The organism is Palleronia abyssalis, from assembly GCF_900302445.1.
GTDB classification, from domain to species: Bacteria; Pseudomonadota; Alphaproteobacteria; order Rhodobacterales; family Rhodobacteraceae; genus Palleronia; species Palleronia abyssalis.
The window spans coordinates 111,388-163,864 of record NZ_ONZF01000006.1 but is presented as its reverse complement, the minus strand read 5'-3'; the positions used below and the strand labels follow the sequence as shown (position 1 = coordinate 163,864).

Annotated in this window: 66 protein-coding genes and 1 pseudogene (2 of these 67 running past the window's edge); 44 read left to right on the top strand and 23 right to left on the bottom strand. The window is 65.8% G+C overall.

Going from position 1 to position 52,477, the window contains the following annotated elements; all coding sequences use genetic code 11:
- The 12 genes from PAA8504_RS14050 to rpmD all read left to right on the top strand — a co-directional run.
- On the top strand, positions 1 to 27 hold the 3' end of the coding sequence (locus tag PAA8504_RS14050; protein ID WP_306419532.1) for a TIGR02466 family protein. It extends 591 nt beyond the left edge of the window; the window shows 27 of its 618 coding nt (coding positions 592–618); its start codon lies off the left edge, out of view; it ends in the stop codon at positions 25 to 27.
- Positions 28 to 155: 128 nt separating this feature from the next.
- Positions 156 to 383: a 50S ribosomal protein L29 gene (gene rpmC / locus PAA8504_RS14045; RefSeq protein ID WP_108894821.1), complete on the top strand. Its 228-nt coding sequence runs from the start codon at positions 156 to 158 to the stop codon at positions 381 to 383.
- Positions 384 to 387: 4 nt separating this feature from the next.
- The gene (rpsQ, locus tag PAA8504_RS14040; protein ID WP_108894820.1) at positions 388 to 648 is read left to right on the top strand and encodes a 30S ribosomal protein S17; all 261 of its coding nucleotides are present in this window, start codon (positions 388 to 390) and stop codon (positions 646 to 648) included.
- A gap of 64 nt (positions 649 to 712) precedes the next feature.
- Positions 713 to 1,081, top strand: coding sequence for a 50S ribosomal protein L14 (gene rplN, locus PAA8504_RS14035; RefSeq protein WP_108894819.1), 369 nt, complete (start codon positions 713 to 715; stop codon positions 1,079 to 1,081).
- A complete protein-coding gene (gene rplX / locus PAA8504_RS14030) occupies positions 1,081 to 1,389 on the top strand; it encodes a 50S ribosomal protein L24 (RefSeq protein ID WP_108894818.1) in 309 nt (102 codons plus the stop codon). The genes rplN and rplX overlap by 1 nt, the downstream gene beginning before the upstream one ends.
- The gene (gene rplE / locus PAA8504_RS14025) at positions 1,389 to 1,949 is read left to right on the top strand and encodes a 50S ribosomal protein L5 (protein ID WP_108894817.1); all 561 of its coding nucleotides are present in this window, start codon (positions 1,389 to 1,391) and stop codon (positions 1,947 to 1,949) included. The genes rplX and rplE overlap by 1 nt, the downstream gene beginning before the upstream one ends.
- 14 nt (positions 1,950 to 1,963) lie before the next feature.
- On the top strand, positions 1,964 to 2,269 hold the full coding sequence (rpsN, locus tag PAA8504_RS14020) for a 30S ribosomal protein S14 (protein ID WP_108894816.1): 306 nt from the start codon (positions 1,964 to 1,966) through the stop codon (positions 2,267 to 2,269).
- Between the two features lie 14 nt (positions 2,270 to 2,283).
- On the top strand, positions 2,284 to 2,676 hold the full coding sequence (rpsH, locus tag PAA8504_RS14015; protein WP_108894815.1) for a 30S ribosomal protein S8: 393 nt from the start codon (positions 2,284 to 2,286) through the stop codon (positions 2,674 to 2,676).
- A gap of 12 nt (positions 2,677 to 2,688) precedes the next feature.
- On the top strand, positions 2,689 to 3,222 hold the full coding sequence (gene rplF / locus PAA8504_RS14010) for a 50S ribosomal protein L6 (protein WP_108894814.1): 534 nt from the start codon (positions 2,689 to 2,691) through the stop codon (positions 3,220 to 3,222).
- Positions 3,223 to 3,233: 11 nt separating this feature from the next.
- Positions 3,234 to 3,593, top strand: a complete 360-nt coding sequence (rplR, locus tag PAA8504_RS14005; RefSeq protein ID WP_108894813.1) for a 50S ribosomal protein L18 — start codon at positions 3,234 to 3,236, stop codon at positions 3,591 to 3,593.
- A 107-nt stretch (positions 3,594 to 3,700) separates the two neighbouring features.
- Positions 3,701 to 4,276, top strand: a complete 576-nt coding sequence (rpsE, locus tag PAA8504_RS14000) for a 30S ribosomal protein S5 (protein ID WP_108894812.1) — start codon at positions 3,701 to 3,703, stop codon at positions 4,274 to 4,276.
- Between the two features lie 3 nt (positions 4,277 to 4,279).
- A complete protein-coding gene (gene rpmD / locus PAA8504_RS21820; RefSeq protein WP_146190499.1) occupies positions 4,280 to 4,468 on the top strand; it encodes a 50S ribosomal protein L30 in 189 nt (62 codons plus the stop codon).
- A gap of 140 nt (positions 4,469 to 4,608) precedes the next feature.
- On the opposite strand, the pseudogene PAA8504_RS22790 reads toward rpmD, so the two are convergent.
- Positions 4,609 to 5,163 (bottom strand): annotated as a pseudogene (locus PAA8504_RS22790) (class I SAM-dependent methyltransferase); the annotation flags it as partial.
- Positions 5,164 to 5,344: 181 nt separating this feature from the next.
- On the opposite strand from PAA8504_RS22790, the gene rplO reads away from it, so the two are divergent.
- The 18 genes from rplO to PAA8504_RS13905 all read left to right on the top strand — a co-directional run bounded on the left by rplO (position 5,345) and on the right by PAA8504_RS13905 (position 21,430).
- Complete coding sequence (rplO, locus tag PAA8504_RS13990) at positions 5,345 to 5,830, top strand: 50S ribosomal protein L15 (RefSeq protein WP_108894810.1); 486 nt, start codon at positions 5,345 to 5,347, stop codon at positions 5,828 to 5,830.
- A 190-nt stretch (positions 5,831 to 6,020) separates the two neighbouring features.
- Positions 6,021 to 6,722, top strand: coding sequence for an outer membrane protein (locus PAA8504_RS13985; protein WP_108894809.1), 702 nt, complete (start codon positions 6,021 to 6,023; stop codon positions 6,720 to 6,722).
- 198 nt (positions 6,723 to 6,920) lie between these two features.
- Positions 6,921 to 8,291 (top strand): preprotein translocase subunit SecY, encoded by a 1,371-nt coding sequence (secY, locus tag PAA8504_RS13980; protein ID WP_108894808.1) that lies wholly within the window; start codon positions 6,921 to 6,923, stop codon positions 8,289 to 8,291.
- On the top strand, positions 8,288 to 8,938 hold the full coding sequence (locus tag PAA8504_RS13975) for an adenylate kinase (RefSeq protein ID WP_108894807.1): 651 nt from the start codon (positions 8,288 to 8,290) through the stop codon (positions 8,936 to 8,938). Before secY ends, PAA8504_RS13975 begins: the two co-directional genes overlap by 4 nt.
- 447 nt (positions 8,939 to 9,385) lie before the next feature.
- The gene (gene rpsM, locus PAA8504_RS13970; RefSeq protein ID WP_108894806.1) at positions 9,386 to 9,754 is read left to right on the top strand and encodes a 30S ribosomal protein S13; all 369 of its coding nucleotides are present in this window, start codon (positions 9,386 to 9,388) and stop codon (positions 9,752 to 9,754) included.
- A gap of 15 nt (positions 9,755 to 9,769) precedes the next feature.
- Positions 9,770 to 10,162: a 30S ribosomal protein S11 gene (gene rpsK, locus PAA8504_RS13965; protein ID WP_108894805.1), complete on the top strand. Its 393-nt coding sequence runs from the start codon at positions 9,770 to 9,772 to the stop codon at positions 10,160 to 10,162.
- 117 nt (positions 10,163 to 10,279) lie between these two features.
- Positions 10,280 to 11,296 (top strand): DNA-directed RNA polymerase subunit alpha, encoded by a 1,017-nt coding sequence (locus PAA8504_RS13960; RefSeq protein WP_108894804.1) that lies wholly within the window; start codon positions 10,280 to 10,282, stop codon positions 11,294 to 11,296.
- A 143-nt stretch (positions 11,297 to 11,439) separates the two neighbouring features.
- Positions 11,440 to 11,853 carry a 50S ribosomal protein L17 gene (gene rplQ, locus PAA8504_RS13955; RefSeq protein WP_108894803.1) on the top strand — a complete coding sequence of 138 codons (414 nt, stop codon included), beginning with the start codon at positions 11,440 to 11,442 and terminating at the stop codon, positions 11,851 to 11,853.
- A gap of 109 nt (positions 11,854 to 11,962) precedes the next feature.
- The gene (locus PAA8504_RS13950; protein ID WP_108894802.1) at positions 11,963 to 13,294 is read left to right on the top strand and encodes a replication-associated recombination protein A; all 1,332 of its coding nucleotides are present in this window, start codon (positions 11,963 to 11,965) and stop codon (positions 13,292 to 13,294) included.
- Complete coding sequence (crcB, locus tag PAA8504_RS13945; protein WP_108894801.1) at positions 13,291 to 13,665, top strand: fluoride efflux transporter CrcB; 375 nt, start codon at positions 13,291 to 13,293, stop codon at positions 13,663 to 13,665. The genes PAA8504_RS13950 and crcB overlap by 4 nt, the downstream gene beginning before the upstream one ends.
- Positions 13,662 to 14,705, top strand: a complete 1,044-nt coding sequence (locus PAA8504_RS13940) for an RluA family pseudouridine synthase (RefSeq protein WP_108894800.1) — start codon at positions 13,662 to 13,664, stop codon at positions 14,703 to 14,705. Before crcB ends, PAA8504_RS13940 begins: the two co-directional genes overlap by 4 nt.
- A 7-nt stretch (positions 14,706 to 14,712) precedes the next feature.
- A complete protein-coding gene (locus PAA8504_RS13935; RefSeq protein WP_108894799.1) occupies positions 14,713 to 15,372 on the top strand; it encodes an HAD-IA family hydrolase in 660 nt (219 codons plus the stop codon).
- Positions 15,365 to 16,096 (top strand): ATP12 family chaperone protein, encoded by a 732-nt coding sequence (locus PAA8504_RS13930; RefSeq protein ID WP_108894798.1) that lies wholly within the window; start codon positions 15,365 to 15,367, stop codon positions 16,094 to 16,096. Before PAA8504_RS13935 ends, PAA8504_RS13930 begins: the two co-directional genes overlap by 8 nt.
- 167 nt (positions 16,097 to 16,263) lie before the next feature.
- Positions 16,264 to 17,283: an amino acid ABC transporter substrate-binding protein gene (locus PAA8504_RS13925; protein ID WP_108894797.1), complete on the top strand. Its 1,020-nt coding sequence runs from the start codon at positions 16,264 to 16,266 to the stop codon at positions 17,281 to 17,283.
- Between the two features lie 123 nt (positions 17,284 to 17,406).
- Positions 17,407 to 18,636: an amino acid ABC transporter permease gene (locus PAA8504_RS13920; RefSeq protein WP_108894851.1), complete on the top strand. Its 1,230-nt coding sequence runs from the start codon at positions 17,407 to 17,409 to the stop codon at positions 18,634 to 18,636.
- 4 nt (positions 18,637 to 18,640) lie between these two features.
- Entirely contained in the window at positions 18,641 to 19,933 is a 1,293-nt protein-coding gene (locus tag PAA8504_RS13915) for an amino acid ABC transporter permease (protein WP_108894796.1), read from the top strand.
- A gap of 12 nt (positions 19,934 to 19,945) precedes the next feature.
- Positions 19,946 to 20,746 carry an amino acid ABC transporter ATP-binding protein gene (locus PAA8504_RS13910; protein WP_108894795.1) on the top strand — a complete coding sequence of 267 codons (801 nt, stop codon included), beginning with the start codon at positions 19,946 to 19,948 and terminating at the stop codon, positions 20,744 to 20,746.
- A gap of 48 nt (positions 20,747 to 20,794) precedes the next feature.
- Positions 20,795 to 21,430: an HhH-GDP family DNA glycosylase gene (locus PAA8504_RS13905; protein WP_108894794.1), complete on the top strand. Its 636-nt coding sequence runs from the start codon at positions 20,795 to 20,797 to the stop codon at positions 21,428 to 21,430.
- Here PAA8504_RS13905 and PAA8504_RS13900 read toward each other — a convergent pair.
- The 8 genes from PAA8504_RS13900 to ttcA form a co-directional block, all read right to left on the bottom strand.
- The gene (locus tag PAA8504_RS13900; protein WP_108894793.1) at positions 21,427 to 21,933 is read right to left on the bottom strand and encodes a SixA phosphatase family protein; all 507 of its coding nucleotides are present in this window, start codon (positions 21,931 to 21,933) and stop codon (positions 21,427 to 21,429) included. The genes PAA8504_RS13905 and PAA8504_RS13900 overlap by 4 nt on opposite strands.
- The gene (gene argB, locus PAA8504_RS13895) at positions 21,930 to 22,793 is read right to left on the bottom strand and encodes an acetylglutamate kinase (protein ID WP_108894850.1); all 864 of its coding nucleotides are present in this window, start codon (positions 22,791 to 22,793) and stop codon (positions 21,930 to 21,932) included. The genes PAA8504_RS13900 and argB overlap by 4 nt, the downstream gene beginning before the upstream one ends.
- 57 nt (positions 22,794 to 22,850) lie before the next feature.
- Positions 22,851 to 24,692, bottom strand: coding sequence for a c-type cytochrome (locus tag PAA8504_RS13890; protein WP_108894792.1), 1,842 nt, complete (start codon positions 24,690 to 24,692; stop codon positions 22,851 to 22,853).
- 87 nt (positions 24,693 to 24,779) lie between these two features.
- Positions 24,780 to 25,430, bottom strand: coding sequence for a ribosome biogenesis GTP-binding protein YihA/YsxC (yihA, locus tag PAA8504_RS13885; protein ID WP_108894791.1), 651 nt, complete (start codon positions 25,428 to 25,430; stop codon positions 24,780 to 24,782).
- Positions 25,431 to 25,433: 3 nt separating this feature from the next.
- On the bottom strand, positions 25,434 to 26,171 hold the full coding sequence (locus tag PAA8504_RS13880; protein ID WP_108894790.1) for an MOSC domain-containing protein: 738 nt from the start codon (positions 26,169 to 26,171) through the stop codon (positions 25,434 to 25,436).
- Positions 26,168 to 27,967, bottom strand: a complete 1,800-nt coding sequence (gene yidC / locus PAA8504_RS13875) for a membrane protein insertase YidC (protein WP_108894789.1) — start codon at positions 27,965 to 27,967, stop codon at positions 26,168 to 26,170. The genes PAA8504_RS13880 and yidC overlap by 4 nt, the downstream gene beginning before the upstream one ends.
- A gap of 114 nt (positions 27,968 to 28,081) precedes the next feature.
- A complete protein-coding gene (locus PAA8504_RS13870) occupies positions 28,082 to 29,296 on the bottom strand; it encodes an EAL domain-containing protein (RefSeq protein ID WP_108894788.1) in 1,215 nt (404 codons plus the stop codon).
- Positions 29,297 to 29,368: 72 nt separating this feature from the next.
- A complete protein-coding gene (gene ttcA / locus PAA8504_RS13865; RefSeq protein ID WP_108894787.1) occupies positions 29,369 to 30,214 on the bottom strand; it encodes a tRNA 2-thiocytidine(32) synthetase TtcA in 846 nt (281 codons plus the stop codon).
- A 46-nt stretch (positions 30,215 to 30,260) separates the two neighbouring features.
- Between ttcA and PAA8504_RS13860 the strand changes: the two genes are divergently transcribed.
- Positions 30,261 to 30,791 (top strand): DUF1353 domain-containing protein, encoded by a 531-nt coding sequence (locus tag PAA8504_RS13860; RefSeq protein WP_108894786.1) that lies wholly within the window; start codon positions 30,261 to 30,263, stop codon positions 30,789 to 30,791.
- A 37-nt stretch (positions 30,792 to 30,828) separates the two neighbouring features.
- Here PAA8504_RS13860 and PAA8504_RS13855 read toward each other — a convergent pair whose 3' ends face one another.
- The 5 genes from PAA8504_RS13855 to PAA8504_RS13835 form a co-directional block, all read right to left on the bottom strand.
- A complete protein-coding gene (locus PAA8504_RS13855) occupies positions 30,829 to 31,041 on the bottom strand; it encodes a hypothetical protein (RefSeq protein WP_108894785.1) in 213 nt (70 codons plus the stop codon).
- Between the two features lie 331 nt (positions 31,042 to 31,372).
- Entirely contained in the window at positions 31,373 to 31,600 is a 228-nt protein-coding gene (gene yidD, locus PAA8504_RS13850; RefSeq protein WP_108894784.1) for a membrane protein insertion efficiency factor YidD, read from the bottom strand.
- A complete protein-coding gene (gene rnpA, locus PAA8504_RS13845; protein WP_108894783.1) occupies positions 31,597 to 31,974 on the bottom strand; it encodes a ribonuclease P protein component in 378 nt (125 codons plus the stop codon). Before rnpA ends, yidD begins: the two co-directional genes overlap by 4 nt.
- 10 nt (positions 31,975 to 31,984) lie before the next feature.
- The gene (gene rpmH, locus PAA8504_RS13840; RefSeq protein WP_036181318.1) at positions 31,985 to 32,119 is read right to left on the bottom strand and encodes a 50S ribosomal protein L34; all 135 of its coding nucleotides are present in this window, start codon (positions 32,117 to 32,119) and stop codon (positions 31,985 to 31,987) included.
- Positions 32,120 to 32,250: 131 nt separating this feature from the next.
- Positions 32,251 to 32,739 (bottom strand): hypothetical protein, encoded by a 489-nt coding sequence (locus PAA8504_RS13835; protein WP_108894782.1) that lies wholly within the window; start codon positions 32,737 to 32,739, stop codon positions 32,251 to 32,253.
- Positions 32,740 to 32,970: 231 nt separating this feature from the next.
- Between PAA8504_RS13835 and PAA8504_RS13830 the strand changes: the two genes are divergently transcribed.
- From PAA8504_RS13830 to PAA8504_RS13810, 5 genes are read left to right on the top strand one after another with little or no spacing between them, the layout of a single operon-like run.
- Positions 32,971 to 33,702, top strand: coding sequence for a TVP38/TMEM64 family protein (locus PAA8504_RS13830; RefSeq protein WP_108894781.1), 732 nt, complete (start codon positions 32,971 to 32,973; stop codon positions 33,700 to 33,702).
- Positions 33,703 to 33,705: 3 nt separating this feature from the next.
- A complete protein-coding gene (locus PAA8504_RS13825; protein WP_108894780.1) occupies positions 33,706 to 35,121 on the top strand; it encodes a dihydrolipoyl dehydrogenase family protein in 1,416 nt (471 codons plus the stop codon).
- An 18-nt stretch (positions 35,122 to 35,139) separates the two neighbouring features.
- The gene (locus PAA8504_RS13820; protein ID WP_108894779.1) at positions 35,140 to 36,534 is read left to right on the top strand and encodes a sensor histidine kinase; all 1,395 of its coding nucleotides are present in this window, start codon (positions 35,140 to 35,142) and stop codon (positions 36,532 to 36,534) included.
- 54 nt (positions 36,535 to 36,588) lie between these two features.
- Positions 36,589 to 37,410 (top strand): inositol monophosphatase family protein, encoded by an 822-nt coding sequence (locus tag PAA8504_RS13815; protein ID WP_108894778.1) that lies wholly within the window; start codon positions 36,589 to 36,591, stop codon positions 37,408 to 37,410.
- Between the two features lie 3 nt (positions 37,411 to 37,413).
- Entirely contained in the window at positions 37,414 to 37,833 is a 420-nt protein-coding gene (locus PAA8504_RS13810) for an acyl-CoA thioesterase (RefSeq protein ID WP_108894777.1), read from the top strand.
- A 264-nt stretch (positions 37,834 to 38,097) separates the two neighbouring features.
- On the opposite strand, the gene PAA8504_RS13805 is transcribed toward PAA8504_RS13810, so the two are convergent.
- The 3 genes from PAA8504_RS13805 to PAA8504_RS13795 all read right to left on the bottom strand — a co-directional run bounded on the left by PAA8504_RS13805 (position 38,098) and on the right by PAA8504_RS13795 (position 41,387).
- Positions 38,098 to 39,747, bottom strand: coding sequence for a BCCT family transporter (locus PAA8504_RS13805; protein WP_108894776.1), 1,650 nt, complete (start codon positions 39,745 to 39,747; stop codon positions 38,098 to 38,100).
- A 61-nt stretch (positions 39,748 to 39,808) separates the two neighbouring features.
- Positions 39,809 to 40,291 (bottom strand): CIA30 family protein, encoded by a 483-nt coding sequence (locus tag PAA8504_RS13800; RefSeq protein ID WP_108894775.1) that lies wholly within the window; start codon positions 40,289 to 40,291, stop codon positions 39,809 to 39,811.
- Positions 40,292 to 40,322: 31 nt separating this feature from the next.
- A complete protein-coding gene (locus PAA8504_RS13795; RefSeq protein ID WP_108894849.1) occupies positions 40,323 to 41,387 on the bottom strand; it encodes a DUF475 domain-containing protein in 1,065 nt (354 codons plus the stop codon).
- Between the two features lie 109 nt (positions 41,388 to 41,496).
- Here PAA8504_RS13795 and PAA8504_RS13790 point away from each other — a divergent pair, with 109 nt between their 5' ends.
- Genes PAA8504_RS13790 through modC form a run of 4 tightly spaced genes read left to right on the top strand, consistent with a single transcriptional unit; the run spans position 41,497 to position 44,397 of the window.
- Positions 41,497 to 41,859 (top strand): winged helix-turn-helix domain-containing protein, encoded by a 363-nt coding sequence (locus tag PAA8504_RS13790; RefSeq protein ID WP_108894774.1) that lies wholly within the window; start codon positions 41,497 to 41,499, stop codon positions 41,857 to 41,859.
- A 38-nt stretch (positions 41,860 to 41,897) separates the two neighbouring features.
- Entirely contained in the window at positions 41,898 to 42,647 is a 750-nt protein-coding gene (modA, locus tag PAA8504_RS13785) for a molybdate ABC transporter substrate-binding protein (RefSeq protein ID WP_108894773.1), read from the top strand.
- A complete protein-coding gene (gene modB, locus PAA8504_RS13780; protein ID WP_108894772.1) occupies positions 42,644 to 43,327 on the top strand; it encodes a molybdate ABC transporter permease subunit in 684 nt (227 codons plus the stop codon). Before modA ends, modB begins: the two co-directional genes overlap by 4 nt.
- Positions 43,324 to 44,397 carry a molybdenum ABC transporter ATP-binding protein gene (modC, locus tag PAA8504_RS13775; RefSeq protein WP_108894771.1) on the top strand — a complete coding sequence of 358 codons (1,074 nt, stop codon included), beginning with the start codon at positions 43,324 to 43,326 and terminating at the stop codon, positions 44,395 to 44,397. Before modB ends, modC begins: the two co-directional genes overlap by 4 nt.
- A gap of 4 nt (positions 44,398 to 44,401) precedes the next feature.
- On the opposite strand, the gene PAA8504_RS13770 is transcribed toward modC, so the two are convergent.
- The 4 genes from PAA8504_RS13770 to PAA8504_RS13755 all read right to left on the bottom strand — a co-directional run bounded on the left by PAA8504_RS13770 (position 44,402) and on the right by PAA8504_RS13755 (position 47,836).
- Entirely contained in the window at positions 44,402 to 45,049 is a 648-nt protein-coding gene (locus PAA8504_RS13770; protein WP_108894770.1) for a sugar transferase, read from the bottom strand.
- Between the two features lie 113 nt (positions 45,050 to 45,162).
- A complete protein-coding gene (locus PAA8504_RS13765; RefSeq protein WP_306419531.1) occupies positions 45,163 to 45,906 on the bottom strand; it encodes an extensin-like domain-containing protein in 744 nt (247 codons plus the stop codon).
- Positions 45,903 to 46,991, bottom strand: coding sequence for a histidinol-phosphate transaminase (hisC, locus tag PAA8504_RS13760; RefSeq protein WP_108894769.1), 1,089 nt, complete (start codon positions 46,989 to 46,991; stop codon positions 45,903 to 45,905). The genes PAA8504_RS13765 and hisC overlap by 4 nt, the downstream gene beginning before the upstream one ends.
- 68 nt (positions 46,992 to 47,059) lie before the next feature.
- Entirely contained in the window at positions 47,060 to 47,836 is a 777-nt protein-coding gene (locus tag PAA8504_RS13755) for an SDR family NAD(P)-dependent oxidoreductase (protein WP_108894768.1), read from the bottom strand.
- Between the two features lie 92 nt (positions 47,837 to 47,928).
- On the opposite strand from PAA8504_RS13755, the gene PAA8504_RS13750 reads away from it, so the two are divergent.
- Complete coding sequence (locus PAA8504_RS13750) at positions 47,929 to 48,345, top strand: ion channel (RefSeq protein ID WP_108894767.1); 417 nt, start codon at positions 47,929 to 47,931, stop codon at positions 48,343 to 48,345.
- A 66-nt stretch (positions 48,346 to 48,411) separates the two neighbouring features.
- Here the strand turns inward: PAA8504_RS13750 and rpsD are convergent, their stop codons facing one another.
- On the bottom strand, positions 48,412 to 49,032 hold the full coding sequence (gene rpsD / locus PAA8504_RS13745) for a 30S ribosomal protein S4 (protein WP_108894766.1): 621 nt from the start codon (positions 49,030 to 49,032) through the stop codon (positions 48,412 to 48,414).
- Positions 49,033 to 49,165: 133 nt separating this feature from the next.
- Complete coding sequence (locus PAA8504_RS13740) at positions 49,166 to 50,284, bottom strand: Hint domain-containing protein (protein ID WP_181375802.1); 1,119 nt, start codon at positions 50,282 to 50,284, stop codon at positions 49,166 to 49,168.
- A gap of 168 nt (positions 50,285 to 50,452) precedes the next feature.
- Between PAA8504_RS13740 and panC the strand changes: the two genes are divergently transcribed.
- The 3 genes from panC to PAA8504_RS13725 all read left to right on the top strand — a co-directional run.
- Positions 50,453 to 51,313, top strand: coding sequence for a pantoate--beta-alanine ligase (gene panC / locus PAA8504_RS13735; protein WP_108894764.1), 861 nt, complete (start codon positions 50,453 to 50,455; stop codon positions 51,311 to 51,313).
- Entirely contained in the window at positions 51,310 to 52,125 is an 816-nt protein-coding gene (gene panB, locus PAA8504_RS13730) for a 3-methyl-2-oxobutanoate hydroxymethyltransferase (RefSeq protein ID WP_108894763.1), read from the top strand. The genes panC and panB overlap by 4 nt, the downstream gene beginning before the upstream one ends.
- A gap of 160 nt (positions 52,126 to 52,285) precedes the next feature.
- Positions 52,286 to 52,477 carry the beginning of a hypothetical protein gene (locus PAA8504_RS13725; protein WP_146190497.1) on the top strand. The gene runs 525 nt beyond the window's last position, so only the first 192 of its 717 coding nucleotides appear in the window; the start codon lies at positions 52,286 to 52,288; its stop codon lies beyond the right edge, outside the window.

The following is a 52,477-nucleotide window of genomic DNA, read 5'->3' as shown; positions in this document are numbered from 1 at the left end:
GTCAGCTTCAATTACAAATGGGTCTGATGCCCGGATTCCTGGGGGCAGGGGTTGCTTTCGCGCTGCGCCCACGTTAGAGGGCGCCTTCATCTACCTCCACCGGGACCAAGGGTGACCCTTCACAGGGCCCTCCGGTGATGTTGAAAGGACATCAAATGGCCCTCAAAGCCGAAGATCTCCGGGGTAAGACCCCGGATGAGCTGCGCGATCAGCTCGGGCAGCTGAAGAAAGAGCAGTTCAACCTGCGCTTCCAGGCTGCCACGAATCAGCTCGAGAACACCGCCCGCATGAAGACCGTCCGTCGCGACGTTGCGCGGGTGAAGACCATTCTGAACCAGAAAGCGGCCGACGCCGCCAAGTCGACCGAAGAAACGGGGGCCTGAGACCATGCCAAAGCGTATCCTCCAGGGCGTCGTGACCTCGAACCAGAACGTGCAGACCGTCACCGTGTCGGTTGAACGCCGCTTCACGCATCCGATCCTCAAGAAGACGATCCGGAAGTCCAAGAAGTACCGCGCTCACGATGAAACCAACCAGTTCAACGTGGGCGACTCGGTGCGCATTCAGGAATGCGCCCCCAAGTCCAAGACCAAACGTTGGGAAGTCGTCACCTCCGAAGCGGCCGATCCGGCCAACGCGGCGGGCTGACACCCATTAGTCGAAACCCTGGGGGCGATAACAGAACACCCCCCAAAGGTCGGGAGTAACCTACATGATCCAGATGCAGACCAATCTGGATGTGGCTGACAATTCCGGTGCCCGGAAAGTTCAGTGCATCAAGGTCCTCGGCGGGTCGAAGCGGAAATACGCCTCTGTGGGCGACGTCATCGTCGTCTCGGTGAAAGAGGCTATTCCGCGCGGCCGCGTCAAGAAAGGCGACGTACGCAAGGCCGTCGTGGTGCGCACCGCCAAGGAAGTGCGCCGCGAAGACGGCACTGCGATCCGCTTCGATCGCAACGCCGCCGTGATCCTCAACAACAATGGCGAGCCCATCGGCACCCGTATCTTCGGGCCGGTCGTGCGTGAACTTCGTGCCAAGAACTACATGAAGATCATCTCGCTCGCCCCGGAGGTGCTGTAATGGCTGCCAAACTCCGCAAAGGCGACAAGGTCGTCGTGCTGGCCGGTAAGGACAAGGGCAAAGAGGGTGAGATCCAGCAGGTTCTTCCCGCCAAGGGCAAGGCCGTGGTCGAGGGCGTGAACATCGCCATCCGTCACGTTCGCCAGTCCCAGACCAGCCAGGGCGGTCGCACGCCCAAGGCGATGCCCATCGACTTGTCGAACCTCGCCCTGATCGATGCCAACGGCAAGGCCACCCGCGTCGGCTTCCGCATGGATGACGACGGCAAGAAGGTGCGCTTCGCCAAGACCACGGGAGACGCGATCTGATGCTCGACCAGGCAAACTACACCCCGCGTCTCAAGGCGCAGTTCCGCGACACGATCCGCCCGGCCTTGAAGGAGGAATTCTCCTACAAGAACGACATGCAGATCCCGCGTCTCGAAAAGATCGTGCTGAATATCGGCGCGGGAACCGAGGCCGTGCGTGACTCGAAGAAGGCCAAGTCGGCCGCCGACGACCTGACCGCGATCACCGGTCAGCAGGCTGTCATCACCAAGGCGAAGAAGTCCATCGCCGGTTTCCGCGTTCGCGAGGACATGCCACTGGGCGCGAAAGTGACCCTTCGTGGTGACCGGATGTACGACTTCCTCGACCGCTTCATCACAATCGCGCTGCCGCGTGTGCGTGACTTCCGCGGCGTGAAGCCGTCTTTCGATGGTCGTGGCAACTTCGCCATGGGCATGAAGGAACACATCGTTTTCCCCGAGATCAACTTCGACAAGGTCGACGAAGTCTGGGGCATGGACGTCATCATCGTCACCACCGCCAAGACCGACGCGGAAGCCAAGGCGCTGTTGAAAGCATTCAACATGCCGTTCAGCAGCTGAGCCTGGAGGATATCATGGCAAAAAAAGCAATGATCGAACGCGAGAAGAAGCGGCAGGCGCTGGTGGACAAGTACGCCGCCAAGCGTGCCGAGCTGAAAGGCATCGCTCGCGATGAAGAACGCCCGATGGAAGAGCGTTTCAAGGCTCAGCTTAAGCTAGCGAAACTGCCGCGCAATTCTTCGGCCACCCGTCTACACAACCGCTGCCAGCTTACGGGCCGTCCGCACGCTTACTATCGTAAGCTTAAGATGAGCCGTATCGCGCTGCGGGATCTTGGGTCGCAAGGCCAGATCCCCGGCCTGGTCAAGTCCAGCTGGTAAGGAGGATATAACAGATGAACGATCCTCTCGGCGATATGCTGACCCGCATTCGCAACGCGCAGATGCGTGGCAAATCCACCGTCCTGACGCCGGCTTCCAAGCTGCGCGCCTGGGTTCTCGACGTGCTGGCGGCGGAAGGTTATATCCGCGGCTACGAAGAGACGACCGACCATCGCGGCCACCCCGCGATCGAGATTTCCCTCAAGTATTACGAGGGCGATCCGGTCATCAAGGAAGTCAAGCGCGTCTCGAAGCCCGGCCGTCGGGTTTACATGAGCGTGGCCGACATTCCGTCCGTCCGTCAGGGTCTGGGCGTGTCCATCGTCTCGACCTCGAAGGGCGTGATGTCGGACCAGGCCGCGCGCTCCGCCAATGTCGGCGGTGAAGTGCTCTGCACCGTATTCTAAAAGGAGGGTAAGATGTCTCGTATCGGAAAACGACCCGTCGACCTTCCCTCTGGTGTGGAAGCGACGATCACCGGCCAGCGGATCGAAGTGAAGGGCCCCAAGGGCACCCGCTCGTTCCAGGCCACGGATGACGTGACGCTCACGGTCGAGGATGGCGCCGTCTCGGTGACACCCCGCGGCCAGTCCAAGCGCGCACGTCAGCAATGGGGCATGGCCCGGACCAATATCGCGAACCTCGTGCAGGGCGTGACCACCGGCTTCAAGAAAGAGCTTGAAATTCAGGGCGTCGGTTACCGCGCCCAGATGCAGGGCAACATCCTGAAGCTGAATCTCGGCCTGTCCCACGACGTCGATTTCCAAGTCCCCGAGGGCGTCACCGTGACGGTGCCCAAGCAGACCGAAATCGTTGTCGAAGGCATCAACGAGCAGCATGTCGGTCAGGTTGCGGCCAACATCCGCGAGTGGCGCCAGCCCGAGCCGTACAAGGGCAAGGGCATCCGCTATAAGGGCGAGTTTATCTTCCGCAAGGAAGGCAAGAAGAAGTAAGGACCGGACACATGGCTAACAGTAAACTGCAGCTGTTCCAGAAGCGCCGCCTGCGCGTCCGGAACAAGCTTCGCAAGGTGAATGACGGCAAGCTTCGGCTTTCCGTCCACCGCTCGAACAAGAATATTAGCGTCCAGCTCATCGACGATGTGCAGGGTGTGACGCTGGCTTCGGCCTCGACCTTGGAAAAGGATCTGGGCGTCGTGGGTCAGAACAACCGGGATGCGGCGGCGAAAGTCGGCGCTCTCATCGCGGAGCGCGCGAAGTCGAAGGGCGTCGAAGAGGCCTATTTCGATCGCGGCGGCTTCCTCTATCATGGCACTGTCAAAGCGCTGGCCGACGCCGCGCGCGAAGGCGGGCTGAAGATCTGAAGATGCAGGCGAGGGGCCTTGGCCCTTCGCCTCGATGATCCGGGGGCCGTCCGGCCCACCAGGATTGGGATAAAGGGCCTTCGGCCCGCGAGTGGAAGGAGCCAGAAATGGCCAGAGAAGACCGCAGGGGCGGCCGTCGCGATCGTGACGAAACCCCGGAATTCGCAGATCGCCTCGTCGCGATCAACCGTGTGTCGAAGACCGTTAAGGGCGGCAAGCGCTTCGGCTTTGCCGCGCTTGTGGTCGTGGGCGACCAGCGAGGCCGCGTCGGCTTCGGTAAGGGCAAGGCCAAGGAGGTCCCCGAGGCCATCCGCAAGGCCACCGAGTCCGCCAAGCGCAACATGATCCGAGTGCCGCTGCGCGACGGGCGCACGCTGCACCATGACGTGAACGGCCGCCACGGCGCCGGCAAGGTCGTGATGCGGACCGCCTCGCAAGGTACCGGCATCATCGCCGGTGGCCCGATGCGCGCCGTGTTCGAGATGCTGGGCGTCCAGGACGTCGTTGCCAAGTCGAACGGCTCGCAGAACCCCTATAACATGATCCGTGCCACGCTGGACGGCCTCAAGAATCAGGCCAGCCCCCGTTCGGTGGCCCAGCGTCGCGGCAAGAAGGTGGCGGACATCCTGCCCAAGCGGGACGAACAGCCTGACGCCTCCACCCAAGTCGCAGAGGAGGCGTAAACCATGGCCAAGACGATCGTCGTCAAGCAGGTCGGCTCACCCATCCGCCGCCCCAAGGTCCAGCGCCAGATCCTTGTCGGTCTGGGGCTGAACAAGATGCACCGCACCCGCGAGCTTGAGGATACGCCCTCGATCCGCGGCATGGTCAACAAGATCCCGCACCTCGTCCAGATCGTGGAAGAGCGCGGCTGAGACTTAGCCCTTCGTGGCATCAAGCGCCCCGGCCCCAAGACGGCCGGGGCGTTTTGCGTTTTCCGTCGGCTCGCCGGGGAACGCGCGATCAGGAACAGCGCAGGGTCCTTCTTCGGTTTCCAGTCTTCTTCCAGAGTGAACCCGGCATCGTGGATCTCGGCGCGCAACTGGTGAGCTTTGAAAGCGGCCAGAGCGGGCAGCACGCCCAGTTTCCGCCCTAGCGGCGATACTGCGGCCAGAAGCACCGGGGGGCTGCTGCCGAGGATCACCGTACTGCTGACGAAGACGCCGCCGAGCTTCATCATCCCGTGGATCCGGTGCACCATGCCGCGCCAATCCGGCATCAGGTGCAGCAGGCTGAGGGCCAGCACCGCGTCGAACTGGCGGCCAGCGGCGTTGTATGCTGCCGCTTCGGCTTCGACGAAGGAAACGTTCTTCGCTCCCGCGTTTGCGGCGCGGTCACGCGCAATCTGCAACATGCCCACCGACACGTCGCCAGTCGTGATATGCACGGCATGCGGCGCGTGATGGATGGCCGTGGTGCCTGTGCCGCACCCAAGCTCCGGAACGCCGGCCCCGGTGGGCAGGTAATCCTGGGTCAGCGCAAGCGTGCGGCGATAGGCTTCATCGTCCGGGGCCGAACGGCGCGAGTAGGAGGCGCCGTGGCGGTTCCAGAAGCGGGAGGATTGCAACATTGTTGGGCGTCCTCTTGTGCGGCGAATCCCAACGGGAGCTTCCTGCCAAGCACCTTGTAACACCTCCCGTCATCCTTTATTCGCGCGGGACGGCCGGACCCGCTGGCCGTGATCCGACGAATCGCCGTGTGTGCCCGCTCCCGTCGCTGGGGGGCATTTCCGGCCAGTAAGGAGAAGCGACATGAAACTGAATGAACTTCGCGACAACGATGGCGCCGCCAAGAAGGCCCGCCGCGTTGGTCGCGGCCCGGGTTCGGGCAAGGGCAAGACTGCCGGTCGCGGTATCAAGGGGCAGAACTCGCGCTCCGGTGTGGCGATTAACGGCTACGAGGGTGGCCAGATGCCGCTCTACCAGCGTCTGCCCAAACGTGGCTTCAACAATATCAACCGCAAGAACTATGCGGTCGTGAACCTGGGCCTGATCCAGAAGTTCATCGATGCCGGCAAGCTGGGCGAAGAAATCACCGAGACCGAGCTGGTCGATTCGGGCCTCGTCCGCCGCAAGCGCGACGGCATCCGCCTGCTTGCGAAGGGCGAGCTGACGACGGCCGCCAAGATCACCGTTTCGGGTGCGTCGCAGGGCGCCATCGACGCGGTCGAGAAGGCTGGCGGTTCGGTCACGGTGACCGGCGGCACCCGCCCGGGCGAAGGCGACGCCGCGGCCTGAGCCGACATCAGCCGATGCGAACGTTTGGCGGCGCGCTCCTTGTCAGGAGCGCGCCGTTTGTCGTTTGCTGGTGATGGCGTTGCGGCGCGGCCACATCGGGCAGCTGGGGAATCCGGGTGCTGTACCCCCGTAGTGGGCGGCGATAGCGTGCGGACAGTCCCCATGGGGGGGGGCGTATTGAGGGAATACCATGAAAACCAGGATCATGATCTCCGCGGCCGCCATCGTGGCCGCAGGCGTTGCCAATGCCGGCGGTACGGCGGCGCCCGTGTACGAGCCACAGCCGCAGATGCGATCGGTTGTGGCGCAGCCCGATTGGACCGGGCCCTACGCCGGTATCTCGCTGGGCTTCGGTGACGTCGACGCGGAGGTCTTCGAACCCCTCGACCTCGACGCCGGCGGAGCCCTTGGTGGCGTGTTCGCGGGCTACCAGTACGATTTCGGCAGCTTCGTTCTGGGCGCCGAGCTTGACGGGAACATCGCCAATCTCGATGTCGACCTCGACGACCTGTCCGACCTTGCGTCGGATCTGGGTGAAGACGATCTGGCCGACGCCATAGACGATGTCGACATCGGCGTGGACAGCCTCCACCGCGTGAAATTTCGCGCCGGCTTCGACGCAGGGCGCGCGCTGGTCTACGGTGTGGCGGGCGCGGCCTATGCCAATCTGAATGTCGATGCGGATTTCGCGGATGTCGACGAAGATTTCGATGACTGGGGCTACGTCCTTGGTGCAGGTACCGAAGTGCGCATGACGGACAGCGTGACCCTCGGGGCGGAAGTTCTGTACCACAAGTTCGACGACCTGATCGACGGCGACGACCTTGGAACCGATGATGGCCTCGAGGCCGAAATCGTGACCTTCCAGGCCCGCGTGGCCTATCGCTTCTGATCCTTTTGACGTCTGACTGAGCAGAGCGGGCGGCCAACTGGTCGCCCGGTCTCGTTTCCGCCTCCGCTCATCGTGGCTTTGGGCCTGCCATAGGGGCCCCAAGGTGGTTGCGCTGCCGTCCTCGCGCCTTTACATCGGCGGGGATCATCCAGGCCGGGCGCATGCGTGCCGGCCCATAGTGACTTCGAAAGGCCCTCCATGGCATCAGCAGCCGAACAGATGGCCGCGAACATGAGCTGGTCCGCCTTCGGCAAGGCGACCGAGCTACGCGCGCGCATCCTTTTCGCTCTCGGACTTCTCTGCGTCTATCGCCTCGGCACGTACATTCCGGTGCCCGGGATCGACGGCAACGCCCTGCGCGACTTCATCGACCAGGCCTCGGCGGGGCTCGGCGGCATCCTCAACATGTTCACCGGCGGTGCGATCGGCCGGATGGGGATCTTCGCGCTGGGGATCATGCCCTATATCTCGGCCTCGATCATCGTGCAGCTGATGACGGCGATGGTTCCCCAGTTGGAACAGCTGAAGAAAGAGGGCGAGCAGGGGCGCAAGAAGATCAACCAGTACACCCGTTACGGCACGGTGTTCCTGGCCACGTTCCAGGCCTACGGTCTGGCCGTGTCGCTGGAAGCCGGGGGGCTTGTGACCGATCCGGGCTGGTTCTTCCGCATCGCCTGCGTGATCACGCTTGTTGGCGGCACCATGTTCCTGATGTGGCTGGGCGAGCAGATCACCAACCGCGGCATCGGCAACGGCATCTCGCTGATCATCTTCGTCGGCATCATCGCCGAGGTTCCGGCCGCCTTGGCGCAGTTCTTCGCCTCCGGCCGGTCCGGCGCGATCAGCCCGTTCCTGATCGTGGGGGTCATCGCGATGGTCGTGGCCGTGATCGCCTTCGTGGTGTTCATGGAGCGATCCCTACGCAAAATTCACATCCAGTATCCGCGCCGCCAGGTGGGCATGAAGGTTTATGACGGCGGCTCTTCGCACCTGCCGATCAAGGTGAACCCCGCCGGCGTCATTCCCGCGATCTTCGCCTCGTCGCTTCTGCTGCTGCCAACGACGCTCGCGACGTTCTCGGGCGGTCAGTCCGGCCCGGTGATGTCGACGATCCTGGCCTATTTCGGCCCCGGACAGCCGCTGTATCTGCTGTTCTTCGGGGGGATGATCGTCTTCTTCACCTACTTCTACACCGCCAACGTCGCCTTCAAATCTGAAGACGTGGCCGAGAACCTGAAGAACCAGAACGGCTTCATCCCCGGCATCCGTCCCGGCAAGCGGACCGAGGAATACCTCGACTACGTCGTCGCACGAATCTTGGTGCTGGGATCCGGCTATCTTGCGGCGGTGTGTCTTCTGCCCGAAATCGTGCGCGCACAGGCGGCCATTCCGTTCTATTTCGGTGGCACCTCGGTCCTGATCGTGGTTTCCGTGACCATGGACACGATCCAGCAGGTGCAAAGCCACATGCTTGCCCATCAGTACGAAGGGCTGATTGAAAAATCGCAGCTGCGCGGCAAGAAGCGTGGGGGCAAGGGACAGAAGGCTCGGGGAGGAGCGCGCCGGTGACGACGAATATCATTCTTCTGGGACCGCCGGGTGCGGGCAAGGGAACGCAGGCCCGACGGTTGGAAGAGGCCCGCGGCATGACGCAGCTTTCCACCGGCGACATGCTGCGCGATGCACGCTCTTCCGGGACCGAAATGGGCAACCGCGTGGCCGAGGTCATGGACCGCGGCGAGCTCGTCACCGACGAGATCGTGATCGGCCTGATCGAAGAGCATCTGGACACCGACAAGACCAGCGGCTTCATCTTCGACGGCTTCCCCCGCACCTTGGCCCAGGCCGATGCGTTGCACGATCTGCTGGATCGCAAGGGCCAGAAGCTCGACGCGGTGATCGAAATGCAGGTGGACGACGCTGCGCTGGTCGACCGTGTCTCGGCCCGGGCCACCTGCGCCGGGTGTGGCGAGGTCTACAATGATAACACCAAGCCGATCCCCGAGGATGGCAAGTGCACGAACTGCGGCGCGACCGAGTTCAAGCGCCGCGCCGACGACAATCCCGAAAGCCTGAAGCAGCGCCTTCTGGAATACTACAAGAAGACTTCGCCGCTGGTTGGGTATTACTATGCCAAGGGCATGCTGTCGCGTGTCGACGGCTTGGCCGAGATGGACGAGGTGACGTCCCAGATCGCCAAGACGATCGACGGCTGAACACTCCGGCAGGCCGTGCGCGGCCCGCCGCCGAACCCGCGTCCCCGGGCTTTCCCGACCCGAAGCGCGCGACTACTCTGCCTCCAAAAACATAAAACACATGAGGTAGAACAATGAGCATACTGATGACAGTGACCGTCACCTTGGCGGCGACTTTCCTGATCTCGGGCTTGGCCGCCCTGGCTTGGCTGCAACGGCAGGAGGACGGCGACGGGGAGTGACCCGCGCCCGGCCAGATTCCCTGTGATCGGTTGGCCCACACATACCCTTGACGATCGGACGAATCCCGACTAAGGCGCACCATCCCATCAGGATGGGGTCGGGCTTTGCGCATATGCGTGGCCGATCCGGCACGAATGACAACGGTCCGCAGGCAGCGTCCCCGCGGACCTGCGTTGTGAAAAAAGGGCCTGGGACTACGGGCTCGCAACGAAAGGATAGATTACTTTGGCACGTATCGCAGGGGTCAACATCCCCACCGCCAAGCGCGTCCCGGTCGCGCTGACCTATGTCACGGGCATCGGCCCCTCCTCGGCTCGCGCGATCTGCGAAGCCGTCGGGATCGAGGCCAACCGCCGCGTTAACGAACTGTCCGACAGCGAAGTCCTGAAGCTGCGCGAACATGTCGACGAGAACTACACCGTCGAGGGCGACCTGCGCCGCGAGACGCAGATGAACATCAAGCGTCTGATGGATCTCGGCTGCTACCGTGGCCTGCGCCATCGCCGCAACCTCCCTGTGCGCGGTCAGCGCACCCACACCAATGCACGCACGCGCAAGGGCCCCGCAAAGGCCATTGCCGGCAAGAAGAAGTAAGGGAGGGCTGCATCAATGGCACGCGACCGTCGCGCTACCGCAAAGAAGAAGGTCTCCAAGAACATCGCCGCCGGCGTTGCTCATGTGAATTCTTCGTTCAACAACACCAAGATCCTGATCTCCGACGTCCAGGGCAACGCCATCGCGTGGTCCTCTGCCGGGACCATGGGCTTCAAGGGCTCGCGCAAGTCGACCCCTTATGCCGCCCAGATGGCTGCCGAAGATGCGGGCAAGAAGGCCCAGGAACACGGCGTCCGCACGCTGGAAGTCGAAGTCCAGGGCCCCGGCTCGGGCCGCGAATCGGCGCTGCGTGCGCTGGCCGCCGCCGGCTTCAACATCACGTCGATCCGTGACGTGACGCCGATGGCTCATAATGGCTGCCGTCCGCCCAAGCGCCGCCGGGTCTGATCGACCAATCGGAATACGGCAGGTCGCGCGATTTCGTGCGGCCTGCGTCTGTCGTTTTAACCCTCGGGTGTCGGGGCCGCCTTGCATGGGCCGCCGACGAGAATTGAGGAGACATACATGCTTCACAGAAATTGGCAGGAGCTGATCAAGCCCCAGCAGCTTGAGGTCAAGCCCGGCAACGATCCGCAGCGGCAGGCGACCGTCATCGCCGAACCTCTGGAGCGCGGCTTCGGCCTGACGCTGGGCAACGCTCTGCGCCGGGTTCTGATGTCCTCGCTGCAGGGTGCAGCGATCACCAGCGTTCAGATCGACAACGTCCTGCACGAGTTCAGCTCGATCGCCGGCGTCCGCGAGGATGTGACGGATGTGGTCCTCAACCTCAAGGGTGTGGCGATCAAGATGGAAGTCGAGGGGCCCAAGCGCATCTCGGTCCAGGCCAAGGGCCCCATGGTCGTGACCGCGGGCGACATCTCGGTCAGCCAGGGGATCGAGGTCCTGAACAAGGAACACGTGATCTGCCATCTCGACGAGGGGGCCGAACTGTTCATGGAAATGACCGTGAACCAGGGCAAGGGCTATGTCTCGTCGGACAAGAACCGCCCCGAGGATGCGCCCATCGGCCTGATGCCGATCGACGCGATCTATTCGCCCATTCGCCGCGTCAGCTACGACGTGCAGCCCACCCGTGAGGGCCAGGTGCTGGACTATGACAAGCTGACGCTGAAGCTGGAAACCGATGGTTCCGTCACGCCGGACGACGCGGTGGCTTATGCCGCGCGCATCCTTCAGGACCAGCTGGGCATCTTCGTCAACTTCGACGAGCCCGACCAGGCCGGGGCCTCGGCGGACGATGACGGGCTGGAGTTCAACCCGCTGCTTCTGAAGAAGGTCGACGAGTTGGAACTGTCGGTACGGTCTGCCAACTGCCTCAAGAACGACAACATCGTCTATATCGGCGATCTGATCCAGAAGACCGAGGCCGAGATGCTGCGCACGCCGAACTTCGGCCGCAAGTCGCTGAACGAGATCAAGGAAGTGCTTTCGGGCATGGGTCTGCACCTTGGCATGGACGTCGAGGAATGGCCCCCCGAGAACATCGAGGACCTCGCCAAGAAGTACGAAGACAACTTCTAAGATTTGGTTAGGAGGGGACGGTTTCCCCTCCGACCCCTCCCGTTCGGGGTCCGACACGGGAAAGACCGGGCAATCCCGCCCCAAGGAGAGTCGGTGACACGCATCGCCGGCCGGACAAAGCAAAACGCTAAGGAGTATCAATCATGCGTCACGCCCGCGGATACCGCCGCCTCAACCGCACCCACGAGCACCGCAAGGCGCTTTTCGCCAACATGGCCGGATCGTTGATCGAGCACGAGCAGATCAAGACGACCGTGCCCAAGGCCAAGGAACTGCGCCCCATCGTCGAGAAGCTGATCACCCTCGCCAAGCGCGGTGATCTTCATGCCCGCCGTCAGGCCCGCGCGCAGCTGAAGCAGGACCAGTATGTCGAGAAGCTGTTCGACATCCTCGGCCCGCGCTATGCCGAGCGTCAAGGCGGATATATCCGCGTTCTGAAGGCCGGCTTCCGCTATGGCGACATGGCCCCGATGGCGATCATCGAGTTCGTCGATCGCGACCGCGACGCCAAGGGCGCCGGCGACCGTGCCCGGCTCGAGGCTGAAGACGCCGAATAAGATCGGCCCCTTCACCAGTCTTTCGACGCGCCGTCCCGAACCGGGGCGGCGCGTTCGCGTTCCGGCACCCGGCTTTCCCTGCCGCCCGTGCCGCCTTACATGCAGTCCCATGCCCGATCTTTTCGACACGCCCACCACCCCGGACGCCAAGGCTCCTGACACGGCTCCGCGCCCACTGGCCGACCGGCTGCGGCCGAAGAAGCTGGCCGAGGTGATCGGCCAGCCGCAGGTGCTGGGCCCGGACGCGCCGCTGGGCGTGATGCTGGAGTCTGGCGCGCTGTCCAGCCTGGTGTTCTGGGGACCGCCGGGCGTTGGCAAGACCACCATCGCCCGGCTGCTGGCGTTTGAGACGGACCTGCATTTCGTCCAGATCAGTGCGATCTTCACCGGCGTGCCGGACCTGCGCAAGGTGTTCGAAGCCGCCCGGCACCGTCGCGCGAATGGGCAGGGAACGCTGCTGTTCGTCGACGAGATCCACCGCTTCAACAAGGCCCAGCAGGACAGCTTCCTGCCCCACATGGAAGACGGCACGATCCTTCTGGTGGGCGCCACCACCGAGAATCCCAGCTTCGAGCTGAACGCCGCCCTTTTGTCGCGGGCGCAGGTGCTGGTCCTCGACCGCCTGTCCCTGACCGATCTCGAACACCTCGCCCAACGGGCCGAGCGTGAGCTGGACCGGCAGCTTCCCCTGACCGGCCCCGCGCGCGAGCAGTTGCTGGAGATGGCCGACGGTGACGGCCGCGCGCTGCTGAACCTGATCGAACAGATCGCCGCTTGGAAGATCGACGCCCCGCTGGATCCCAAATCCCTGCAGGCCCGCCTTCAACGCCGCGCGGCGCAATACGACAAGTCCGGCGACGCGCATTACAACCTGATCTCGGCATTGCACAAATCCGTCCGAGGCAGCGATCCCGACGCTGCACTGTATTGGCTGACACGCATGCTGGCGGGGGGCGAAGATCCGCGCTACCTCGCGCGGCGCATCACCCGGATGGCGGTCGAGGATATCGGTCTGGCCGACCCCCAGGCGCAGCGGGTCTGCCTCGATGCGTGGGAAACCTACGAACGCCTCGGCTCCCCCGAGGGGGAGCTGGCGCTGGGGCAGGCGGTGACCTATCTGGCCCTCGCGCCCAAGTCGAACGCCGGATACGCCGCCTACAAGGAGGCGATGCGCGCCGCCAAGACCACCGGGTCCGAGCCGCCGCCAAAGATCATCCGCAACGCGCCCACGCAGTTGATGAAGGATGAGGGTTACGGGCAGGGGTACGAGTACGACCACGATGCCGAGGATGCGTTCTCGGGGCAGAACTATTTCCCCGACGGGATGAAGCGCGGCGTCTATTACCTGCCCAAGGAACGCGGGTTCGAGCGTGACCTGAAAAAGCGCCTCGACTGGTTCGTCTCGCTGCGCGCGAAGAAGCAGAAGGGGCAGGACACGTGATTGCGACGTTGTTCCAGGTCGCCGCGGGCGGGGCGATCGGAGCCGCGGCCCGCTATGTGGTGGGCGTCGGCGTCGCGCGGATCGCCGGGCCCGGGATGCCATTGGGCGTGCTGACGGCCAATGTCGCCGGCTGCCTGCTGATGGGACTGTTCATCGGTGCCGCGGGGCGGCTTGGCCTTTCTGGGCTGAACCCGTTTGTCGCGACGGGGATCCTTGGCGGGTTCACCACGTTCTCGTCGTTCTCGCTCGAGGCCATATACCTCATGCAGGAGGGGCAGGCGGGCTCGGCCATTCTCTACATAGCGCTGTCGGTCGGGGCGGGGCTTGGCGCGCTTTATCTTGGACTTGAACTGGCGAGGGCCCTGACATGACCGGCGTTCACACGCGCAAGATCGAAGCAGGCGAGGGGGATCAGCGCCTGGATCGGTGGTTCCGCAAGCATTACCCCCACGTGCCGCAGGGCCGGGTCGAGAAGATGTGCCGCAAGGGCGAGATCCGGATCGACGGCGGCCGAGTGAAGGGCGCCACCCGCGTGGAAGAGGGGCAGGAGGTGCGCATCCCCCCGCTGCCCGACGCCCCCGCCCCGCAGGTGCAGACCACCCGCGTCAGCGATGCCGACGCCAAGCTGATCCGGGGCGCCGTCATTTTTCGCGACGACCACATCATCGCGATCAACAAGCCCCCCGGCCTGCCGACCCAGGGGGGATCGGGCCAGACGCGCCATGTGGACGGTTTGTCCGAAGCCCTGCGCGACGACTACGAAGACAAGCCCAAGCTGGTGCACCGCCTCGACAAGGATACTTCGGGCGTCCTTCTTCTGGCGCGCACCCGCGTCGCCGCGAAGGGCCTGACCGAGGCGCTGCGCCACAAGGCCACGCGCAAGATCTACTGGGCCGCCGTCGCAGGCGTGCCCCAGCCAAGGGACGGCACCATCAAGTTCGGCCTCGTGAAGGCACCCGGCCACGGCAAAAGCGGCGAGGGCGAAAAGATGATCTGCCTCCACCCCGACGAGGTGAAGGATACCCCCGGCGCCAAACGGGCCGAGACGGACTTTACCACGCTTTCGGCCCTCGGCGGCCGGGTCGCATGGTGCGCTTTGGAGCCGATAACCGGCCGCACGCACCAACTGCGCGCTCATATGTCGCAGCTGGGCCATCCGGTCGTCGGCGACGGCAAATACGGCGGCTCAGGGCAGGAAAATCTTGGCGACGGATGGGGGTCGCAGCTGGGCGGGGACATGTCGAAGAAGCTGCACCTGCACGCGCGCAGCCTGTCCTTCCGCCACCCTGTCACAGGGGCCGACATGACCATCACCGCGCCCTTGCCCGAGCATATGAAACGCACCTGGGATGCGCTGGAATGGCAGGTCTCCGAGGCGCCCGACGACCCCTTCGCCCCGACCGAGGCCTGACCCGCGGATGAGACTGCGACTGGCTCTGTTCGACCTCGATGGCACGCTCGTCGACAGCCAGGCCCATATCGTGGGGGCCATGGGTGCGGCCTTCGACGCAGTTGGCCGAACGCCACCGCCGCGTGATGAAATCCTGGGGCAGGTGGGCTTGTCGCTGCCCCTGGTCATGGCCCGGCTTGCGCCGGGTGACGACCACGCGACGATGCTGGCCGCCTACAAGGACAGGTATCAGGTGCTGCGCGCGGCCGGTCCCGCGAACCTGTATCCCGGGATCGGCGCGGCCCTGAATGCGCTTCACGCGCGCGATACGGTTCTGGTCGGCATCGCCACCGGGGCCTCGCGCGGCGGCATGACCGCGATGATCGACACCCACGATTTGCGCCCTGCTACAGCGCAATGCGCCGACGACCACCCCTCGAAACCCGCGCCCTCGATGGTGCTGGCCGCCCTGGCCGAGACGGGGGTGGACCCGGATGATGCCGTGATGATCGGCGACAGCGCTTACGACATGCAGATGGCGCGTTCCGCCGGGGTCTTTGCGCTTGGCGTGGCATGGGGCTATCACGCGCCCGATCAATTGCGGGACGCGGGTGCGGCCGAGATCGTGGCAGATGCGGCCGAACTGGTCCCCGCGCTGGACCGATACTGGAGGACGAGTGATGGCTGATTGGGCGTCCAAACGGTTCTGGAAGTCTGCGGGGGTCGAGGCCCACGACAGCGGCGTGGCCGTCAGGCTGGACACAAGGCCGATCCGCACACCCGCGGGCGCGCCGCTGGTCCTGCCGACCGAAGCGCTGGCCCAGGCCATCGCCGCCGAATGGGACGCTCAGTCCGAGGTGGTCGATCCGCGCACCATGCCGCTGACGCGTGCGGCGAACTCCGCCCTCGACAAGGTCGCCCCCCAGCACACTGCCGTGGCCGAGCTTCTGGCCGAGTATGGCGGCACCGATCTGCTGTGCTACCGCGCCGACCGGCCACGCGAACTGGTCGCAAAGCAATCACAACTGTGGGATCCGCTGCTTGATTGGGCAGACGAGAGTTTCGGGGGCAGATTGCGGGTCACGCAAGGGGTGATGCCCATTGCCCAGGATCCCGACGCCCTGGCCCGGCTGGCGGCGCCGATGCACAGCATGTCGTCGTTTCACCTTGCAGCCTTCCACGATCTTGTGGCGATGACCGGCTCTCTGGTGCTCGGATATGTCGCGACGAACGGGGTGCGCTCGCCTGATGAGGTCTGGCAGCTCTCTCGCCTGGACGAGGAATGGCAGGCCGACGAATGGGGTCATGACGACGAGGCGGAAGAGGTCGCCGCGCTGAAAAGACAAGCGTTTCTGGATGCTTGCCGGTTCTGGGCGTTGTGCGGGGCAGGGGATGATCCGACCCGCGCCTGACGGTTGGTCAATATCCCTTTTCGTGATCGGCGACTTGACGCCTGACGATGAAAAACCGCACACTCTCCCGCATCGGGGCCGGACCAACGGCCTCTGCAAACGAAGCCGGACCTTGTTCGGCCAATGGCCCGGCAAAAAAATGCCGGCAAATTCAGGAAGAGGTATCTATGAAAACTACCGTATTTCTCGGAACGGTCGGTGCAGCCGCCCTCGCCGCCGGAGTGGCGGGCGCCGCGACGCTCGACGATGTGCAGGAACGGGGCACGCTGAACTGCGGCGTCACCACCGGCCTCGTCGGGTTCGCCGCGCCGAACGCCAGCGGTGAATGGGAAGGCTTCGATGTCGCGCTGTGCCGCGCCGTGGCCGCCGCCGTGCTCGGCGACCCCACCGCCGTCGAATTCGTGCCGACCACCGGCAAGACCCGCTTCACCGCGCTCGCCTCGGGCGAGATCGACATGCTGGCCCGGAACACCACCTGGACCTTCAGCCGCGACAACGACCTCGGGTTCGAGTTCAACGGCATCAACTACTATGACGGTCAGGGCTTCCTGGTCCCACGCGACCTGGGCGTGACCTCGGCCATGGATCTGGACGGCGCGACCGTCTGCGTCCAGACCGGCACCACGACCGAGCTGAACCTGGCGGACTTCTTCCGCAAGAACAACATCAGCTACGAGCCGGTCCCGATCGAGACCAACGCCGAGGCCCAGCAGCAATACCTGGCCGGCGCCTGCGACGCCTACACCACCGATGCCTCCGGCCTTGCCGCGACCCGCGCCACGTTCGAGGCACCGGGCGATCACGTCATCCTGCCCGAGATCATCTCGAAAGAGCCGCTGGGTCCGCTGGTCCGCCACGGCGACAACGAGTGGGGCGATATCGTCCGCTGGACCCTGAACGCCCTGATCGCGGCCGAAGAATACGGCGTGACCTCGGCCAATGTCGAAGACATGGCGTCCGCCGCGGGCGACAGCCCCGAGGTGAACCGTCTTCTGGGCACCGAAGGCAACCTGGGCGAGATGATCGGTCTCGAATCCGACTGGGCCGTCAACGCCATCTCGGCCGGCGGCAACTATGGCGAGATCTTCGCCCAGAACATCGGCGAAGACACCCCGATCGGCCTGGCGCGCGGCCTGAACGCGCAGTGGACCGACGGTGGCCTGCTCTACGCGCCGCCGTTCCGTTAAGATCGAATACGGGGGCGCGGCACCGGTCGCGCCCCCGGCATTTCACGTTTCCTTCCCTTCCCTCACCGAACGCCCCGCGTGGCCTTGACCGCGCTCGATATGGCGTCAAGCAACGGGACCGCGATGGCATCGATTTCCGAACATGACACGCAGCAGGACCGGCAGGGCTTTCGCCCGTCGATGCTGATCAACGACACCCGGTACCGGGGTCTGACCTTCCAGTTCATCGCGCTGATGCTGATCATCCTGGCGTTCGCTTGGCTTGGCGCGAACTTGATGAGCAACCTTGCCGCAGCCGGCCTGGACATCTCTTTCGGGTTTCTCGACGAACCGGCCGGATACGACATCGCCTTCTCGATGATCGACTACACCAGCCAGTCCTCGCACCTGCGCGCGGCCATCGTCGGCGTTTTAAACACGCTGCTGGTTGCCTTCATGGGCTGTGTCACCGCGACCATTATCGGTGTGACCGCCGGTGTGCTGCGGCTGTCGAAGAACTGGCTGATCGCGCGCCTTATGTCGGCTTACGTCGAGGCGTTCCGCAACGTGCCCGTGCTGATCTGGATCCTGATCATCGGCGCCGTCGTGACGATAAGTGGCGCGAACCCCCGCGCCTTCCTGGGCGAAGAGGCCGAGAGCAACCTGTTCCTGGGCATGTTTGCTTTCACCAATCGCGGTCTTTACGCCCCCGCCGTCGAGATCGGGCCGGGCGCCCTGATCGTGCTGATCGCGCTGATCGCCGGGATCGCGGGCGCCATCGCGTGGCGTTGGTACGTCAAGCACACGCTGTTTTCATCGGGCAAGCTGCTACCGGGCTGGCCCATGTGGCTGATCCTGCTGGCGCCCCCGATCCTCGCCTACTTCCTGTTCCAGGGGGCCATCGGGCTGTCGATGCCCGACACCATGGCGAACCGCTTCAACATCCAGGGCGGGACACTGGTGGGTAAACCGCTGATCGCGCTGTGGCTGGCGCTGTCGGTCTATACCGGCGCCTTCATCGCCGAGAACGTGCGCGCCGGGATCCTGTCGGTCTCGAAGGGCCAGACCGAGGCGGCGGCCGCCCTGGGCCTGCGTCCCCGCCGGGTCATGAACCTCGTGGTGCTGCCCCAGGCGCTGCGGGTGATCGTGCCGCCGCTGATCTCTCAATACCTGAATCTGACCAAGAATTCCTCGCTTGCCATCGCGGTGGGCTATGCCGACATCACCGCCACGCTGGGCGGGATCACCCTGAACCAGACCGGGCGGGCGATCGAATGCATCCTGATGTTGATGCTGTTCTACCTGATCATCAGTCTGGCGATCTCGGGTGTGATGAACGTCTACAACTCTACCGTGGCGCTGAAGGAACGCTGATCCCATGAGCGATACCCACGCCCAATCCGTCGCCTACGTCCGCGAAAGCTTCGTCGAGCAGCAGACCCCCCCGGTCAGCGAGACCGGAGTGGTCAAGTGGCTGCGCGAGAACCTTTTCTCGTCGATCCCCTATGCGATCCTGACGCTTCTGTCGCTGTTCGTGCTCTACCAGATCCTGTCGGGGGTCCTGCCCTGGCTTCTGGGGGGCAACTGGACGGCCTCGTCCATCCGCGAATGCCGCGAGCTGGTCGAGGGGGCAGGCGGTTGCTTTGCCGTCCTGACAGAACGCTGGAACCAGCTTCTGTTCGGGTTCTCCTACCCCAGCACGGAATACTGGCGCCCCGCGCTGGCATTTCTGCTGCTGTTCGTCTGCGTGGCCCCGGTTCTGTTTCCCGACCTGCCCAGCAAGTCCCTGATCCTGACCCTGCTTTACCCCTTTGTGGCCTACTGGCTGCTGTGGGGCGGCACCATCGTCACGCCGATCGTTGGCCTGCTGGGGGTCGCCGCCGGCTATGTCGCGTATCGCGCCACGATCAATCGCGGCTTTGCATTGTCGCTTCTGGCAGGCGTCGTGGCGGCGGTGATCGTGTGGTATCTGGGCGGCTTCGTCGCCGAGGAACTGTCGGGTGTGGCCGCGTTGATGCCTGTGGAAAGCCGCGACATGGGCGGCTTCATGCTGAACATGATCCTGGGCACGGTCTGCGTCTCGCTATCGCTGCCCTTCGGGATCCTGCTGGCCCTTGGTCGCCAGTCGCGCCTGCCGATCATCAAGATCATCTGCATAACCTTCATCGAATTCATCCGCGGCGTTCCCCTCATCACGCTTCTGTTCGTGGCGAACGTGGTGCTAGCCTACTTCCTGCCGCCGGGGACGACCTTCGACCTGATCCTGCGCGTCATCATCATGATCACCATGTTCGCCTCGGCCTATATCGCCGAGGTGATCCGGGGCGGGCTGGCGGCCCTGCCGCGCGGCCAGTACGAGGCCGCCGACAGTCTTGGCCTCGACTACGCGCAGGCGATGCGGCTGATCATCCTGCCACAGGCGCTGAAGATCTCGATCCCCGGCATCGTCAACGTCGCGGTGGGCCTGTTCAAGGACACCACGCTGGTCTCGATCATCTCTATGTTCGACGTGGTGGGCATGATCCGCGGTCCGATCCTGGCCTCGACTGACTGGAACGGCGTCTATTGGGAGCTTTACGGCTTCGCAGCCCTCCTGTTCTTCGTCACCTGCTACGGCATTTCGCAATATTCCCAGTGGCTCGAGCGCAAGCTTGCCACGGACCACCGGTAAGGAGCGCCCCCCATGGACACGACAAACACCGTCGCCGACCAGCCCAAGGTCGATCGCAGCCAGATGAAGGTCTCGGATGAGGTCGCCGTCCGGATCGAGAACATGAACAAGTGGTTCGGCGCCTTCCACGTGCTGCGCGACATCGACCTGACGGTCTACAAGGGCGAGCGCATCGTGATCTGCGGCCCTTCGGGTTCGGGCAAGTCGACGCTGATCCGCTGTATCAACGCGCTGGAGGAACACCAGAAGGGCGTGATCGAGGTCGACGGCACGCGCCTGTCCTCGGATTTGAAACAGATCGACAAGATCCGGTCCGAGGTCGGGATGTGCTTCCAGCACTTCAATCTGTTCCCGCACCTGACGATTCTGGAAAACTGCACCCTCGCCCCGATCTGGGTCCGCAAGACCCCCAAGAAAGAGGCCGAGGAAGACGCGATGCACTTCCTCACCAAGGTGAAGATCCCCGATCAGGCCAACAAGTATCCCGGTCAGTTGTCGGGCGGCCAGCAGCAGCGTGTCGCCATCGCGCGGTCCCTGTGCATGCGCCCCAAGATCATGCTGTTCGACGAACCGACATCGGCGCTGGACCCCGAGATGATCAAGGAAGTTCTCGACACCATGATCGAGCTGGCCGAGGAAGGCATGACCATGCTGTGCGTGACGCACGAGATGGGCTTTGCCCGTCAGGTCGCGAACCGCGTGATCTTCATGGACCAGGGCCAGATCGTCGAACAGAACGAGCCCGAGGAGTTCTTCCAGAACCCGAAAAGCGACCGCACCAAGCTGTTCCTCAGCCAGATCCTCGGCCACTGAACCCATCCCCGCGGCCATGTGTTGTCCCCTCTGAATAGGAGGGGCGTCATGAGCCAGCAGGATATCGTCGACCGCCTGATCGCCGGACAGGGGACGCTGTTTTCCGAGGGGATGGGCCTCGACCTGACCCGCGACAGTGCGAAGGATTACTTCGGCTGGCTGGTCGGCTGCACGCTTCTGGCGTCGCGCATCTCGTCGGGGCTGGCAGAACAGGCGGGCCGGGCGCTGAACGATCAGGGTTTCCTCGATCCGGACCGGCTTGCGGGCGCCGAATACTGGGACGTCGTGCGCTGCCTGAACGAGAACGGGTATGCGCGATACGACGAATCCACCGCCGGCTATATTCAGGAGACTGCGAAGATGGCCCTTGACCGCTATGACGGTGACATCCGCGGCATGCTGGACCCCGATCCCGACACCGTCCTGGACCGGTTGCAGCAGGCCAAGGGGGTGGGGAAGGTCGGTGCGAATATCTATGCGCGCGAGGCGCAGATCGTCTGGGATGTATTCTATCCCCGCTTGGACGGCCCCGCGGCGAAGGAAGCCGAGGCCCTGGGTCTGACGACCGATCACGGGGCGCTTGCGTCGATGGCCGGCTCGCGCGAGCGGTTTACCCGGCTTGCGGCGGCACTGACCCGCGCCGCGCTGGATGGTCCCGCCCCCTCAGTCGAGGACGCGACCTAGTCGGTCAGGTCGCGCGGCACGATGAAATCCACGACCCGCCCGCCCAGAGGTTCGATCCCGGCCCAGCTTTCGGCGTCGAAATCCAGAATCAGCGTGGCGCAGGTGGGGAAATAATCGAACTCGGCCCGCTGCGGCGGGTCCTCCGCCAGAAGCTGCGCCAGGGATCCCATGCCCGGGTTATGGGCGATCAGGATCACGGTCTCCGGCGCCTGATGCCCCAGAACCGACAGCATCGTCTCAGGCGAGGAATGGTACAGCGCCTTGTCCCATACTTCGTCCACCTTGCCCCCCAGGCGCGGCGCGATCCCCTCCCATGTCTCAACGGCACGCAGGGCGGTGGACAGGCACGCCACCTTCGGCGCGTGGCCATTTTCCGCCAGCCACCGGCCTATCCGGTCAGCCGATCGGCGGCCCCGATCGTTCAGCGGGCGGGCATGATCCGGCTGTTCGGGATCGCCCCACGAGGATTTGGCGTGCCGCGTCAGGATCAGCCGCAGCGTCACCGCTTGCCCCGGATCAGCGTGCCCGCGCCGCCCATGGTGTAGAGCTCCAGAAGGCAGGCGTGGGGGACGCGACCATCGAGAATGACTGCGGCGCGCACACCGCCTTCCATCGCCGACAGGGCCGTCTCGGTCTTGGGAATCATCCCGCCCGCGATGACGCCGCTATCGGTCAGCTCGCGGATCGCTTCGGGGGTGATCTCGCTGATGACCTCGCCATCCGCGCCTTTCACGCCGGGAACATCCGTCAGCAGAAGCAGGCGATCGGCCGTCAGCGCCGCGGCGATGGCCCCCGCGGCGGTGTCCCCGTTGACATTGAAGGTCTCGCCATTGCGGCCCATGCCGATGGGGGCGATCACCGGGATTGTCTTGCTGTCTTTCAGCCGCTCCAGGAAGGCGGGGTTCATTTCGACCGGGGTGCCGACGAAGCCCAGCCGCGCGTCGGTCTGCTCGCACACCATCAGCCGCGCGTCCTTGCCCGAGATGCCGACAGCCGTGCCGCCCTCGGCCTGGATCGCCTGGACGATGCGTTTGCCGACAAGACCGGACAGCACCATCTCGACCACCTCGATGGTCGCGGCGTCGGTCACGCGCTTGCCGCCGACGAACTCGCTTTCGACCCCCTGTGCCTTCAGCATGGCGTTGATCATCGGGCCGCCGCCGTGGACGATGACGGGGTTCACGCCGACGTGGCTCATCAGTACGACATCGCGGGCGAAACTGCGCATCGCCTCGTCCGAGCCCATGGCGTGCCCGCCCAGCTTGATGACGACGGTCGCACCGGCATAGCGCTGGAAGAACGGCAGGGCCTGGCTGAGCGTATGGGCGGTGGCGGGCCAGTCTTCTTGGGCGGTCTCGGTCATGAAGCCTTCGGTCGCAAAGGGGGGCACGGGGGCCGTCCCCCGCACCGTCCGTCGTGCTTAACGTGCCGAAACGTCCTTCACCAGAGGCTCCTGAACCGAGAACCACGCGGCCACGGCTTCGCGCTGCTCGCCGGTCATGCGGGTGGCGATGCGGTGCATGGGGCTGAGCGCATATAGATCGTTCCCCGAATCGCCCGCGAACTGGTCCAGACGCTCGTTCAGATAGACGTAGTTCTGACCATGCAGGCGGGGCAGGATGCTGATCTCCTCGGTCGGGTTGGGACCGTGGCACGTCAGGCAGGCGGGGACGTTCTGATCCTCGATCCCGTATTGCGCGATGTCCGACCCCGCGGCCGCGAGTTCCGCGTCGATGTCTCGCCCGACACCCGTGGCGGGCAAATTGCCGAAATAAGCCGCGGCGTTCGACAGTTCTTCCATGCTAAGCTGCTTGGCGGTCTGCCCCATCTGGCTGTTGGGGCGAATGTCCTCGCGGAACTTGACCAGCTGCTGGTGGATATAGTCCGGCCCCTGCATCGTCAGGTTCGGCACGTCGCCCGACTGGCTGCCCAGCCCGGCGACCGTGTGACACTCGTCACAGACCCGTTCGACCACGTCGAGTCCGGCCTCGATATTGGCGTCGGCCAGCCGGTCCTGCGCTTCGATCACTTGGCCGGGTTCCTCGGCGGCGAAATAAGAGGCCACGGCGTCCATCTCGTCTGTGGACAGGTTCGACGCGATATAGGTCATCGGCGTCCAAGGCGCACCGCCTTGCCGCTGCCCGGCGGCGAACAGCTCGAGCTGCTGACGGATATATATCGGCGATTGCCCCGCCAGGTTCGGCACGTCCAGGCTGGCGACCGGGCCGGACCCGACCTCGTCATTGTTGTGACACGTCACGCAGGCCGGTACCGCCGCCAGAACCTTGCCGGTCGTCGCGATCTCGCGCCCCAGTGCGATGTCGCCGTCGACCGTGCCGGGAGCCCGGACATCGGGCAGGCTGTCGTAATATTCGCCAAGCCGCACGCGCTGTTCGGTGGACAGGTTGGTGGCGACGATCTGCATGATGCCGGACCGGCGCGCGCCGCTGGCGTAATCCGTCAGCGCGTCGGTGATATAGTCCGACGACAACACGGTCAGGTTCGGCGCTCGGCCGTTCGTCGCCTCGCCCGATCCGTCGGCGCCATGGCAGGCGGCGCAGCGCTGGACCACGTCGCCCTGAATCGCGAAGTCGCGCCACTCGGTCGAGGGGGCGAAATAGCCATATTCCTCGCGGGGCCAGCGTTCTTGTCCGGGGGCGTCGTCGATGCCGTTGTCGATTACCGGGCCGCGCTCGCCATAGGGAATCTCCGGCGTGGCGGCCAAGGTACGGTCCTGAAGAAGGCCGGTATACTCTTCGGCCGTCATCTCGGGCAGTTGGCGGATGAAGGCGACGACGTTCCAAATCTCGTCCTCGCGACCATATGTCGGCCAGGCGGGCATCGCGGACATGCGCACGCCCGAGTTCAGGATGTAATGAAGTTCCCCGTCCGAGAACTGGTCGACCACGGCCGGCAGGTGCTGCGGGCGCGGTCGCATCGCAAGGGCCTGCGGGTTCTGCCCCAGTCCCGGACCGCCATGGCATTTTGCGCAGGCGTTGGCATAATGCTGGGCGCCCAAGGCAATGCGGCCTTCATCGTCCAGGTCGCCGGGAACGTCTTCCGCGGCGCGCCACCAGACCGAGTTCTTGAAGGTCGTATGCAGCGTGTAATAGAGAATCTTCGGGTCAGGCCATGTCGCCGCGACACTGATCGCACCGGCAAGTACGAAGCCGAGGACGACGACCCCGCCTACGGCCGCCAACGCGACGGTTGCCACGAAGCCAGGGATCAGGCTTTTCAGACTATACCCAAAGATCTTCATTGCGCACTCCCCGGTCGTGGCACTTGGCAGATGAGGGGAATGATAAGGCGCATGCAGGGAAGGCAAGGGAAAGGATATGCCCCTGCGTCAGTTCAACCCGGCGATCACCCCGCGCAAGGTATCAATTCCGGCGCCCGTCTCCGACGAGGTGATGACGATCTCGGGGAAGGCGGCAGGGTGTTTCGACAGCGTTTCCCGCAGCTTGTCGCGAGTCCTGTCGCGGTCGGCGGCCTTCACCTTGTCAGCCTTGGTCAGCACGGCCTGGAACGGCACCGCGGCCTTGTCCAGAAGGCACATGATCTCGTCATCCACGGGTTTGGGGCCGTGGCGATGGTCGATCAGCAGGAACGCCCGGCGCAGATTGGCCCGCCCGCCAAGGTAGGCGCGCATCAGGGCCTGCCACTGCTCGACCACCTTCACCGGCGCGTTGGCGAAGCCATAGCCGGGAAGGTCGACCAGATAGAGATGTTCGAGCGTGAAAAAATTCACCTCCTGCGTCCGGCCGGGCGTATTCGACGCACGAGCCAGTCCCTTGCGGTCGGTCAGGGCGTTGATCAGGCTGGACTTGCCGACATTGGACCGCCCGGCAAAGCAGATCTCGATCCGGTCATCGGGGGGCAGGCCGTCCATGGCGACGACGCCCTTCAGGAACTGCGTCTCGCGCCGGAACAGAAGGCGGCCAGCCTCGATCTGCTCGGGCGTGGGTTCGGCTTCGGGGAAGGGCAGGGTGCCGGCCATGGCTCAACCCTCCAGCCGGGCGGCGTCGCCCGTGGCGACGGATCCACCCTCGATCACGCGGGCATAGACGCCGAAATCGCGGTGGCCGAAGGTGTCGCGCAGAAGCGCCAGGGTGTTGACGTCGCGCGTGCCGGTTTCGGGATTCGCCTCAGTCGCGCGGCAACGTTCGATGCGGTCGAACACCTCGAGCACCGCGTCGCCCAACCGCAGGCGCTTGCCGATCCAGTCGAATTCCGCCCACGGCTCGGACCCCGAAAGAAGGACGTTGCCCCTAAACCGCCCCGGATCCAGCGACTGTCCAGCCGCGTCCGAGAGGGCGGACAGCGATGCTTCCGTCAGGATCGACAGGCTGGCATGGCCATTGTCGGCCATTCCGATCGTTTCGGGGGCGCGGACCATATCGGCAGGGGCGGGGCGCGCTTCGGGCCATATCGGGCGCACCCAGTCCAGCACACTGTGGCCGTCTTTCGGCAAGGTGAAACGCGCGGTCGGCAGCTCGGGGTGGCGGAGCGTGACCGTGTCGCCATCGCTTTCCGCCTCGACCGCGGCCAGACCGGGGCCGGAGGCGACGACGACGAAATTGCCCCGCGGCTGCCAGCCCTCCCCTTCGGCAGCGCCGTCATGGCGCACGGCCCAGGCGCGATCGCTGGGCAGGGGGCGCCCGGCGGTCAACGCGACGCTGTCCAAACGCTCGCGCCCGATCCCCTTGATCGGGTGACGCCAGAGCGCCGTGACCTTCATTTCGCGTCCGATTTTTGCCGACGGAACGACCGGAAGATGTTGCCCAGAACGTCTGGTTTGTACCCTTGGCTGCGCATGATCAGGTATTGCTGCGTGAAGGTGATGGTATTGTTCGCGATCCAGTACAGGACCAGTCCGCTGGCGAAGCTGCCCAGCATGAACATGAACACCCAGGGCATCCATGCGAAGATCATCGCCTGCGTCGCGTCCGCGGGGGCCGGGTTCAGTTTCTGCTGCAACCACATCGAGATGCCCAGCAGGATCGGCAGCACGCCAAGGCTGAGGATCGCGAAAATAGAGGTCGGATCGGGCGGCGCGTAGGGCAGCAGTCCGAACAGGTTCAGGATCGATGTCGGATCGGGCGCGCTGAGATCATCGATCCACAAGAGCCAAGGCGCGTGGCGCAGTTCGAGCGTGACGAAGATCACCTTGTAGAGCGAGAAGAAGATCGGGATTTGCATCAGGATCGGCAGGCAGCCCGCGGCGGGGTTCACCTTGTTCTTCTTGTAGAGCTCCATCATGCCCTGCTGAAGCTTCTGGCGGTCGTCGCCCGCCTTTTCCTTCAGCTTTTCCATCTCGGGCTGGAGTTCCTTCATCTTCGCCATCGAGACGTAGGACTTGTAGGCCAGCGGGAACAGCAGAGCCTTGATGCCCAGGGTCAGGACGATGATCGCCCAGCCCATGTTGCCGATCACACCGTTCAGCCAGTGCAGCACGACGAAGATCGGCTTGGTCAGGAAGAAGAACCAGCCCCAGTCGATCGAGTCGGTAAAGCGCTCGATGCCCTGCTGCTGATAGTCGAGAATCGTCTCCCACTCCTTCGCGCCGGCAAAAAGGCGCAAGGAGGTGCCGGAGGTTTCACCCGGTGCGACTTCCTGCGTCGGCAGGCGCGCTTCGGTCTGGTAGATCTCGCCATCGGGGACGAACTTGGCGACGCTGGTGAAGGCGGTCCCGGGCGTCGGGATCAGCGTGGTCATCCAGTACTTGTCGGTGAATCCGATCCAGCCGTTCTCGATCACCTCGATGACATCGGCGGGCGCGCCTTCGCGGGCGATCTGGTCGAGGTCAGGCAGGTCGTCGTAATCAAGCTCCTGCAGTTCGCTGTCGGACATGCGCACGACGCCCTCGTGCAGGATGAAGAACCCCGTCAGGTCCAGGTCGCCGTGTCGTGCGACGGTGCCGTAGGGGGCCAGGCGGACGGTGCCGTCGGTGGTGTTCTCGACCGTCTGGTCGACGGTGAACATGTAATCCTCGTCGATCGAGATCGTGCGGCGGAAGATCAGGCCGTTGCCGTTGTCCCAGGACAGGGTGACGGGCGAGTCGGGGGTCAGGGTCTCTCCCTCCTCGATCTCCCACGGGGTCGATGCGCCGGGCACGTCCTCATAGGCCAGGTCGCCGCCGGGGGCCCAGCCGAACAGGGCATAGTACGGCGTATCGCTGGCGACCGGGTTCAGAAGCTCGACCAGGGGAGAGCTTTCGTCGACTTCGACATGGTAATTTTTCAGCGAAAGTTCGTCGATGCGTCCGCCGGTCAGTGCGATCGACCCCGACAACGACGGCGTATCGATAGCCAGGCGCGGGGCATCGGCGCTGACGGCCTCGGGCCCGGAAAGCGAGGCGGCATCGCCCGAAGCTGGCGGCGCGGGGGCCGCGGCGGGATCGGCAGGTGCGCTTGCGTCGGTGACCTGATCGTCGGTCATCGTCGATTCCGCAGGCGGGAAGAAGAACATCCACCCCAGGATCACGAGGAAGCTCAGGACCGTCGCGAGGATCAGGTTTCTATTCTGCTCGTCCATAACTGGCGCGCCCCTTTCGGCCCCGATAAGTCAGCGCGTGTTCAACAGGCGGGACCCCCGACAGTCAAGCCGTTTCCGGCCCGGCGCACGGGGCTGTCAACCCTTGGCCGGTCGTCAGCCCGCGTGCGAGGCACGCCGCGGCGCGGTCGACAGATTGACCAGGGCGCGTTCTTCCATGATCGAGGCCACCGCGCCGCCCGAAAGCGTGTCGCACCCCATACCCGACAGGATGTCGGCATCCGCGGCGTCGGACAGATCGACGGCCAGCACCTCGATTCCGCGGATATTCGCCCGGGCCACGATGTCCGACACCAGGTCGTGCCGTCCCGCGTCGCGCGCGATCCCCAGCGTCAGTTCACCGGGCAGCCAGATATCGTGGGGGCCGATGAGCTTGGTATCGATCGCGGCGACGCAGATGCGGCACCCGGTCCGCTCCAACGCCTCGATCGCGTGCATGGGCGTGTCGCCCGACACGTGAAGGGTCAGGCGCGAGGCGGGCAGTTCCGCGGTGTCCAGCGCGAAGGACAATGCCCGGGGAAGGTCAGGATCCCGGGAGAGGTCCGGGTCGAGCCGGATCGCGACGCCGACCTCCGGTTGTCCCAGCCCCGCCACGATGGCCGCGCCGGCGTCGATCTGATCGAGAACAAGACGTTGACGGTCCTTCGCGGTGGCGTTTGGTGGCAGGCCGCAGATCGGCTCGACCATATGAAGCCCGCGGTCGGAGGCACGGATGATAGGGCGGGCGAAGCGGTGGAACGTCGCTTTCGGCTTGCGTTTGGGGCCCGCCACGGTCGGCATCGGCCGGTCGAGGTCGAGGACCAGCGACTCGTCCTGCGATCCGCCCGCGCGCAACAGGGCCGCCTCGGCCCGGGTGATGTGATCCTCGGGCCAAAGTTGCGGATGGACACGTACGACGCCGATCCGCGCACAGCCCCCCGGCGCGGTCAACGACGCCTGCCAGACGCAGGCCCGCCGGGCCAGGGCGGCGTCGGCGCCGGGCTGTTCCTTCAATATCGCGACCCTCGCCCCGATCCGGATCACCGTTTCGTCGGGTTCGCGGGTCTGGTCCAGCTGGTGATGGATCCGGGCCGGCGGAACCGCTTTCGGCCCCTCGATCAGGGCAAGCGCGGCTTCGGTACGGTTCGACAACAGGTCGACCAGATGCGCGCGGGCCGCGTCCCGATCGGGTGTCCGCCGCCATCTGAGGGCCAGAAGGACCGCCAACGGCGCCGCCAGCGTCATGAAGGCCGGGGCCGACCATCCCACAAGCGCAAGGGCAGCGACGATTCCCGCCCGACCGGCAAACTGCGCGCCCCACAGCCCATGCATGACGATACCCCCGGTAATCCCATGGATGGCATCCTAGGCGGCAGAAGTAATCGGAACGTTAAAGGAACAAGTTTAGCTGTCCGCGTCGCGCACCAGGCCGGCGAAATCGAACAGCGCCGGGTCCAGAAGATGCGAGGGGCGCGCATTCGTCAGCGCGCGGAACATCACCTGCCGGCGGCCGGGGCTGTTCTTCTCCCACCCGTCGAGGATCTGCTTGACCTGCTGGCGTTGCAGCCCGTCCTGGCTGCCGCAGAGGTCGCAGGGGATGATCGGATAACCCATCGCGCGCGAGAACGCCTCGCAATCGGCTTCGGCCACGTGGGCCAGCGGGCGCAGCACGAACAGATCGCCGTCCTCGTTCAGCAGCTTGGGCGGCATGGTGGCCAGGCGTCCGCCGTGGAAGAGGTTCATGAAGAACGTCTCGAGGATGTCGTCGCGGTGGTGGCCCAGAACGACGGCCGAACAGCCTTCCTCGCGCGCGATGCGGTAAAGGTTGCCGCGCCGAAGCCGCGAGCACAGGGCGCAGAAGGTCCGCCCCTGCGGGATCTTGTCCATGACGATGGAATAGGTGTCGGCGTATTCGATTCGGTGCGGCACGCCCATCCGCTCCAGAAACTCCGGCAGGACCGTCGCGGGAAAGCCCGGCTGCCCCTGATCCAGATTGCAGGCCAGGATGTCGACGGGCAAGAGCCCGCGCCACTGAAGCTCGGTCAGGACGGCCAGCAGGGTATAGCTGTCCTTGCCGCCCGAAAGGCAGACCAGCCATTTCGGCCGCGTGACTTCGGCATCGGCCAGCATCCCGAAGGCCTCGATCGCCTCGCGGGTCTGGCGCACGATCCGCTTGCGAAGCTTGCGGAATTCGGTCGTGCGGGGCGCGCCGTGGAACAGCGGATGGATTTCGTCGGTCTCGTCAAGCATATGAGCCGATTATGCGATATCCTCGCCCCTGCAAAGGAGGGATCGCATGCGCACCATCATCTCGCCTTATCCCCAGGGGGCCGGCCAAATCGGCGCGGTCAGCTATATCAGCCCGCTGTCGCTGATCCGTCCGCCCGCGCGGCTGCTGGGGCGGCTGGGTGAGGATGGCGATTATGTCCTGCAGCACGATTACGACATCCTCGTCGAGATCGACGGAGAGCGGCGGCTTCTGACCGTGCCGCGGGGGCTGATCACCGACCTGACCTCGGTTCCGGCGATTCTGCGGTGGTATGTCGGCCGCGTCGGCCCGTGGCTGGAGGCGGCCATCGTGCATGACTGGCTGTATGTCGCGTGGCAGGTGGTGGATCGTGCGCCGGACGAGGCCGATCGGGCCTTCGCCGACCGGCTGATGCTGGCGGCGATGCGTGCAGCCGGGATCGGGCCGATCAGGCGCAACGCGATCTATGGGGCGGTGCGGCTGTTCGGGCGCGGCGCCTATATCGGGCGGAACGATCCGATCTTCGCGGACCTTGATGCCCGCGTCTACGACACGCCGCTGGTGGTGCCGACGTCCTGACCCGGCGCCCGGCCCACGATGGACCGGGCGCCCGCGGCTACCGCATGAACTCCCACGGATCGGCCCGGGTGTTCGCAGGCGGCAGGCCGATATCCTTCCGCAGATACGGCGTGAGATGATCGGCCGAGCCGGGTCTTGCGGCGCGCCGCAGGATCAGGGCGCGCAGCGCCCGGCGCAGGACGGGCAGGGCGCCATGCTCGCGGATCAGGGCGTCGATCGGATGGGTCGGGGTGGGCAGAGTCTGGATCATGGGGGTCCGGCCCGTGCGACGGGCCGCCTTTCGTGGGGTTCAAGATGAAAGGGGCCCACGCACGGCTTTGCACCGGACGCAATTCTGGCGTCGGGAGAAATTCGCGAACGGGTTCGGTGGGGTTTCGCCCTAAGGCGACGGGGTCAGCCTAGACGAGACAGAAGATATCCCATCCAGCCACGACACTGGGGCGAACGACGATGCAAACTGACCATAAGCGCCCCCTTTGTGCTGAACGAATCGTGGCTGTCGGAACCGTAGCACGGTTTCACGCTCACGGATCCGTGTTTTTTCGGCTTACGGGCGATTTGTGGCCCGTGGGACGCGCAGGTCAGGGTTTGGGTGGCACGTTGTCGATGCCCGACCCGCCCCAAGGATGGCACCGGGCAATCCGGCGCAGGCTCAGCCAGCTGCCCCGAATCGCGCCGTGGGTCGCAAGCGCTTCCAGCGCGTAGGCCGAGCATGTGGGGTGATAACGGCAGTTGAACCCGACCCATGGCGAGAAGATCAGGCGATAGGCGCGGACCGGCAGCGCCAGGATCTGCGCCGCGAGGCTCATCCGTGAATGCGCCTTAGCGCCCGGATGAGATCGGCGCGGAGTTCAAGAAAGTCGTGGTTCGCGGTCGCATCGCGCCGGCCGATCAGCACGTAGTCCCAGCCGGGGCGCGCGTGGGCTGGCAGGTCCAGGCGCGCGATCTCGCGCAGGCGGCGCTTGGCACGGTTGCGGGCGACCGCGTTGCCGACCTTCTTGGAACAAGTGAAGCCGACGCGGACGGGGCCATCGGGGTCATCGCGATCGCGGGCCTGTAGCATGAAGGCGGGCATCCGTTGCACACGGGCCCGGGCCGCGCGCAGGAAATCGGCGCGAGTCTTCAGACGCTCCAACGGCAAAATCCCGCCGGGCGCAGGCGCGGCGGGCGTGTCATTCGCCATCTCGGGCAGATCAGGCGGACAGCTTCTTCCGGCCCTGCGCGCGGCGGGCGTTCAGGATCTTGCGGCCGGCCTTGGTGGCCATGCGGGCGCGGAAGCCGTGGCGGCGCTTGCGAACGAGGTTCGAGGGTTGGAACGTGCGCTTCATCGGTCTCTCCCGTAGGTCGCGGTCTGGGGCATCCGGGGACCCCGAAGGGGGCCCGCATCGGACGCAGGTGTGTGAATAAGACCCGCCCGATACGGAAGACGCCGGGTCATGTCAACACCCCGAACGGCGCTTCAGCTGATCGGAACGCCGTCCCCGTCCAGCTCGATTCCGTCTGCGCCGCAGGGCAGGACCGGCACGCCGTCCTCGCGCAGGAACTCGACCACGTGCGCGCCGGAATAGCTGATGACCCTTTCGCCCGCGCTGGTGGTGCCGCGGCCGATCGCGGTCCCGGTCTCGTAGTCCTGATAATCTGCGGTCACGCTGGCGGTCGTGCCGTCCTTGCAGGTCAGCTCGGACCGGCCCAGCCCGTTTCGGTCGATCCGCCATTCGCCGCGGCAGGACACCCCGTCGCTGTTTCGACCCAGCAATTGCCCCTCGTTCCACCCGATGGCGCGCCCCGCGAACCAGCGGCCTTGAGTCCCGATACAGGCAAGGTTTTTTACGCAGTTCTGCGGGCTGCCATCGGCGATGCAGGGACCCTCGACCGGGCGTGGGGCCTGGACCTGGGCCGCGACAGGCAGAGCCCCAAGCAGAGCAATCGGCAGGATCAGGCGGAGCATGGAAACCTCGGCCACGAGCGAACAGAGACAGCATAATCTTCAAGCCGGGGCCGGGCAACGGCGCGTGTCGCGGCCGTTTTCGTTACAGGCGGGACGCCGCCAGGGGCCGCTTCGTTACAGAATCCCCGAAAATACGCCGCCGCCGTCAATCGCGCGTGAGGCGGCTCGCCTTGCGGGGGGAACCAGCCACCTTGCGCCGGGATTGACCGCCCCAACCCCCCGGAGGCCTCCATGCCGGACACAACGACCGCGCGCCCCAACCCGTGGCTCAGGCGCCTGCCGCTGATCGCCATCGCGGTCGTGGCCCTGATCGGCGCCTTTGCCCTGCGCGACACCCTGACCTTCGAGACGCTGGCCCGGAACCGCGAGCGTCTGCTGGCTTTCCGCGATGCGAATTACCTGCTGGCCGTGGTGGCGTTCATCGGGGTCTATACCGCGATCGTCGCGTTCTCGCTGCCCGGGGCGCTTCTGGCGACGCTGACGGGCGGGTTCCTGTTCGCGACCTTTCCGGGGGTCGTCTATAACGTGACTGGCGCCACGCTGGGGGCGGTGGGCATCTTTCTGGCGGCGAAATGGGGTCTGGGCAACCGGTTGGCGGCGCGGATGAGCGCCTCGGACGGGATGGTCAAACGCATCAAGCAGGGCATCGACGAGAACCGGTGGTCCATGCTGTTCCTGATCCGGCTGGTGCCCGCGGTGCCGTTCTTCGTGGCGAACCTGGTCCCGGCCTTCGTTGGCGTGCCGCTTTACGCTTTCGCGGTGACGACCTTCCTGGGCATCATGCCCGGAACGCTGGTCTTCACTTCCGTCGGCGCGGGGCTGGGCGAGGTCTTCGCCCGGGGCGAGACGCCGGACCTGTCGATCATCTTCGCGCCGCAGATCCTGCTGCCGATCCTGGGGCTGTGCGTTCTGGCCGCGCTGCCCATCGTTCTGAAGGCCGTGCGCGGCAAGAAGGGAGTCTGACCCATGGAAAAGATCAAGTGTGACGTCTGCATCATCGGCGCCGGTTCAGGCGGCCTGTCCGTGGCGGCGGGGGCCGCTCAGATGGGGGCGAATGTCGTCCTGATCGAGGGCGGCAAGATGGGCGGCGATTGCCTGAACTACGGCTGCGTTCCCTCGAAGGCGCTGATCGCGAGCGCCGCGAAGGCCTATGGCATGGGCCATCCCGGCGCGTTCGGCGTGGCGGCGGTCCAGCCGCAGGTCGATTACGCCGCCGCCAAGGACCATATCGGCCGCGTGATCGAGACCATCGCCCCCGTCGACAGCCAGGAGCGGTTCGAGGGGTTCGGCGTCCGCGTCCTGCGCGCCTTTGCCCGGTTCAAGGACGAGAAGACGGTCGTCACCGACGAGCACGAGGTCACGGCCCGGCGCATCGTGATCGCCACCGGATCGGCCCCGCTTGTCCCGCCCATCGAGGGGCTGGACCAAGTCACGTATCACACCAACGAGACGATCTTCGACCTGCGCGAAAAGCCGCGCCATCTGCTGATCATCGGCGGCGGCAATATCGGGATGGAGATGGCCCAGGCCCACCGGCGGCTGGGCTGCGAGGTCACGGTGATCGAGGGTGGCACAGCGCTGGGCAAGGACGACCCCGAGGCGGCCGCGCTGGTCAAGGCGCGGATGCAAGAAGAAGGCGTTGTGCTGGTCGAAGGCCAGCAGGCCAACCGTGTGACAAATGGTCCCGAGGGCATCACGGTCGAAACGCCGGGAGGTAGCCACACCGGTTCGCATCTTCTTGTAGCCGTGGGGCGGCGCGTGAATGTGGACAAGCTGGACCTCGACCGCGCGGGGGTTGCCCATGACCGTGGCATCAAGGTCGACGACCGCCTGCGGTCCACCACGAACAAGCGCGTCTTTGCGGTGGGCGACGCGGCGGGGCGGCTGCAATTCACGCATGTTGCAGGCTATCACGCGGGCGTCGTGATCCCCCAGATCATGTTCGGCCTGCCGTCGAAAGCGAAGCAAAACCACATTCCCTGGTGCACCTATACCGATCCGGAACTGGCCCATGTGGGCCTCACCGAGGAGCAGGCGAAGAAAAAGCACGGCGACAAGGTCACGGTCGTGCGCTTCCGTTATGACGAGAACGACCGCGCCGTCGCGACCGGCAAGACCGACGGGTTCGTCAAGGTCTCGGTCGTGAAGGGCAAGCCGGTGGGGGCGACCATAGTGGGCGCCGAGGCGGGCGAGTTGATCTCCATGTGGTCGCTGGCCATCGCCAACGGACTGAAGATGCGGGCGATCTCGAACACCGTGTTGCCTTATCCAACGCTGTCGGAAATCAACAAGCGCGCGGCCGGTGCGTATTTCTCGCCATTGCTGTTCGGGAACGATAATGTGAAGCGGGTGGTTCGCCTGATACAGAAGTATTTGCCCTGAGCCCTTTGGACCTCGCCCATGCTGAACACCCTTTCGGGACGATTCCTGATCCTGACCGTGGGCTTCGTGATGCTGGCCGAGGTGATGATCTTCATCCCCTCGGTCGCGCGATTCCAGCAGGACTATCTGCTGTCGCGGCTGGAGCGGGCGCAGATCGCGTCGCTGGCGCTGCTGGCCGACGACATGATCTCGCCCGAGCTCGAGGTCGAGCTCTTAGAGAATGCCGAGGTCTATAACGTCGTTCTGGTCCGGGACGAGGCGCGCCAACTTGCGCTGTCCTCGCCCATTCCGGGGCCGATCGCGGAAACCTACGACCTGCGCGATCCCACCGCGCTGGATCTGATCGGGGGCGCGCTGACGACGCTGACCTCGACCGGCGAGAACGTGATACGGGTCATCGGACGCCCGGTGCGCGAGGGCGGTCAGCTGATCGAAGTGACGATGCCGTCGGCCCCGCTGCGGGCCGCGATGGTGGATTACGGGCTGCGGATCCTGCTGCTGTCGGCCGTGATCTCGGTCGTGACCGCGTTCCTTCTGTTCCTCGCGGTGCGGCGGTTCCTGGTCCGCCCGATCCGCGGCGTGGTCGATGCGATGCAAAGCTATGCCGCCGCCCCCGAGGACGCCCGCCGCATTATCGAGCCGTCGGCCGGCGTGCTGGAGCTGCGTACCGCCGAGACGGCGCTTCAGACCATGCAGACGCAGCTGACCTCGGCGTTGCGCCAGAAGGAACGTCTGGCCCAGCTTGGTGGCGCGGTTGCCAAGATCAGCCACGACCTGCGCAACGTGCTGACCACCGCGCAGCTGTTCGCCGACCGGATCGAGGCATCGTCGGACCCGGGTGTCACGCGCATGGCGCCCAAGCTGGTGGGATCGATCAGCCGGGCGATCTCGATCTGCGAATCCACGCTGGCCTTCGGCAAGGCCGAAGAGCCGCCGCCGCAGCTGACCCGCGTGATGCTGGCCGACCTTGTGGCCGACGTTCTGGACGGCGAACGGCTGGCGGCGGGGGAGGCCGAGATCTCCTTCGCCGAGGACGTGCCCACGGGGATGTCCCTGCGTGCCGATCCCGAACAGCTCTATCGCGTGCTGGGCAATCTGGTGCGCAACGCGCGGCAGGCGATGGCCGGTCGCACCGAAGGCGGGGAAATCGGCGTCTCGGCCGACGAGACCGAGGCCGACTGGATCATCCGCGTCACCGATACCGGCCCCGGCCTGCCCGAACGCGCGCGCCAGCACCTGTTCCAGCCGTTCCAGGCGGCCTCGAAACGGGGCACGGGGTTGGGTCTGACCATCGCGCAGGATCTGGTGCGCGGCCATGGCGGAGAGCTGTCGCTGGTCTATACCGGCCCCGAGGGGACGTGTTTCGAGATGCGCCTGCCGAAGACCATCGTCCGGCTGGACGCGGCCGAGTAGTTGCCCGTGGCGGCACGGGGGCTATCTTCGCGCCCGGATGCCGGGGGATATGACATGATCGACCAAACGACCGAGGCCGCCATCGTCGGGGCGGTGCGCGACGTCGCACGGACCGAGATCCTGCCGCGATTTCGCAGCCTGAAGCCGTCGGAAATCGACACCAAGACCGGCCCCGAGGATCTGGTCACCGTGGCCGACCGCGCCGCGGAAAAGGCGCTGGGCATACGGCTGTTGGACATCCTGCCCGGCGCGGCGCTGGTGGGCGAGGAAGCGGTCGAGGACGACCCCTCGCTTCTGACTGCGTTGAAGGGCGACGGCCTGTCGGTCGTGATCGACCCCATCGACGGGACATGGAACTTCGCCCACGGGCTGGCCCTGTTCGGGGTCATCCTTGCCGTGCGGCAGGGCGGGCGGACGATCTGGGGGCTTCTGTACGATCCGGTGATGGACGACTGGATGGTGGCGGCCGAAGGGCAGGGTGCCCGGTTTATTCGGGACGGCAGCGTCACACCCCTTCACACGCGCGCCCCCCGCGCCCCGCAGGAGGAAACGGGATACCTGCCCCTGGGTCTCTTCGACGGACCCATCAAGCAGGTGCTGGCGGGGCTGATGCCGCGATTCTCTCGCGTGCAGTCCCTACGCTGTTCGCTGCACGAATACCGGATGCTGGCGGCGGGGCATGTCGATTGGGTGATGGCGGCGCAGTCGAAGCCGTGGGACCACTTGGCCGGCCAGCTGATCGTGGCCGAGGCAGGGGGCGCCTGGGGCACGCTGGACGGCACGCCCTATGATCCGGGGCGCGCCGATCAGGTGCTTCTGGCGGCGTGTGCCGAAAGCCGTCTGACCACCCTTCGCACCACGTTTCAGGGGGGCTGAGCCATGCCGGAAACGCGCGCCGACTATCGCCTGCTGCGGGACATGCCCACGCGGTGGTTCGACAACGACATCTACGGCCATCTGAACAACACGGTGCATTACCAGCTGTTCGACACCGCGGTGAACGCGCATCTGGTCGAGACGGGCGTGCTGGATCCCCATACGGGCGACACGGTGTTCCTGGTGGTGGAATCGGGCTGCCGCTATTTCGCGCCACTGTCTTTTCCCGAGGTCGTGACGGCCGGTCTGCGGGTGGCGCATCTGGGACGGTCGTCCGTGCGCTACGAGATTGGTCTGTTCGGGGGCGAGGCGGACACAGCCGCCGCCGAGGGTTTCTTCGTTCACGTGAACGTGGACCGGCAGACGCGGAAGAAGGCCCCGATCCCCGACGCGGCGCGGGACGTGCTGGAAGCCTTGCGATAGGCCCCATGTCAGCCCATGCGGGACGGGCCCGGTCACCGCATCGGTGCCGGGCTGTCATCCGCATTTCATCTGCAATGTGATCGAAGGTGGCGGCGCCGCCATAGATCGTTTGCGAGAATGGTTCGGACGGGGCGTCACCCCCGGCCTTTCGTTCCACCGGTGAAACTTTGGGACAGGCGGGTCCGATTGCCAGGCCGGACAAGCCCTTCCGAAGTCTCGCTGTAGGTCGATCTGCGCGCGGGACGGGATATGCCCGCGCGAGGGTTAAGACCGGGTGGACCCGCCGTCCGTTGCGTCCGGGTCGCGCGCGAAATCGGGGCGGTCTGGGGCGTGGATCTCGACCCGTTCGATCGTCTCGCGGCTGAAGGCGACGATCATCGACACCACCATCAGGCAAACCAGCACGAAGATCGGCAGGCCGATCACGGTGATGACCTGTTGTAGCGCGTTCAGGGCCTCGTCGCCCGCCAGGATCATCAGTGCCGCGGCGACGCCCCCTTCGGCCAGGCCCCAGAACAGGCGCTGGCGCACGGGGCCTGCTTCGGGTTCGCCTGAACACAGCATGTCGACGACCAGCGAGGCCGAGTCCGACGAGGTGGCGAAAAAGATTGCCACGATCACGATGGCCACGCCCTGCACGAAGCTGGTGAGCGGGAAGCTTTCGAGGAAGGCGAACATCGCCAGCGGCACGCTGTTGGATACCGCTTCCGAGATGCGTCCGGCATCCGCGCCCAGTTGCTGGCGCATCTCCTCGCCGATGCCGTCGATGCCCATGGCGGCCCAGCCGAAGATCGAGAACCACACGATGGTGAAGATCGACGGCGCGAACAGTACGCCCAGCACGAACTCGCGGATCGTCCGCCCCTTGGAGATACGCGCGACGAACAGGCCGATGAAGGGCGACCAGGTGACGGTCCACGCCCAGTAGAACACCGTCCAAGACCCTTGCCAGCCCCAGTCATCGGTGGCGGGCAGGTAGCCGGCCATCATGTCGTTCCAGAAGGCGAAGCGCGGCAGGTTGGTAACGTAGATCCCGAAGGTCTGAACGATGCCCCGCAGCAGGAACAGGGTCGATCCGGTGATCAGGATGAAGATCATCAGCCCGACGGCCATGCCGATATTGATGTTCGACAGAAGCTTCACGCCCCGATCCAGCCCCGCCACGATCGAGGTCACGGCGACGCATGTCAGCACGCCAAGGATCGCCAGCCGAAGGGGCGTGCCGTCGGGCCAGCCGAACAGCGATTCCAGCCCCGCGGCGATCTGGCTGGTGCCCAGGCCCAGCGAGACCGCCACCCCGAACACGGTGCCCAGAACGGCGAAGATGTCGATGGTCTTGCCGATGGGGCCGTTGATCCGCTCGCCCAGCAGCGGCCAGAAGACCGAGCTGACGCGCACCGGCAGGTGGTAGCGATAGATGCAATAAGCGAAGGCCAGACCCGGCAGCGCGAAGATCGTCCAGGTGTGCAGTGCCAGGTGATAGTTCGCGATGGCGATGGCGTCGTTCGCGGCCTCGGGGCTGAAGGGCTCGACCCCCGCGACCGGCGGGGTGGAGAAATGCGAGATCGGCTCGGCCACGCCCCAGAACATCAGGACCGTGCCGATGCCGCCCGCGAACAGCATCGTGAACCAGCTGAGGTTGTTGTACTCGGGCTTCGCGTCCGGCCCGCCCAGCTTGATATGCCCGTAGGAGGAGAACGCGGCGAACAGCAAGAACCCCAGCCACACGTTCACGCCCAGGATGAAGAACCAGCCCAGCTTTGCGACGATCCAGCCACGCGCGCCCTCGAACGCGGTGCCGATGGGGCCGGGAAAGACCGACAGGGCGACCACCGCCACGATCATGATGGCGGCAGAGACGAAGAAAATCGTGGGATCGGTCCTTAAGCCCAGGCGCTTGGCGAGGCTGTTCATGTCTGGCACTCCGAACAATAACAGCCTTGCGACATAGGGCGTTTGGCCGGGGGGACAGGCTTTACCGCCGCCAAAGGCTCGCATGGGCCAGCGCCAGGTCGGCCCGAAACGCCCGCCCGATGGCAACCAGACCCATGCGGGACAGGGCCTTGGGGTCGAAGCTGGCGTCGGTCCGGTGGGGCGTCAGATCGGCGAAGGCGATGCGGTGGGTGGTCCACGCGGCGGGCGCCGTGAAGGTCGCGCGGAAGGATTGCCAGGGGCGCGACAGGTCTTGGGTGCGCAAGTGCAGGTTGTATGACTCGCCATTGCCGAAGACGGTCAGGGACATTCCGTCCCAGCCGTCCGCCGGGTCCAGATCGCGGGCCATCTGAAGAAAGCCGCCGTCGTTTTCCAGGCGGACCGTGCCGGTCAGGTGCAGCGCTGGACGCCCGCCGACCTGTTCGACCGCCAGCGCGCCGTTGCTGACGCCGCCCATAACCCGGTCCGAGACCATCTCCCACCCGTCGGGGCGCTCAGTTTCGGCGTCGAAGATAACGTGTTCCATGCCGCGCGACCTAGCGCGCGGCGCGCAGCGGTCACCCCGCCTCGGGGGCGGCCGCGTCGAGGGCGATCTTCTTGCGGTTCCACCGGATCGAAGACATCAGCGCCGCCGCGATCAGCGCGATGCCAAGGCCCCCGGTCACCACCTCGGGGATGTGCATCAGCGGCTGAAGGAACATGATGACCGCCAAGACGAGAATCGCATAGAACGCCCCGTGTTCCAGGAACCGGTATTCCGACAGTGTCCCTTTCTCGACCAGCATGATGGTCATCGAACGGACATACATCGCCCCGATCCCCAGACCGATGGCGATGACGAACAGGTTCTGCGTCAGCGCGAAGGCACCGATCACCCCGTCGAACGAGAAGCTGGCGTCCAGCATTTCCAGATACAGGAACGCGCCAAGACCGCCGCCCGCGGCAACCGTTTCCGGACCGCGACTGTCGAGGACCTCGCCCAGCGCGTGCACGACGAGATAGGTCAGAAGGCCCCACATCGCCATGGTCAGGAACCGCCCGGCCTCGGCCTCGGGAAAGAACTGCGATACGCCCAGAAGCACCGCCACCGTGACCAGCATGTCGGTCCCGCGGGTTGCGCCGTGGCGGGCGACGAACTTTTCCAGGCCGCCCAGCCAGTGGTCCTCTTTCTCGGGGTCGAAGAAGAAGGACAGCGCCACCATCAAAAGGAAGGTGCCGCCGAAGGCCGCGATGTCGGGATGCGCCTCGTCCATGATGCGGGCGTATTCTGCGGGGTTTTCGGCGGCCAGCACCACGGCGGACCACGGACCCGTTCCGGCGGCGATGGCGACGATGGCGACCGGGAAGATGATGCGCATCCCGAAGACCGCGATCAGGATCCCCCAGGTCAGGAACCGGCGCTGCCAGACGGGCGACATGCGTTTCAAGACGTTGGCGTTGACGATGGCGTTGTCGAAGCTGAGCGAAATTTCCAGCGCCGCGAGGATCAGCGAGATCAGGAAGATGCCCAACGTGCCCTGAACGGTTCCGGTAAAGCTCCACCCTACCCAGACCGACAGCAGAAGGCCCAGGGCGGTGACCGCGAAGGCCCAGGTGAAGTATCGTGTGGTCCCGTGTGCCATGGGCGTCCTTCCTGCGGGGGCGATTTGCGGGACATACGCGATCCCGCGCCCGGTTGCATCCCACCCCCACCGCTTGCCGCCGCGTTCCGCCATCGGCAAGGTGGCGCGCATGTCTCAGCCGCCCGTCCTTCGCCTGCGTATTGTCTTCCCCGGCCACGGCATGGTCGGCCCCGGCAAGGCCGAACTGCTGCGCCGCATCTCCGAGACGGGATCCATCGCCGCGGCGGGCCGCGCCATGGGCATGAGCTACAAGCGTGCGTGGCAACTTGTCGACACGATGAACGCGATGTTCGGCGAGCCCGTGGTGATCTCGACCCGGGGCGGCACGAAAGGCGGCGGGGCCGAGGTGACGGACACGGGGCGCGCGGTGCTCGATGCCTATGCGGGGGCGGTGGCGGCCGCCGAAAAGGCCAGCGCCGCCGAGGTGGCGCGGATGGCCGATCTTCTGGGCGATATGTCCGGCGGAAAATAACGCTTGCCGTCCGCCCGCGCCGGGGTGACAGTCTGCGCATGTCCCGTCCCCCCGTCCTGTTGATGCTGCGCGTTGCCCTTCTGTGCCTACTGGTGCCCGGCGCCGCGATGGCCCAGACCGTCACCGTCTTCGCGGCCTCCAGCCTCAAGACCGCGCTGGACCGCGCCGCGCCCGCGTTCGAGGGGGCGACGGGCTACGATCTGCGGCTGGTCTATGCCGGGTCCTCGGCGCTGGCGCGCCAGATCGGGGCGGGGGCGCCGGCGGATGTGTTCGTCTCGGCCAATTCCGAGTGGATGGACGCGGTGGCTGATCGGGTGATCCCCGGTACGCGTCGCGACCTTTTGGGCAACGCGCTGGTCCTGATCGGCCGCACGGGTCCCGAGGTGGCGCTGGATGCGGGGCTGCTGGACCGGCTGGGATCGGGGCGCCTTGCCATGGCCCTGACCGAGGCGGTGCCCGCGGGCATCTACGGCCGCGCCGCGTTCGAGGCGCTGGATCTCTGGGGTGCGCTGGCCCCCCGTGTGGCCGAGGTCGACAACGTCCGCGCGGCGCTGGCGCTGGTGGCGATCGGCGCGGCGCCGCTGGGCGTCGTCTATGCCACGGACGCGGCGGCTGAACCGCGCGTCCGTGTGCTGGCGCGCTTCGACCCCGCGCTGCACCCGTCCATCCGCTATCCCGCGGCCGCGATCGACGGGGGCGGGGATGGGGCCATCGCGTTCCTCGATTACCTCGAAGGCCCGGAGGCGTCGGAGATCTTCGCCGCAGAGGGGTTCGAGGTGCTGGAGTGACCTTCTGGCTAGGCCCCGAAGCGCAGGCGGCCTTGTGGCTGTCGCTGAAGGTGTCGTTCTGGGCGACCGTGGCCAGCCTGCCCCTGGGACTGTTCGTGGCGCACGCCCTGGCGCGCTGGTCGTTCCCGGGCAAGCAGGTGCTGAACGGAATGGTCCTGCTGCCGCTGATCCTGCCGCCGGTGGTGACGGGCTATTTGCTGCTTCTGGCGCTCGGCCCGCAGGGACCGCTGGGGACCATTGGCACGCTGTTCGCCTTCCGCTGGACCGGGGCGGCGCTGGCGGCAGGGGTCATGGCGTTTCCCTTGATGGTCCGCGCCATCCGCCTGTCGATCGAGGCGGTGGACCCCAAGCTGGAGGATGCGGCACGCACACTGGGGGCGCCGCGGGCGTGGGTCTTCGTCACGGTCACGCTGCCGCTGATCCTGCCGGGGATCCTGACGGGCGCGGTGCTGGCCTTCGCCAAGGCGATGGGCGAGTTCGGTGCGACGATCACTTTCGTCTCCAACATCCCCGGAGAGACGCGGACCCTGCCCACCGCGATCTACACCTTCTTGCAAGTGCCCGGCGGCGAGGTCGAGGCACTGAAGCTGGTCGCCGTCTCCGTGGGCGTGGCCATGGGGGCGCTTCTGGTCTCGGAATGGCTGTCGGCGCGGGTGGCGCGGCGGATCGCGGGACGATGAGCCTGTCGGTCCATATCCGCCGCGACCGACCTGGCTTCACGCTGGACATCGGGTTCGATGCGCCGGGGGGACTGACGGTGCTGTTCGGGCGGTCCGGGTCGGGCAAGACCAGCGTGATCGACGCGGTCGCGGGTCTGGCACGGCCCGATGCGGGGCGGATCGTGCTGCAGGGGCGCGTGCTGTTCGACAGCGCCGCGCGCGAGGACCTGCCCCCCGAGCGGCGCGGCCTGGGCTATATCTTCCAGGAGGGGCGGCTGTTTCCGCACATGACCGTGCGGCAGAACCTGGGATACGGGCGGCGCTTCGCGGCACGGCGCATGGACCTGTCCCCCGTGGTCGAGATGCTGGGCATCGGGCACCTGCTGGACCGGCGTCCCGGCGCGCTGTCGGGGGGCGAAAAGCAGCGCGTGGCCATCGGGCGCGCACTTCTGTCCGATCCGCGCATGCTGCTGGCGGACGAGCCGATGGCGGCGCTGGATGCCGCCCGCAAGGCCGAGATCCTGCCCTATTTCGAGCGTCTGAGGGACGAGACGGACGTGCCGATCCTGTATGTCAGCCATGACGCGGCCGAGGTTGCGCGGCTGGCCACCACTGTGGTCGCGGTCGAAGACGGCCGCGTCGCGCGGATCGGTCCCGCGGCCGAGGTACTGGGCGATCCAGGCGTCGCGCCGACCGGCGTACGCGCCATCGGTGCCGTGATCGAGACGCGCATTGCGGCCCATCATCCGGACGGGCTGACCGAACTGGATGCGGGCGGGGTGCCGCTGTTCCTGCCGCATGTCGACCGGCCCGCCGGATCGCCCCTGCGCGTGCGCATCGCGGCGCATGAGGTGGTTCTGGCGCGCGGTGATCCCGGCGTGCTTTCGGCGCTGAACCGGCTTCCGGGGACCATTTCGGCCTTGCGAGAGGGCGAGGGGCCGGGGATGATCGTCACCCTTGACACCCCCGCCGGGCGGCTTCTGGTGCGCGTCACGCGGCGGTCGGCTCAGGCGATGGGGCTGGAGGTCGGGCAACCCTGCACCGGGATCGTCAAGACCGTGGCGCTGGCGCGAGAGGACGTGGGCGGCTGACCCGTCAGGTGCCGCGCGTCATGACCGTGGCAGTCCGCAGCATGACCCGCAGGTCGAGGGTCAGCGAGCGCGTGCCGAAATAACGTTCGTCATAGGTGACGCGATCCTCGAACGCGGTGCTGTCGCGGCCATGGACCTGCCACAGCCCCGTCAGCCCCGGGCGCATGCGAAAATAGGCTCGCCCGCCCGCATCGCGGTAAAGCTGTTCCTGATCGGTGGTGAAAGGGCGGGGGCCGACAAGGCTCATCTCGCCCGTCAGTACGTTGACCAGCTGAGGCAGCTCATCCAGGCTGGTTTTGCGCAGGATGCGGCCAAGCCGCGTGATGCGGGGGTCGTCTTTCAACTTCTGGCGGAGGCGCCACTCCGCCGCGCGGGCTTGGTCTTCGGCGCACAGGCGGCGGAGCGCGGCGTCTGCGTCGGGCACCATGGATCGGAATTTCCACATGGTGAACCGCTGGCCGTCGCGGCCGACCCGTACCTGCCGGAAGATCGGTTGCCCGCCGGTCAGCAACAGCGCCAGCCAGATCGCCGCCATCAGCGGCAGCACCAAGGGGGCCGCAAGCGCGAGACAGACCAGATCCAATGCACGCTTTCCTGTTTCCGGCCCGGGCGTGGGCAGGATGGCGGGGGCGTCGGTCTGAATCAACGACATGGGGGCAGCTCCGGGATGATCGGTTCCGGCGACGCTGCGTGCGAATGCTTACCACGAGGTAAAAAGGTAAAGGGAATTGGGGGTTTGGCTAAAATGCCGGGTATTTTCCGGCCTCAGCGGCAGTAGGCACCGCCGCTGCGCCGCGCGGTATCCAGGTGGAAGTGATCTTGGTGGAACCGATCCGCATCGGGCCCCAGCACGGTGGCGAAGGGGCCGCAGGCGCCGCGGTGGATGGTCCTGAGCGAACTTCCACGCGACCAGTCGCGCAGCACCGAAAGCTCGGCCCCGTTGGCGAGGAGAAAGGCCGAGATGTCGATGGCCCGACCGCGCCCGTGCTCGGAAACCTTGGCCCCGGGCAGGTTGTTGCGCGTGCGGCAGCTGTAATGCGCCGCCACCCGAAGGCCCGCCAGCCCGCCGCCGGTCGCGCCGATCGCGGGGCGGGCGATGCCGCGGACCCACGCGGCTAGCGCCTGCGCCGTGTTGCAGTCCATCACCGCGGCCTGGCTGAGGCGAACCCCCTCGACCATGCTGACGCGCACGGGGTTGCCGATGCCGCAGCCCGAGAGGCGGCCCGGGATCGCGGCGATTTGCACGCCGCGGATCGCCTCGCGACCGCAGACGGCCCCGGGCACGCCGGAGGGCGCGTAGTCGGGTGTGCCGACCCGTGCCACCGTCGCCTTGCGCCGCAGGTTCTGGGGGCGTGCTTCGGGGCGCAACGAAGAGGGCAGGGCGGCGATGACCACGGCCTCGGGCGCGGTGGCGCGCGGGAGCGGGCGGGGACTGGCCTCGGGCGCGGCGGCGTGGGCCGGCAGGGCGAGCGTTCCCAGAAGGACCGCCGCCGCCAGCCCGCGGATCACTGCTCCTGACCCTTGAAGGCGGCGATGGCGTGGACGACCCGGCGGCACGACGCCTCGTCGCCCACGGTGATGCGCAGGCAATTTGGCAGGCCGTAACCGCCAACGCGTCGGACCAGAAGCCCCTCGCGGCGCAGGTGATCGTCGCAGGCCTCGGCCTCTTCGGTGCTGTCGAAGCGGGCCAGGACGAAATTCGCGGTCGAGGTGTCAGACATCACGCCGATCTCGGCCAGGGCCTTCTGCATCCAGGTGCGCATCCGGGCGTTTTCCGACCGGCTTTTCTCGACGAAGTCGCGGTCGCGCACGGCAGCTTCGGCCGCCGCCAGTTGCAGCGTCCCAAGGTTGAACGGACCGCGCACGCGATTGAGCACGTCGATCACGTGGGGCGGACCGTATGCCCAGCCGACGCGAAGGCCGCCCAGCGCGTAGATCTTGGAAAACGTGCGCGTCATCACGACGTTCTCTCGCTTTTGCACCAGCTTGGCGCCGCCGTCGTAACCGTCGACATATTCGGCATAGGCCCCGTCGAGGACCAGCAGCACGTTCTCGGGCAGTTCAGCAGCAAGCCGTCCCACCTCGTTCGAGCCCAGCATCGTGCCCGTCGGGTTGGCGGGGTTGGCGACGAAGACCAGACGCGTGCGGAAGTTCACCGCGTCAAGGATGCTGTCCACGTCCACCTTGCGCTCGTGCTCGGGCACGCAGATGGGCGTCGCACCGGCCGCGAGGGTCGACAGGCGATACATGGAAAACCCGTGCTCGGTATGGATGACCTCGGTCCCGGGGCCGGTATAGGCGGTACACAGCATATGGATCAGCTCGTCCGAGCCTGCGCCGCAGACGATCAGCTCGGGGTCGAGGCCGTGCACCTCGCCGATGGCGCGGCGCAGTTCTGCGTGATCCGTGGACGGATAGCGGTGCAGCAGGTGTTCGACCTTGCGCAACACACCCCGCGCCGCTTCGGGCGGACCCGCGGGGTTTTCGTTCGACGAAAGTTTCACGACATCCCGCACGCCCGGCACGCTGCTGGCGCCGCCCTGATAGGGCGCAATCTGGAGGACACCGGCTTTCGGTTCTATGGCGTGGGACATCTTGGGGAACTCCTGCTGGCGTTCCTCTTAACGGGGTGTGGCACGCTGGGCTAGTGGAACCTCGCGCGTCACTTCGACTGGCTGCGCTCGGAGATTTTCAGAAGCATCCGGCGGGGCAGGAAGGGTACGGCGAACCGCAGCCCGAACGCCAGCGCCGCCTTGTCGATCTTCACCAGCTGGCCCTTCATCATCGCGTCGTACCCCTTGGTCGCGACATCGCGGGGGTTGTTGCCGCCCATCTTGACCATGGTGGTGCCGTGCATGTCGGCGCGGTCGGCGAACTCGGTTTCGACGTAGCCCGGGGCGAGGACGGTGCAGGTGACCCCCTTGGGGCGCATCTCTTGATCCAGCGCCATGGTGAACGAATTGACGAAGGCTTTCGAGGCGAAATAGGTGGCCTGCTTCGGCCCCGGAATGAACCCCGCGGTCGATCCCAGGTTCAGGATCCGCCCTGAGCCGCGCCGGACCATGTCCGCCCCGATCAGGTGACACAGCGTGACCATCGTCTTGATGTTGAGGTCGACCATGAAGAGGTCCAGCTCCAGCTCGCGTTCGATGAACTTGCCCTGGCCTCCGTTGCCGGCGTTGTTGATCAGGATGTCGGGAGACAGACCCCGATCCTGAATCGCGGCATAAAGCGCGCGGGCCCCGTCCTCACCAGAGATGTCCATGGCAATGACATGGACCGTGACACCGTGGGCGGTCTCAAGCTCCTTTTTCAGCTCCGACAGGCGGTCCTCACGCCGGGCGGTGACGATGAGGTCGCCGCCTTTCTCGGCATGGATGCGGGCGAGTTCGCGGCCGATCCCGGACGAGGCACCGGTGACGAGGGCGAGAGGGGGCATGGCAGTCTCCTTCCGGAAGATTGGCATCGGTGTTGCTTGCCAAACGGCGGTGGCCGCCACACGTTCCGCACCGACCAACTGACGGAGACGAGATGGCATTGATCGTGGCGACCCTTCTCGCGGCCTTGGTGGGGGTCTATCACTTGTTCGCCCTGCGTGCGCTGGACCGGCTTTCGGGACAGGATGGGACACGGCCCAACCGAACGCTCAGCGTGGCGTTCCTGGGCCTTCTGGCCATCCACCTCAGCGAGATCCTGGCCTTTGCGGGGGTCTATGCCGGCCTTCTGTCCACCGGCCGGTTCGGGGCCCTGGAAGGGACGTTCGACGGGACGTTCAACGACCTGATATATTTTTCGGGCATGTCCTTCGCGACGCTGGGGTATGCCGATATCGACGCACGCGGCCCAATCCGGATGGTCGGCATGGTCCAGTCGCTTCTGGGGTTCATGCTGATCACGTGGAGCGCGACGTTCCTGTTCACCGTCTGGGAAAAGGCGTTCCGCCGGTAATCGGGGCAGCAACGAAAAAGGCCGCCCCGACTTGGGACGGCCTTTCGGCATCGCAAGGCGCAGCGATCAGTTCTGCGCGTAGTATTCGATGACCAGGTTCGGTTCCATCTGCACCGGGTAGGGCACGTCGCCCAGGGCCGGGGTGCGGGTGAAGGTCGCGGTCATCTTCGAATGGTCGACTTCGAGGTAGTCGGGCACGTCACGCTCGGCCAGTTGGGTGGCCTCGATGACGGAGGCCAGCTGCTTGGACTTCTGGCGCACCTCGATCACGTCGCCTTCCTTGACCTGGTAGGAGGGGATGTTGACGCGCTTGCCGTTGACCGTGACGTGGCCGTGGTTCACGAACTGGCGGGCGGCGAACACGGTGGCGACGAACTTCGCGCGGTAGACGACGGCGTCCAGACGCTGCTCGAGCAGACCGATGAGGATTTCACCGGTGTCACCGCGGCGACGCTCGGCCTCGGCATAAATCTTGCGGAACTGCTTTTCCGTCAGGTCGCCGTAATAGCCTTTCAGCTTCTGCTTGGCGCGCAGCTGAAGACCGAAATCGGAAATCTTGCCCTTGCGGCGCTGGCCGTGCTGGCCGGGGCCGTATTCGCGGCGGTTGACGGGGGATTTGGGGCGGCCCCAAATGTTCTCGCCCATGCGGCGATCGATCTTGTACTTGGCAGAGGTGCGTTTGGTCACCGTCTGATCTCCTTCGTTGGACGCGGCCCGCGCGGGTGGTCTGGGCTGGCCGCTATGAAGGGCGTTGTCCTCTGGGGTGGGTCCCCCGACAGGCATCCCCTTGCGGGGGCCACCAACACCAATGAAGCGCGCCTTATACGGCCCGCGCGGGCGGTGTCAAGCAGCCCTGTGCCGCGCGCCGGAGGGCCTGCCGCCCCTCACCGTCGTGCAGCAGGATCTGCGCCTCGGCGGGCGACAGCATCCGCCGCGCCTCGGGGCCGTAGCGGGCGGGGTCCTGTGCAAGGTCCGGCATCGCGTCGAAAAGATGCGCGCGCTGGTCATCGGGAATTTCTGACAGGCACGTATGGGCCGGGTGGAAGCTTTCGGTGGCGACACCGTTGGCCCAGACGATCTCGTGCCGGGGCAGCATCAGGTGGACATAGGTCAGTTGCGCGATCTTCCGGTCCACGTGGATCCCGCGGTGGCCAACAAGGTCGCGCGCGGCGACCAGAACCTCGGGCTGGTTGAACAGGGCCTGCGCTGCCTGTCCCCGCAGCAGCACCCGGTGCCGGGGCGAGATCACCAGATCGCCGCGCGGGTCGCCCGGGGTGAAGGCGCCCGAGGGTACGCGGATCGGGCGCAAGTTGGGCATGACGTGAAGCCGTGCGCCCGAGATGGGGCGCGTGCCGACCCACATAAGCGGTTGATACCCATTGTCGCGCGTCTGGATCATGTCCCCGATCCGCAGCGCCTCGACGGTCTTTGGACCCCGTTTCGTGGCCAGGACCGTGCCGGGGGTGAAGCAGATGACGTCCGCGGGGGCGTCCGCAGGCCGAAGGGGGGCGGGCCCGCGCAGAACGGTCAGGGTGACGTTCGCCGGCGGCAGGTGGTCGGTGAAGACAATCAGGGGCCGCGCGCTGGAGGTCAGATGCAACAGCGCGGCCTCGAACACCCGGCGGCCGTCGGTCAGGGCGAACTGGGTCCCGATGGCCGTGGCGTCGATTTCGTCCAGTTCGGCCGGATCCACATGGACCTGCGCGCGCTTTAAAAGCCTAGCGGCGGCGCGCCCCGCGTGGCGGCGCAGGGCCTGTCCGCCCACAGGATCGGTCAGGGTCAGGATGCTTGAGGCGCCGTCGATCCGCTGCGCGTCGCCCTGCCAGCGCCATTCGACACCGGGCTCGAGCGCAGCGACGGGCAGGCCGGCCAGACCGTCGATCCGGATCTGGGACCATGCCATGACATACGTGCCGCGAAAGCCCGTCTGCGCGTTCATGCCTGCTGCCTCTCTGGCGGTCTGGTGCCGCTGTTCGGCCTGTGGATAACATGCCGGCGGCCTTGTCACCAAGCAGGCGGGGGCACGCGATGGCCCGACGTGACCGCACGTCCACACCCTTGGCCTTGCGGCACGGGACTTATATCGAGCGGTCGAGGAGGGCCGCCGATGATCATCTGCCGCACGAAACCCGAACTGAGGGAAGCCCGGGTCCGGCTGGGCGCCGATCGCGCGACGGTAGGTCTGGTGCCCACGATGGGCTATCTGCATGACGGCCATATGGCGCTGGTGGCGGCGGCGCAGGCGGCCTGCGACTGCGTGATCGTGACGATCTTCGTCAACCCCACGCAATTCGGCCCGAACGAGGATCTGGCCAGCTATCCGCGCGATACCAACCGGGATCTGGCGATGCTGGAGGCCGCGGGGGTGGACGCCGTATTCTTGCCCGGCCCGGACGAGATGTATGCCCCCGACGCCGAGACCATCGTCGAGCCGTCGCGCCTGTCGCGGATCCTGATCGGGCGTCTGAGGCCCGGCCATTTCCGCGGCGTGGCAACGGTGGTCACCAAGCTGTTCAACCTGGCCCAGCCCCACCGGGCGTTCTTCGGACAGAAGGATTACCAGCAACTGACCGTGATCCGCCGCTTCGTGCGCGACCTGGACATCCCGGTCGAGGTTACCGGCGTGCCCATCGTGCGCGAAACGGACGGTCTGGCCATGTCCTCGCGCAACGTGCGGTTGGCGAAAGCGGATCGCGCCGCTGCGCCTGTTCTGTTCGCCGCGCTGCAAGATGGGCAGGCGGCCATCGCCGCGGGCGAGAGCGTGGCCCATGCCCGCCGGACCGTACGCGCGCAAATCGCCACCTCCCAGGCGGCCGACATCCGGTCGGTCGACGTGCGCGATGCGGCCTCGCTGGGGCAGGTGGACGGCCCGCCCATCGATCCCGTCGTCATCCTGGTGGCCGTCCGTTTCGGCGACGTGCTACTGATCGACAACATCGTTGCCCACCCACCGGAGGCCCAAGCATGAGCACCGAACGACCCGCACCCGTCCGCCGTATCACGGTTCCCCAGATCGCGGCGCGGAAGGGCGGCGATCCCATCGTCTCGCTGACCTCGTATCACGCGCACACCGCCGCAATCGTCGACCGGCATGCCGATTTCATCCTGGTAGGCGACAGCCTCGGGATGGTCATGCACGGGATGGAGACGACGGTGGGCGTGCCGCTGGACCTGATGATCATGCATGGACGCGCCGTGGTGCGCGGCACGAAGCGCGCGCTGGTCGTCGTGGACATGCCCTTCGGCAGCTACGAGGAAAGCCCGGGCGTGGCGTTCCGCAACGCCGCCCAGATCATGAAAGAAACCCAGTGCGGCGCGGTGAAGCTGGAAGGCGGCAAGCGCATGGCCGAGACGATCCGCTTCCTGACCGAACGCGGGGTGCCTGTGATGGCCCATATCGGCCTGACCCCGCAATCCAGTCACGTCATGGGCGGCTTCCGCACCCAAGGCAGGGACGAGGACACCTGGGATCTGCATATCGCGGATGCGCAGGCCGTGGCCGAGGCCGGGGCTTTCGCAGTGGTGGTCGAAGGCGTGGTCGAGCCGCTGGCGCAGAAGATCACCGAGGCTGTTTCGATCCCCACCATCGGCATCGGCGCCAGTGCGGCCTGCGACGGGCAGATTCTGGTCCTGGAAGACATGCTGGGGCTGGGAGACCGGCCGCCGAAATTCGTGAAGGTCTATGGACAGCTGGGGGACCAGATCGAACAGGCGGTCAAGAGCTACTCGGACGAGGTACGCAGCAGGACTTTCCCGGGAGAGGATCACGTTTACCGTTAAGTGTTGCACGGGCAGGGCAGATACATCCTTAACGGGTATGATTGTCGCCTCGATTTGCGATTGCAACCAAACGTTTAACCATGGCGTGATCGTTCGCTTGAAGCCCAGGGAGCATTCCTGAAGAAACGCGGAAAGGTTGAAGTAATTTTGGCTTATCGAGATGCTCCCATCCAGGCTCACGGAACTTTGCGCAGCGTTTCGCTGCTGTGATGCTCAGCTTCGGGTCGCGATCCAGTCGGACGGGGCAAGCGGGCACGCCCGCCTGTTGCGCAAGTCGGTCGAGCTTCTGAGCGAGATCGAACGGTATCAGCCGAAATCGACTGAAGAGATGGAGGAGCTTCTGGACTTCTTC

What these genes read in the sequence shown, in the direction of transcription:
- PAA8504_RS13810 (WP_108894777.1), top strand. Translation starts at nt 37,414, where the DNA reads ATGCCGGAAACGCGCGCCGACTATCGCCTGCTGCGGGACATGCCCACG.
- PAA8504_RS13950 (WP_108894802.1), top strand. Translation starts at nt 11,963, where the DNA reads ATGCCCGATCTTTTCGACACGCCCACCACCCCGGACGCCAAGGCTCCT.
- PAA8504_RS13740 (WP_181375802.1), bottom strand. Translation starts at nt 50,284, where the DNA reads ATGAACGCGCAGACGGGCTTTCGCGGCACGTATGTCATGGCATGGTCC.
- PAA8504_RS13860 (WP_108894786.1), top strand. Translation starts at nt 30,261, where the DNA reads ATGCGCACCATCATCTCGCCTTATCCCCAGGGGGCCGGCCAAATCGGC.
- PAA8504_RS13830 (WP_108894781.1), top strand. Translation starts at nt 32,971, where the DNA reads ATGCCGGACACAACGACCGCGCGCCCCAACCCGTGGCTCAGGCGCCTG.
- PAA8504_RS13855 (WP_108894785.1), bottom strand. Translation starts at nt 31,041, where the DNA reads ATGATCCAGACTCTGCCCACCCCGACCCATCCGATCGACGCCCTGATC.
- rpmD (WP_146190499.1), top strand. Translation starts at nt 4,280, where the DNA reads ATGGCCAAGACGATCGTCGTCAAGCAGGTCGGCTCACCCATCCGCCGC.
- argB (WP_108894850.1), bottom strand. Translation starts at nt 22,793, where the DNA reads ATGACCGAGACCGCCCAAGAAGACTGGCCCGCCACCGCCCATACGCTC.
- modC (WP_108894771.1), top strand. Translation starts at nt 43,324, where the DNA reads ATGAGCCTGTCGGTCCATATCCGCCGCGACCGACCTGGCTTCACGCTG.
- rpmH (WP_036181318.1), bottom strand. Translation starts at nt 32,119, where the DNA reads ATGAAGCGCACGTTCCAACCCTCGAACCTCGTTCGCAAGCGCCGCCAC.
- rnpA (WP_108894783.1), bottom strand. Translation starts at nt 31,974, where the DNA reads ATGGCGAATGACACGCCCGCCGCGCCTGCGCCCGGCGGGATTTTGCCG.
- rpsK (WP_108894805.1), top strand. Translation starts at nt 9,770, where the DNA reads ATGGCACGCGACCGTCGCGCTACCGCAAAGAAGAAGGTCTCCAAGAAC.
- rplQ (WP_108894803.1), top strand. Translation starts at nt 11,440, where the DNA reads ATGCGTCACGCCCGCGGATACCGCCGCCTCAACCGCACCCACGAGCAC.
- PAA8504_RS13835 (WP_108894782.1), bottom strand. Translation starts at nt 32,739, where the DNA reads ATGCTCCGCCTGATCCTGCCGATTGCTCTGCTTGGGGCTCTGCCTGTC.
- rpsQ (WP_108894820.1), top strand. Translation starts at nt 388, where the DNA reads ATGCCAAAGCGTATCCTCCAGGGCGTCGTGACCTCGAACCAGAACGTG.
- rpmC (WP_108894821.1), top strand. Translation starts at nt 156, where the DNA reads ATGGCCCTCAAAGCCGAAGATCTCCGGGGTAAGACCCCGGATGAGCTG.
- PAA8504_RS13920 (WP_108894851.1), top strand. Translation starts at nt 17,407, where the DNA reads ATGGCATCGATTTCCGAACATGACACGCAGCAGGACCGGCAGGGCTTT.
- yihA (WP_108894791.1), bottom strand. Translation starts at nt 25,430, where the DNA reads ATGGCCGGCACCCTGCCCTTCCCCGAAGCCGAACCCACGCCCGAGCAG.
- PAA8504_RS13985 (WP_108894809.1), top strand. Translation starts at nt 6,021, where the DNA reads ATGAAAACCAGGATCATGATCTCCGCGGCCGCCATCGTGGCCGCAGGC.
- PAA8504_RS13960 (WP_108894804.1), top strand. Translation starts at nt 10,280, where the DNA reads ATGCTTCACAGAAATTGGCAGGAGCTGATCAAGCCCCAGCAGCTTGAG.
- rplN (WP_108894819.1), top strand. Translation starts at nt 713, where the DNA reads ATGATCCAGATGCAGACCAATCTGGATGTGGCTGACAATTCCGGTGCC.
- PAA8504_RS13790 (WP_108894774.1), top strand. Translation starts at nt 41,497, where the DNA reads ATGTCTCAGCCGCCCGTCCTTCGCCTGCGTATTGTCTTCCCCGGCCAC.
- rpsE (WP_108894812.1), top strand. Translation starts at nt 3,701, where the DNA reads ATGGCCAGAGAAGACCGCAGGGGCGGCCGTCGCGATCGTGACGAAACC.
- hisC (WP_108894769.1), bottom strand. Translation starts at nt 46,991, where the DNA reads ATGTCCCACGCCATAGAACCGAAAGCCGGTGTCCTCCAGATTGCGCCC.
- PAA8504_RS13935 (WP_108894799.1), top strand. Translation starts at nt 14,713, where the DNA reads ATGAGACTGCGACTGGCTCTGTTCGACCTCGATGGCACGCTCGTCGAC.
- secY (WP_108894808.1), top strand. Translation starts at nt 6,921, where the DNA reads ATGGCATCAGCAGCCGAACAGATGGCCGCGAACATGAGCTGGTCCGCC.
- rpsH (WP_108894815.1), top strand. Translation starts at nt 2,284, where the DNA reads ATGAACGATCCTCTCGGCGATATGCTGACCCGCATTCGCAACGCGCAG.
- PAA8504_RS13820 (WP_108894779.1), top strand. Translation starts at nt 35,140, where the DNA reads ATGCTGAACACCCTTTCGGGACGATTCCTGATCCTGACCGTGGGCTTC.
- PAA8504_RS13800 (WP_108894775.1), bottom strand. Translation starts at nt 40,291, where the DNA reads ATGGAACACGTTATCTTCGACGCCGAAACTGAGCGCCCCGACGGGTGG.
- PAA8504_RS13805 (WP_108894776.1), bottom strand. Translation starts at nt 39,747, where the DNA reads ATGAACAGCCTCGCCAAGCGCCTGGGCTTAAGGACCGATCCCACGATT.
- rplF (WP_108894814.1), top strand. Translation starts at nt 2,689, where the DNA reads ATGTCTCGTATCGGAAAACGACCCGTCGACCTTCCCTCTGGTGTGGAA.
- PAA8504_RS13925 (WP_108894797.1), top strand. Translation starts at nt 16,264, where the DNA reads ATGAAAACTACCGTATTTCTCGGAACGGTCGGTGCAGCCGCCCTCGCC.
- rplR (WP_108894813.1), top strand. Translation starts at nt 3,234, where the DNA reads ATGGCTAACAGTAAACTGCAGCTGTTCCAGAAGCGCCGCCTGCGCGTC.
- rplO (WP_108894810.1), top strand. Translation starts at nt 5,345, where the DNA reads ATGAAACTGAATGAACTTCGCGACAACGATGGCGCCGCCAAGAAGGCC.
- PAA8504_RS13880 (WP_108894790.1), bottom strand. Translation starts at nt 26,171, where the DNA reads ATGAAGGTCACGGCGCTCTGGCGTCACCCGATCAAGGGGATCGGGCGC.
- PAA8504_RS13905 (WP_108894794.1), top strand. Translation starts at nt 20,795, where the DNA reads ATGAGCCAGCAGGATATCGTCGACCGCCTGATCGCCGGACAGGGGACG.
- panC (WP_108894764.1), top strand. Translation starts at nt 50,453, where the DNA reads ATGATCATCTGCCGCACGAAACCCGAACTGAGGGAAGCCCGGGTCCGG.
- PAA8504_RS13940 (WP_108894800.1), top strand. Translation starts at nt 13,662, where the DNA reads ATGACCGGCGTTCACACGCGCAAGATCGAAGCAGGCGAGGGGGATCAG.
- yidD (WP_108894784.1), bottom strand. Translation starts at nt 31,600, where the DNA reads ATGAGCCTCGCGGCGCAGATCCTGGCGCTGCCGGTCCGCGCCTATCGC.
- yidC (WP_108894789.1), bottom strand. Translation starts at nt 27,967, where the DNA reads ATGGACGAGCAGAATAGAAACCTGATCCTCGCGACGGTCCTGAGCTTC.
- modA (WP_108894773.1), top strand. Translation starts at nt 41,898, where the DNA reads ATGTCCCGTCCCCCCGTCCTGTTGATGCTGCGCGTTGCCCTTCTGTGC.
- PAA8504_RS13910 (WP_108894795.1), top strand. Translation starts at nt 19,946, where the DNA reads ATGGACACGACAAACACCGTCGCCGACCAGCCCAAGGTCGATCGCAGC.
- PAA8504_RS13755 (WP_108894768.1), bottom strand. Translation starts at nt 47,836, where the DNA reads ATGCCCCCTCTCGCCCTCGTCACCGGTGCCTCGTCCGGGATCGGCCGC.
- PAA8504_RS13795 (WP_108894849.1), bottom strand. Translation starts at nt 41,387, where the DNA reads ATGGCACACGGGACCACACGATACTTCACCTGGGCCTTCGCGGTCACC.
- panB (WP_108894763.1), top strand. Translation starts at nt 51,310, where the DNA reads ATGAGCACCGAACGACCCGCACCCGTCCGCCGTATCACGGTTCCCCAG.
- rplE (WP_108894817.1), top strand. Translation starts at nt 1,389, where the DNA reads ATGCTCGACCAGGCAAACTACACCCCGCGTCTCAAGGCGCAGTTCCGC.
- rplX (WP_108894818.1), top strand. Translation starts at nt 1,081, where the DNA reads ATGGCTGCCAAACTCCGCAAAGGCGACAAGGTCGTCGTGCTGGCCGGT.
- ttcA (WP_108894787.1), bottom strand. Translation starts at nt 30,214, where the DNA reads ATGCTTGACGAGACCGACGAAATCCATCCGCTGTTCCACGGCGCGCCC.
- PAA8504_RS13890 (WP_108894792.1), bottom strand. Translation starts at nt 24,692, where the DNA reads ATGAAGATCTTTGGGTATAGTCTGAAAAGCCTGATCCCTGGCTTCGTG.
- rpsN (WP_108894816.1), top strand. Translation starts at nt 1,964, where the DNA reads ATGGCAAAAAAAGCAATGATCGAACGCGAGAAGAAGCGGCAGGCGCTG.
- PAA8504_RS13870 (WP_108894788.1), bottom strand. Translation starts at nt 29,296, where the DNA reads ATGCATGGGCTGTGGGGCGCGCAGTTTGCCGGTCGGGCGGGAATCGTC.
- PAA8504_RS13930 (WP_108894798.1), top strand. Translation starts at nt 15,365, where the DNA reads ATGGCTGATTGGGCGTCCAAACGGTTCTGGAAGTCTGCGGGGGTCGAG.
- PAA8504_RS13815 (WP_108894778.1), top strand. Translation starts at nt 36,589, where the DNA reads ATGATCGACCAAACGACCGAGGCCGCCATCGTCGGGGCGGTGCGCGAC.
- PAA8504_RS13825 (WP_108894780.1), top strand. Translation starts at nt 33,706, where the DNA reads ATGGAAAAGATCAAGTGTGACGTCTGCATCATCGGCGCCGGTTCAGGC.
- PAA8504_RS13750 (WP_108894767.1), top strand. Translation starts at nt 47,929, where the DNA reads ATGGCATTGATCGTGGCGACCCTTCTCGCGGCCTTGGTGGGGGTCTAT.
- PAA8504_RS13770 (WP_108894770.1), bottom strand. Translation starts at nt 45,049, where the DNA reads ATGTCGTTGATTCAGACCGACGCCCCCGCCATCCTGCCCACGCCCGGG.
- PAA8504_RS13915 (WP_108894796.1), top strand. Translation starts at nt 18,641, where the DNA reads ATGAGCGATACCCACGCCCAATCCGTCGCCTACGTCCGCGAAAGCTTC.